The 57671-nt window shown below is 66.9% G+C and carries 46 protein-coding genes (2 of these 46 cut by a window edge); 22 read left to right on the top strand and 24 right to left on the bottom strand.

Annotated elements, in window-relative coordinates:
- Together ACFRJ8_RS14175 and ACFRJ8_RS14170 are read left to right on the top strand one after the other, a co-directional pair.
- Window positions 1-385: the 3' portion of a GNAT family N-acetyltransferase gene (locus ACFRJ8_RS14175; protein WP_377986798.1), read on the top strand. Its footprint begins 188 nt before the window's first position; only the last 385 of its 573 coding nucleotides appear in the window; its start codon lies off the left edge, out of view; it ends in the stop codon at window positions 383-385.
- A 19-nt stretch (window positions 386-404) separates the two neighbouring features.
- Window positions 405-1763, top strand: a complete 1359-nt coding sequence (locus ACFRJ8_RS14170) for an alpha/beta fold hydrolase (RefSeq protein WP_377986827.1) — start codon at window positions 405-407, stop codon at window positions 1761-1763.
- A 152-nt stretch (window positions 1764-1915) separates the two neighbouring features.
- On the opposite strand, the gene ACFRJ8_RS14165 is transcribed toward ACFRJ8_RS14170, so the two are convergent.
- The 3 genes from ACFRJ8_RS14165 to coaE form a co-directional block, all read right to left on the bottom strand.
- Window positions 1916-2944, bottom strand: coding sequence for a TerC family protein (locus ACFRJ8_RS14165; RefSeq protein WP_377986797.1), 1029 nt, complete (start codon window positions 2942-2944; stop codon window positions 1916-1918).
- Window positions 2945-3106: 162 nt separating this feature from the next.
- Window positions 3107-5188 carry an excinuclease ABC subunit UvrB gene (gene uvrB / locus ACFRJ8_RS14160; RefSeq protein WP_377986796.1) on the bottom strand — a complete coding sequence of 694 codons (2082 nt, stop codon included), beginning with the start codon at window positions 5186-5188 and terminating at the stop codon, window positions 3107-3109.
- A gap of 40 nt (window positions 5189-5228) precedes the next feature.
- A complete protein-coding gene (gene coaE, locus ACFRJ8_RS14155) occupies window positions 5229-6554 on the bottom strand; it encodes a dephospho-CoA kinase (RefSeq protein ID WP_377986795.1) in 1326 nt (441 codons plus the stop codon).
- A gap of 22 nt (window positions 6555-6576) precedes the next feature.
- Between coaE and ACFRJ8_RS14150 the strand changes: the two genes are divergently transcribed.
- Window positions 6577-7278: an IMPACT family protein gene (locus ACFRJ8_RS14150; protein ID WP_377986794.1), complete on the top strand. Its 702-nt coding sequence runs from the start codon at window positions 6577-6579 to the stop codon at window positions 7276-7278.
- Window positions 7262-7978 carry a GNAT family N-acetyltransferase gene (locus ACFRJ8_RS14145; protein WP_377986793.1) on the top strand — a complete coding sequence of 239 codons (717 nt, stop codon included), beginning with the start codon at window positions 7262-7264 and terminating at the stop codon, window positions 7976-7978. The genes ACFRJ8_RS14150 and ACFRJ8_RS14145 overlap by 17 nt, the downstream gene beginning before the upstream one ends.
- Before the next feature lie 268 nt (window positions 7979-8246).
- On the opposite strand, the gene ACFRJ8_RS14140 is transcribed toward ACFRJ8_RS14145, so the two are convergent.
- The 4 genes from ACFRJ8_RS14140 to polA all read right to left on the bottom strand — a co-directional run bounded on the left by ACFRJ8_RS14140 (window position 8247) and on the right by polA (window position 15519).
- A complete protein-coding gene (locus ACFRJ8_RS14140; protein WP_377986792.1) occupies window positions 8247-8678 on the bottom strand; it encodes a VOC family protein in 432 nt (143 codons plus the stop codon).
- Window positions 8679-9529: 851 nt separating this feature from the next.
- Entirely contained in the window at window positions 9530-11005 is a 1476-nt protein-coding gene (gene rpsA, locus ACFRJ8_RS14135) for a 30S ribosomal protein S1 (RefSeq protein WP_026537355.1), read from the bottom strand.
- Between the two features lie 255 nt (window positions 11006-11260).
- Window positions 11261-12547 carry a GNAT family N-acetyltransferase gene (locus tag ACFRJ8_RS14130; RefSeq protein ID WP_377986791.1) on the bottom strand — a complete coding sequence of 429 codons (1287 nt, stop codon included), beginning with the start codon at window positions 12545-12547 and terminating at the stop codon, window positions 11261-11263.
- A gap of 71 nt (window positions 12548-12618) precedes the next feature.
- Window positions 12619-15519 (bottom strand): DNA polymerase I, encoded by a 2901-nt coding sequence (gene polA / locus ACFRJ8_RS14125; RefSeq protein WP_377986790.1) that lies wholly within the window; start codon window positions 15517-15519, stop codon window positions 12619-12621.
- Here polA and ACFRJ8_RS14120 point away from each other — a divergent pair.
- Complete coding sequence (locus tag ACFRJ8_RS14120) at window positions 15518-15982, top strand: hotdog fold thioesterase (RefSeq protein ID WP_377986789.1); 465 nt, start codon at window positions 15518-15520, stop codon at window positions 15980-15982. The two genes, polA and ACFRJ8_RS14120, sit on opposite strands and share 2 nt — an antisense overlap.
- A gap of 31 nt (window positions 15983-16013) precedes the next feature.
- On the opposite strand, the gene ACFRJ8_RS14115 is transcribed toward ACFRJ8_RS14120, so the two are convergent.
- From ACFRJ8_RS14115 to ACFRJ8_RS14090, 6 genes are all read right to left on the bottom strand, one after another.
- On the bottom strand, window positions 16014-16562 hold the full coding sequence (locus ACFRJ8_RS14115) for a dihydrofolate reductase family protein (RefSeq protein WP_377986788.1): 549 nt from the start codon (window positions 16560-16562) through the stop codon (window positions 16014-16016).
- 109 nt (window positions 16563-16671) lie between these two features.
- On the bottom strand, window positions 16672-16893 hold the full coding sequence (locus ACFRJ8_RS14110) for a hypothetical protein (RefSeq protein WP_377986787.1): 222 nt from the start codon (window positions 16891-16893) through the stop codon (window positions 16672-16674).
- Window positions 16890-18119, bottom strand: a complete 1230-nt coding sequence (locus ACFRJ8_RS14105) for an anion permease (RefSeq protein ID WP_377986786.1) — start codon at window positions 18117-18119, stop codon at window positions 16890-16892. Before ACFRJ8_RS14105 ends, ACFRJ8_RS14110 begins: the two co-directional genes overlap by 4 nt.
- 268 nt (window positions 18120-18387) lie before the next feature.
- Window positions 18388-19074, bottom strand: a complete 687-nt coding sequence (locus ACFRJ8_RS14100) for a hypothetical protein (protein ID WP_377986785.1) — start codon at window positions 19072-19074, stop codon at window positions 18388-18390.
- A gap of 116 nt (window positions 19075-19190) precedes the next feature.
- Complete coding sequence (locus ACFRJ8_RS14095) at window positions 19191-20060, bottom strand: universal stress protein (protein WP_377986784.1); 870 nt, start codon at window positions 20058-20060, stop codon at window positions 19191-19193.
- 33 nt (window positions 20061-20093) lie between these two features.
- Complete coding sequence (locus ACFRJ8_RS14090; protein WP_377986783.1) at window positions 20094-21410, bottom strand: erythromycin esterase family protein; 1317 nt, start codon at window positions 21408-21410, stop codon at window positions 20094-20096.
- Between the two features lie 418 nt (window positions 21411-21828).
- Between ACFRJ8_RS14090 and ACFRJ8_RS14085 the strand changes: the two genes are divergently transcribed.
- Window positions 21829-23568, top strand: coding sequence for a long-chain-fatty-acid--CoA ligase (locus ACFRJ8_RS14085; RefSeq protein WP_377986782.1), 1740 nt, complete (start codon window positions 21829-21831; stop codon window positions 23566-23568).
- A gap of 31 nt (window positions 23569-23599) precedes the next feature.
- On the opposite strand, the gene ACFRJ8_RS14080 is transcribed toward ACFRJ8_RS14085, so the two are convergent.
- The 3 genes from ACFRJ8_RS14080 to ACFRJ8_RS14070 form a co-directional block, all read right to left on the bottom strand.
- Window positions 23600-24475: a hypothetical protein gene (locus tag ACFRJ8_RS14080; RefSeq protein ID WP_377986781.1), complete on the bottom strand. Its 876-nt coding sequence runs from the start codon at window positions 24473-24475 to the stop codon at window positions 23600-23602.
- A gap of 19 nt (window positions 24476-24494) precedes the next feature.
- Entirely contained in the window at window positions 24495-26195 is a 1701-nt protein-coding gene (locus tag ACFRJ8_RS14075) for a multicopper oxidase family protein (protein ID WP_377986780.1), read from the bottom strand.
- Window positions 26196-26313: 118 nt separating this feature from the next.
- Window positions 26314-32088: a peroxidase family protein gene (locus ACFRJ8_RS14070; protein ID WP_377986779.1), complete on the bottom strand. Its 5775-nt coding sequence runs from the start codon at window positions 32086-32088 to the stop codon at window positions 26314-26316.
- A 586-nt stretch (window positions 32089-32674) separates the two neighbouring features.
- On the opposite strand from ACFRJ8_RS14070, the gene ACFRJ8_RS14065 reads away from it, so the two are divergent.
- Window positions 32675-35023 carry an FdhF/YdeP family oxidoreductase gene (locus tag ACFRJ8_RS14065; protein ID WP_377986778.1) on the top strand — a complete coding sequence of 783 codons (2349 nt, stop codon included), beginning with the start codon at window positions 32675-32677 and terminating at the stop codon, window positions 35021-35023.
- 147 nt (window positions 35024-35170) lie between these two features.
- Here the strand turns inward: ACFRJ8_RS14065 and ACFRJ8_RS14060 are convergent, their stop codons facing one another.
- Together ACFRJ8_RS14060 and ACFRJ8_RS14055 are read right to left on the bottom strand one after the other, a co-directional pair.
- Window positions 35171-35488 carry a DUF6457 domain-containing protein gene (locus tag ACFRJ8_RS14060; protein WP_091561751.1) on the bottom strand — a complete coding sequence of 106 codons (318 nt, stop codon included), beginning with the start codon at window positions 35486-35488 and terminating at the stop codon, window positions 35171-35173.
- A 106-nt stretch (window positions 35489-35594) separates the two neighbouring features.
- Window positions 35595-36584: a LysR family transcriptional regulator gene (locus ACFRJ8_RS14055; RefSeq protein WP_377986826.1), complete on the bottom strand. Its 990-nt coding sequence runs from the start codon at window positions 36582-36584 to the stop codon at window positions 35595-35597.
- A 131-nt stretch (window positions 36585-36715) separates the two neighbouring features.
- Here ACFRJ8_RS14055 and ACFRJ8_RS14050 point away from each other — a divergent pair, with 131 nt between their 5' ends.
- From ACFRJ8_RS14050 to ACFRJ8_RS14005, 10 genes are all read left to right on the top strand, one after another.
- Window positions 36716-37594, top strand: a complete 879-nt coding sequence (locus ACFRJ8_RS14050) for an FAD binding domain-containing protein (RefSeq protein ID WP_377986777.1) — start codon at window positions 36716-36718, stop codon at window positions 37592-37594.
- 5 nt (window positions 37595-37599) lie between these two features.
- Complete coding sequence (locus tag ACFRJ8_RS14045; protein ID WP_377986776.1) at window positions 37600-38172, top strand: (2Fe-2S)-binding protein; 573 nt, start codon at window positions 37600-37602, stop codon at window positions 38170-38172.
- A complete protein-coding gene (locus ACFRJ8_RS14040; protein ID WP_377986775.1) occupies window positions 38169-40562 on the top strand; it encodes an aerobic carbon-monoxide dehydrogenase large subunit in 2394 nt (797 codons plus the stop codon). The genes ACFRJ8_RS14045 and ACFRJ8_RS14040 overlap by 4 nt, the downstream gene beginning before the upstream one ends.
- Window positions 40562-41536, top strand: a complete 975-nt coding sequence (locus ACFRJ8_RS14035; RefSeq protein ID WP_377986774.1) for an XdhC family protein — start codon at window positions 40562-40564, stop codon at window positions 41534-41536. The genes ACFRJ8_RS14040 and ACFRJ8_RS14035 overlap by 1 nt, the downstream gene beginning before the upstream one ends.
- A complete protein-coding gene (locus ACFRJ8_RS14030) occupies window positions 41520-42206 on the top strand; it encodes an NTP transferase domain-containing protein (protein ID WP_377986773.1) in 687 nt (228 codons plus the stop codon). Before ACFRJ8_RS14035 ends, ACFRJ8_RS14030 begins: the two co-directional genes overlap by 17 nt.
- Window positions 42203-43126 (top strand): AAA family ATPase, encoded by a 924-nt coding sequence (locus tag ACFRJ8_RS14025; protein WP_377986772.1) that lies wholly within the window; start codon window positions 42203-42205, stop codon window positions 43124-43126. Before ACFRJ8_RS14030 ends, ACFRJ8_RS14025 begins: the two co-directional genes overlap by 4 nt.
- Window positions 43119-44420 (top strand): VWA domain-containing protein, encoded by a 1302-nt coding sequence (locus ACFRJ8_RS14020; RefSeq protein ID WP_377986771.1) that lies wholly within the window; start codon window positions 43119-43121, stop codon window positions 44418-44420. The genes ACFRJ8_RS14025 and ACFRJ8_RS14020 overlap by 8 nt, the downstream gene beginning before the upstream one ends.
- Window positions 44410-45156: an SRPBCC family protein gene (locus ACFRJ8_RS14015; protein WP_377986770.1), complete on the top strand. Its 747-nt coding sequence runs from the start codon at window positions 44410-44412 to the stop codon at window positions 45154-45156. Before ACFRJ8_RS14020 ends, ACFRJ8_RS14015 begins: the two co-directional genes overlap by 11 nt.
- Before the next feature lie 9 nt (window positions 45157-45165).
- Entirely contained in the window at window positions 45166-46293 is a 1128-nt protein-coding gene (locus ACFRJ8_RS14010; protein WP_377986769.1) for an XdhC family protein, read from the top strand.
- A gap of 166 nt (window positions 46294-46459) precedes the next feature.
- Window positions 46460-47080 (top strand): L-threonylcarbamoyladenylate synthase, encoded by a 621-nt coding sequence (locus ACFRJ8_RS14005; protein ID WP_377986768.1) that lies wholly within the window; start codon window positions 46460-46462, stop codon window positions 47078-47080.
- Window positions 47081-47160: 80 nt separating this feature from the next.
- On the opposite strand, the gene ACFRJ8_RS14000 is transcribed toward ACFRJ8_RS14005, so the two are convergent.
- The 3 genes from ACFRJ8_RS14000 to ACFRJ8_RS13990 form a co-directional block, all read right to left on the bottom strand.
- Window positions 47161-47424, bottom strand: a complete 264-nt coding sequence (locus ACFRJ8_RS14000; protein WP_377986767.1) for a hypothetical protein — start codon at window positions 47422-47424, stop codon at window positions 47161-47163.
- Between the two features lie 183 nt (window positions 47425-47607).
- Window positions 47608-48546: a BTAD domain-containing putative transcriptional regulator gene (locus ACFRJ8_RS13995; protein ID WP_377986766.1), complete on the bottom strand. Its 939-nt coding sequence runs from the start codon at window positions 48544-48546 to the stop codon at window positions 47608-47610.
- A 359-nt stretch (window positions 48547-48905) separates the two neighbouring features.
- The gene (locus tag ACFRJ8_RS13990) at window positions 48906-49886 is read right to left on the bottom strand and encodes a S1C family serine protease (protein ID WP_377986765.1); all 981 of its coding nucleotides are present in this window, start codon (window positions 49884-49886) and stop codon (window positions 48906-48908) included.
- A gap of 184 nt (window positions 49887-50070) precedes the next feature.
- On the opposite strand from ACFRJ8_RS13990, the gene ACFRJ8_RS13985 reads away from it, so the two are divergent.
- A complete protein-coding gene (locus ACFRJ8_RS13985; RefSeq protein ID WP_377986764.1) occupies window positions 50071-50574 on the top strand; it encodes an HtaA domain-containing protein in 504 nt (167 codons plus the stop codon).
- Window positions 50575-50598: 24 nt separating this feature from the next.
- Here ACFRJ8_RS13985 and ACFRJ8_RS13980 read toward each other — a convergent pair whose 3' ends face one another.
- Complete coding sequence (locus ACFRJ8_RS13980) at window positions 50599-51348, bottom strand: ABC transporter permease (RefSeq protein WP_377986763.1); 750 nt, start codon at window positions 51346-51348, stop codon at window positions 50599-50601.
- 168 nt (window positions 51349-51516) lie between these two features.
- On the opposite strand from ACFRJ8_RS13980, the gene ACFRJ8_RS13975 reads away from it, so the two are divergent.
- Together ACFRJ8_RS13975 and ACFRJ8_RS13970 are read left to right on the top strand one after the other, a co-directional pair.
- Window positions 51517-53442 carry an amylosucrase gene (locus ACFRJ8_RS13975; protein WP_377986762.1) on the top strand — a complete coding sequence of 642 codons (1926 nt, stop codon included), beginning with the start codon at window positions 51517-51519 and terminating at the stop codon, window positions 53440-53442.
- A gap of 341 nt (window positions 53443-53783) precedes the next feature.
- Window positions 53784-55277, top strand: a complete 1494-nt coding sequence (locus ACFRJ8_RS13970; RefSeq protein ID WP_377986761.1) for a sensor histidine kinase — start codon at window positions 53784-53786, stop codon at window positions 55275-55277.
- On the opposite strand, the gene ACFRJ8_RS13965 is transcribed toward ACFRJ8_RS13970, so the two are convergent.
- Both ACFRJ8_RS13965 and ACFRJ8_RS13960 read right to left on the bottom strand, forming a co-directional pair.
- The gene (locus tag ACFRJ8_RS13965) at window positions 55225-55935 is read right to left on the bottom strand and encodes a response regulator transcription factor (protein ID WP_377986760.1); all 711 of its coding nucleotides are present in this window, start codon (window positions 55933-55935) and stop codon (window positions 55225-55227) included. The genes ACFRJ8_RS13970 and ACFRJ8_RS13965 overlap by 53 nt on opposite strands.
- Window positions 55936-56034: 99 nt before the next feature.
- Window positions 56035-56328: a hypothetical protein gene (locus tag ACFRJ8_RS13960; protein WP_377986759.1), complete on the bottom strand. Its 294-nt coding sequence runs from the start codon at window positions 56326-56328 to the stop codon at window positions 56035-56037.
- Between the two features lie 253 nt (window positions 56329-56581).
- Here ACFRJ8_RS13960 and ACFRJ8_RS13955 point away from each other — a divergent pair, with 253 nt between their 5' ends.
- A complete protein-coding gene (locus ACFRJ8_RS13955; RefSeq protein WP_028276793.1) occupies window positions 56582-56884 on the top strand; it encodes a DUF4193 domain-containing protein in 303 nt (100 codons plus the stop codon).
- A 395-nt stretch (window positions 56885-57279) separates the two neighbouring features.
- A protein-coding gene (locus tag ACFRJ8_RS13950) for a putative bifunctional diguanylate cyclase/phosphodiesterase (RefSeq protein ID WP_377986758.1) crosses the window boundary here: on the top strand, window positions 57280-57671 show its 5' portion. The gene runs 1717 nt beyond the window's last position; 392 of the gene's 2109 nt are visible here — the first part of the coding sequence; it begins with the start codon at window positions 57280-57282; its stop codon lies off the right edge, out of view.

Genomic DNA, 57671 nt, shown 5'->3' with positions numbered 1-57671 from the left:
CGGCTTCGCCCTCTGGTTCCTGAACTACTCCACGTGGGAAGGCGTCCACGGGATCTACCTGGAGGACCTCTACGTCAGGCCGGAGGCCCGCGGCGAGGGCCACGGCAAGGCACTCCTGCAGCACCTGGCCGCGACCGCCGTCGACTGCGGCTATGCGCGCGTCGAATGGAGTGTCCTGGACTGGAACGAGCCCTCCATCCAGTTCTACAAGAAGCTTGGCGCCGCACCGATGGAGGAATGGTCCACGTTCCGCCTCACTGGAGCGGCGCTGGCGGCTTTCGGCGGCCGCCGCGCAGGTTCCGGCACAGTTGCCGGCCAACTATCCGGCGCAGGCTCCCCCGCCGGTTCCGCCGCCGACTCCCGCGAGGCGGCCACCCGTGGCTGATCTGCCGGTGACCGGGCTCATGGGGGCCTCCCTCCTGGAAGCTGCGTCCGACGCCCGGCGCAACATCCGGCACAGCGTCCGGGCACGCCACACCTACCGTGGAATGCGGACCGCCGAACACTACTTCCAAGTCCCCCTGGACCACTTCAGCGAGGCGGGGCGGCGCGGCGAGACCATCTCGGTGTTCGCCCGCGAGTACGTTTCGACCGAACACAGCGAGGAAGACGCCGCCGAGCTTCCCTGGCTGCTCTTCCTGCAGGGCGGTCCCGGCGGCCGCGGCAACCGGTTCCCGTCCCTGGGCGGCTGGAGCAAGGCCGCCGCGAGGGACTTCCGGATCCTCATGCTGGACCAGCGCGGCACCGGCCTGTCCTCGGCCGTGGACCGCAACACGCTGCCCCTGCGCGGCACCGACGTGGAACAGGCCCGCTACCTGACGCACTTCCGCGCCGATTCAATCGTTGCCGACGCCGAGGCCATCAGGGCCGCACTGGGCTCCGCCCCTTGGACCATCTACGGCCAGAGCTACGGCGGGTTCTGCGCGCTCAGCTACCTGTCGTTCGCCCCCGAGGGGCTGCGCGAGGTGCTCGTCACGGGCGGCCTGGCCCCGTTGGGCGGCGCCGCGGAGCGTGTGTACCGCGCGACGTTCCGGCGGGTCGCGGCCCGGAACGCCGAGTATTTTGACTGGTACCCCGAGGACCGGGCCGCCGTCACCCGGATCGCCCGGCACCTGCGGGACACGAAGGAGTTCCTGCCCGACGGCGGCCGGCTCACCGTGGAACGGTTCCAGATGGTGGGTTCGTTCCTGGGCGGCAACACCCGGGTGGACGCGCTGCACCACCTGCTCGAAGACGCCTTCGTGGCCACCCCCGACGGCGACCGCCTCTCGGACGGCTTCCTGGAACAGGTCAGGGGGCTCGTGTCCCGGGCCTCGAACCCCTTGTACGCGCTGATGCACGAGTCCATTTATGGCCAGGCGGGGGCCACCAACTGGGCCGCCTGGCGCGTGCTGGCGGAGTTCCCGGAGTTCCGTCCCGACGCCGCTGAGCCGCTCCTGACCGGGGAAATGGTCTACCCCTGGTACTTCGAGCAGGACCCCGCCCTGCGCCCGCTGCGGGACGTGGCCCGGCTGCTCGCGGAAAAGGACGACTGGGCTCCGCTATACGATCCGGAGAGGCTGGCGCTCAATTCCGTGCCCGTCGCCGCGGCCGTCTACACAGACGACATCTACGTGGACCGCGAGCTCTCTCTGGAAACAGCGGCGGCCGTCCGGGGCCTGCACGTGTGGGAGACCGGCGAGTTCCACCATGACGGCATCGCGGACGACGGCGAGGCGATCTTCGGGCGTCTGCTGGGCATGGCCCGTTCCGCCCGCCGCTGACGCGGCACAGGCTGCTCTGAATTGATGGCGGCCGGCTGAGGGTGGCTGGCCCAAAACAAGTACGGCGCTGGACCCGTGAAGGTCCAGCGCCGCAACTGTTTGGGGCTCGCTGTGCGCTGCCGGGAACCCGGCTGGTACGCGGCGTGGCGGTGCTAGTCGACGTCGCTCAGGCTCTTGCGGGAGTCTTCTTCCAGCCGGGCGTCCAACTTCGACTTGGACGCTTTGGAGCTGACCAGGCTGGCGACCACCGCGATGACGATGGTGCCGATGATCACTCCGAGCGAGACGTAGGTGGGGATCTCGGGCGCCCATTCAATGTGCTGGCCGCCGTTGATGAAGGGCAGCTCGTTGACGTGCATGGCGTGCAGGACCAGCTTGACGCCGATGAACGCCAGGATCACGGACAGGGCGTGCTTGAGGTAAATGAGCCGGTTCATGAGGCCGCCGAGTAGGAAGTACAGCTGCCGCAGCCCCATCAGGGCGAAGATGTTCGCGGTGAACACGATGAAGGCGCTCTGGGTGAGGCCGAAGATGGCCGGAATGGAGTCAACGGCGAAGAGCAGGTCGGTCATGCCGATGGTCACGAAGACGATCAGCATCGGGGTGAAGACCTTCTTGCCGTCGACGACGGTGCGGAGCTTGCCGCCGTCGAACTTCTCGGACATCGGCAGGATCCTGCGGATCCGGGCGATCAGCGGGTTTTCCTTGTCTTCCTCGTCCTCGCCCTCGTCCTGGGCCTGCTTCCAGGCGGTCCAGAGCAGGAAGGCGCCGAAGATGTAGAACACCCAGCTGAACTGCTCGATCACGATCGCGCCGAGCATGATGAATATGCCGCGCAGGATGAGGGCGATGATGATGCCCACCATGAGCACTTCCTGCTGGTACTTACGCGGTACCGAGAAGCGCGCCATGATGATGATGAAGACGAACAGGTTATCGATGCTCAGGCTGTATTCCGTCACCCAGCCGGCGATGAACTGGCCGCCAAATTCCGGGCCGGTGAAGGCGAACATGGCGCCGGCGAAGACCAGGGCCAGGGCCACGTAGAACGCAACCCACAGCCCTGCTTCTTTCATGGAGGGCTCATGCGGGCGTTTGAGGACCATCAGCAGGTCGATGGCAAGGATGACGCCGAGGACGACAAACGAGCCGATCTCAAACCATAGGGGAAGCTCGGGCACGGGGAAATACCTTTCGTAGGGTACAGCTCAGCGGTGTAAGTCTCTCCGACCGCCGGCACATGACGCTGCCTGGCTGCCCGCTACGCCCGGCACGGCATCTATGCCGTGCGTGTTGACGATCGTAGCGCTTGGGATACTCCCCTACGTTCGTCCGAGTTTACCCTAGGCGTGCCCCGCGGATTGCATTTGCCGCAGTTCCTTCTTCAATTCCCCCACCTCGTCGCGGAGCCGGGCGGCGAGCTCGAACTGCAGCTCCCCGGCTGCGGCGTGCATCTGTTCCGTGAGCTGCTCGATCAGGCCAACAAGGTCCTCCGCCGGGGCGGCCGCGAGGCCGTCCGCGCGGATGTGTGCGGCGCCCTTGCCCTTGCCGCGGTTCTTGCCGGCCGCGGCCAGCAGCTCGCGGGTGTCGGCATCTTCCTTGGCCAGCTGGTCGGTGATGTCCGCGATCTTCTTGCGGAGTGGCTGGGGATCGATCCCCTTCTCCGTGTTGTAGGCAACCTGGATGGCGCGGCGGCGGTTCGTCTCGTCGATGGCGTGGGCCATCGAGTCGGTGATCCGGTCGGCGTACATGTGCACCTGGCCGGACACGTTGCGGGCGGCACGGCCGATCGTCTGGATCAGGGACGTCGAGGAGCGCAGGAAGCCTTCCTTGTCCGCGTCCAGGATGCTGACCAGCGACACCTCCGGGAGGTCGAGGCCTTCCCGGAGCAGGTTGATGCCGACCAGGACGTCGAAGACGCCCATCCGCAGTTCGCGCAGGAGTTCCACGCGGCGCAGGGTGTCGACGTCGGAGTGCAGGTACTCCACCTTCACGCCATGGCCCAGCAGGTAGTCCGTGAGGTCCTCGGCCATCCGCTTGGTCAAGGTGGTGACCAGGACTCGCTCGTTCTTCGCGGTGCGGGTCCGGATTTCACCCAGGAGGTCATCGATCTGCCCCTTCGTGGGCTTCACGACGACCTCGGGGTCGATCAGGCCGGTGGGGCGGATGATCTGCTGGACGAAGCCGTCGGACTTGCCGAGCTCGTACTTGCCCGGGGTGGCTGAGAGGTAAACGGCCTGGCCCACCCGGTCCTGGAACTCGTCCCACTTGAGCGGGCGGTTGTCCATCGCCGAGGGCAGCCGGAAGCCGTGGTCCACGAGGTTGCGCTTTCGGGACATGTCGCCCTCGTACATGGCGCCGATCTGCGGGACTGTGACGTGGGATTCGTCGATCACCAGGAGGAAGTCGTCCGGGAAGTAATCGATGAGGCAGTGCGGCGCTGTCCCGCGGGCGCGGCCGTCAATGTGCGAGGAATAGTTCTCGATGCCGTTGCAGAAACCCATCTGCTGCATCATTTCCAGGTCATAGGTGGTGCGCATCCGGAGCCGTTGCGCCTCGACCAGCTTGTTCTGGCTTTCCAGCACCGCGAGGCGCTCGGCCAGTTCGTCTTCGATCCTCTTGATCGCCCGGCCCATCCGCTCCGGCCCGGCGACGTAGTGCGAGGCGGGGAAGACGTACATTTCCGTCTCGTCCCGGAGCACCTCGCCGGTCAAGGGGTGAAGGGTCTGGATGTTCTCGATCTCATCCCCGAAGAACTCGATCCGGATGGCCAGCTCCTCATACATGGGGATGATTTCCACGGTGTCGCCGCGCACCCGGAACGTGCCGCGGTGGAAGTCCATGTCGTTGCGGGTGTACTGCATGGAGACGAATTTGCGGAGCAGGTCGTCGCGGTTCATCTCCGCGCCCCTGCGGAGGGTCACCATGCCGGCGATGTACTCTTCCGGGGTGCCCAGGCCATAGATGCAGGAGACGGTAGCCACCACGATCACGTCGCGGCGGGTCAGCAGCGCGTTGGTGGCGGAGTGCCGGAGCCGTTCGACTTCCTCGTTGACGGAGGAGTCCTTCTCGATGAAGGTGTCCGTCTGGGCGACGTAGGCCTCGGGCTGGTAGTAGTCGTAGTAGGAGACGAAGTACTCCACCGCGTTGTTCGGCAGCAGTTCCCGGAATTCGTTGGCCAGCTGCGCGGCGAGCGTCTTGTTCTGCACCATCACCAGGGTGGGACGCTGGACCTGCTCGATCAGCCAGGCCGTCGTCGCGCTCTTACCGGTACCGGTGGCGCCGAGCAGCACGACGTCTTTTTCGCCGTTCTTGATCCGTTCGGTCAGTTCGGCGATGGCGGCCGGCTGGTCACCCGCCGGCTGGAACTCGCTGATGACCTCGAAGGGCGCCACGACGCGGTTGATTTCCTGGGCAAGACTCATGTACCTAATCTACCGCCGGGCTGCGACAGGATGTCCTGATTCAGCTTTGGGCAGTACCTGGGCTCACGGCGCTGCCGGTGGCGTCGTTGACGCTGCCGCTACGGCTGCCGCCCGCTCCGCCGTCGTCCGCCCTCTCATCATCCGCCCTCTCATCATCCGGGTACGACGGCGGCTCCCATCCCGTGCGCTGCACCCACGCTTCCATGCGGGGCGCGGCGTAGTCGGTGAACCAGCCCTCCTTGTCGGCCGCGTAGCGGGCAGTGGACCTGTCTGTCTCGTGCAGCCCGGCCACCCGCTTCTTCTCTGCGACATAGTCCGTCCGGGCCGCGGCATCGGCCCGGAGCCAGTCGCGGAAGCACAGTGCGTAGCGCCAGCCCGGGGAGCCGGCCGCGCGGAGGTGAAGATTCACCGGCCGGCCGGGATCGGCGTTGCCGTGCAGCCGTTTGCCCCAGTCGGCGAGGTCCGGGTGAGCGGGCTTGGGGTTGTCGGCGATGATGCCGGGCCAGCGCGGGAATCCCGCGTCGGCCAGCAGCGGGGCGATCCGGTCCGCGGCGTCGAGGTCGCGGACGCTCAGCTGGAGGTCGATCACATCTTTGGCGTCAAGGCCCGGGACGGCCGTGGAGCCGATGTGGTCCATGGCCAGGACATCCCGCGGAACCACGGCCTGCAGCCGGGCCATCAGCCGGCCGGCCTGGGCGGCCCAGGCCGGATCGGCAGGGGCGAGGACCGGCCCTCCCGTCCGCGGGGCAATCCTCTGTTCCTTGAGGTTCACCGCGAACGGCGTCAGCCGCTGCTCCCACAGCGCGTCCACCGCATGCCTGAGTTCCTCGGGGGTGCCGGAGTTCTCCAGCACGACGTCCGCCGCGGCCAGCCTGTCCTCGCGGCCCGCCTGGGCGTTCATCCGGGCGCGCGCCTGCTCAGCGCTCATGTTGCGGTGTTCGGCCATCCGCTGGATCCGGACGTCGTCCGGGGCATCCACCACCACCACCAGGTGGAAGTTCTTCCCTTGTCCGGTTTCAACCAGCAGCGGGATGTCCTGGACCACGACGGCGCCGGCCGGGGCGGCAGCAACAATCGCTGCGGCGCGCTCCCGCACCAAGGGGTGGACGATCCCATTGAGCACGGCCAGGCGCTCCGGATCGCCGAAGACCAGGGCACCTAGCCGGGCGCGGTCCAACCGGCCGTCCGGCGTCAGGGTGGCCGCACCGAAGGCGGCGGCCACGCTCGCCAGCCCGGGCGTGCCTGGCTCCACCACCTCACGGGCCAGCGCGTCGGCGTCGACAAGCACTGCGCCGAGCTCCCGCAGGCGCGACGCAACCATGGACTTCCCCGAGGCGATTCCGCCGGTCAACCCGATCTTCAACACCTCACCAGACTAAACTGAACCGGTGGCAGATGCGGCTGAACCCCCCGAGAGCAGGACGGCCGTCTACACCACCCTTGCCGCAGGGTCCGAGTTCCGCCACGAAATCGAGGTCAAGCGGTCCCGGTTCATCACCGTCCTGGCCCGCACTCCGGACGAGGACGCCGCCCGCGCTGCCCTGGCCCGCCTGCGCCGCGAATTCCACGACGCACGGCATCACTGCTTCGCCTTCGTGCTCGGCCCCGACCGGGACGTGCAGCGCTCCAACGACGACGGCGAGCCGTCCGGCACCGCGGGCCTGCCCATGCTCGAAGCGCTGCTGAAGCGGGAGACCGCACCCGGCGTCGCCGACCTCAGCGACGTCGCCGCGATTGTGGTGCGCTATTTCGGCGGCATCCTCCTGGGCGCCGGCGGCCTGGTGCGGGCCTATTCCGAATCCGTCTCCGGGGCGCTGGAACTCGCGCCCCTCGTGCGGCGCCGCCGGCTGCGAATCTGCGCGGTGCCGGTGCAGCACGCCGTGGCCGGGCGGCTGGAGAATGATCTGCGCGCCGCGGGGTATGTCATGGCCGAAACCCGTTACGAGGCGCAGACTACTGTCCTGAGGCTGGCGCTGCCGGATGATCCGGAAGAACTGGCCCGGGCCGCGGACCGCGTGGCCGCGATGTCAGCCGGCAGCGCATCGCTGGTGCCCGGAGAAACGGAGTGGATCGATGTCCCCATCAGCTGAGCCCGTGCCCGGGGTCGCGCTCCTTGACGTCAGCGAAGCCCTGCTCGAGCAGCTATTGGAACTTGCGCTCCGGGACGCCGACGCCGACGAGGTCACCCCGCCGCTGGGTACGACCCCCGGCTGGAACACCGATCGGATCAGCTGGTTCCGCGAATTCCACCGCGCCGCCGCAGCCGGTCTGGACGGTCCCGCGGGTCAGAAGAGATGGGCCATCAGCTGCGACGGGCAGCTGGCAGGATCCGTCCGGCTGAGGCGGACGGACCCGCAGCCATCATTGGCGGGCGTGGCTGGGGCTGGTGGCGGGGACGGGGCTGGGGCTGGGACTGGCGGGGCGAGCGGCGGGGCTGTGGCTGTTGGCGACGCCGGGGGCGGCCGGGCTGATGCGGCTGGCGGGGCCGGGGCTGTTGGCGGGGCTGGGGCTGGCGGCGGGACGGATGCTGCTGGCGGGGCTGTTGGCGGGACGCTGGAAACCGGAATCTGGCTGGCCCGGAGCTTCCGTGGCCGTGGCGTGGGCCGCGAGGCGCTGCGCCTTGTGAAGGATCGGGCCGCAGCTGCAGGGGCAGCCGTCCTGGTGGCCGAAACCACGGCCGGCAATGTGGGTGCCGTCGCACTGCTGAAATCCTCGGGTGCCGAGCTCGTCACCGGTGCAGCCTCGGAAACGGATACGGTGCCAGTCAGAGGCAAGATCCCGCTGCACTGACGGCATGGCATCCGGGGCCGGACTCGCCACCCGTCACTGGACATGACCTCCGGCGGCTGCGAGCACTACGCCCATTCCCCTTATGCCGATCCCGCGCACCCAGCAGTGGACATGCCCTCCCGCGGCCAGCCCCTGGGCTCAGGTCGAGGACTGGACATGCCCTCCCGTGGCTGCGAGCACTACGCCCATTCCCCTTATGCCCGTCCCACGCACCCGGCAAGGGACATGCCCGTCGGGCGAACCCTGAGAGGTCAGTCTGGGCCAACTTCTATTGGGCAATTTCCCAGATGTGTCCGGCAGGGTCGCGGAAGCAGGCGGTGCGGATACCCCAGGGCCGGTCCATTGGGCCGTTGAGCAGTTCGACTCCCCGGCGGGACAACTCGCTACACACGGCGTCGACGTCGTCCACTGCGATGGTGAACTGCATTCGGGCACCGGAATCTGCGCTGGCCACTGCGGCGGGCCGGATGAGCTCGGGAGCTTCGGAGACATCGAGCAGGTTGATCAACGTGTTCTCGAACTTGAAGACAGCAGAGACATCGTCCTCGAAAATGAGCGGCAACCCGAAGACTGCCTCATAGAAGCCCTTCGTCCTGGCCAGGTCTTCGACAAACAAGGTAACGGCACCGATGCCCCGCGGCCACGGACCCGCGGCCCTGACTGTGTCCTGCGATTCAACAGCCCCTGAAGTATCAGCCATGGAAGTCCCCTCATCGTCGGCGGCGAATATCTCAACCTGCCGAGTTTGCGCTCAACGCCGGGCAGCCGTCAAGGAGCCCACATCCACCTCGCCGCCGGCCTCCGAGCACTGGACATGTTCCGCGCACGGGGCCGGGACTGGGCATAATCCACACATGCCCACGGGCGAGATCCAAAAATGGGCATGTCCCCAGGGTGAGGGCTTAAAAAATGAGCATGTCCGGTGCTGAGGGCAGCCGAGGGGCATGCACGGCGCCAGAGCATGGCGTGGGCACCGAGCACTGGACATGTCCGGCGCCCAGGTCTGGCTCGGGCTTTTCAGCACTGGACATGTCCCGCTCACGTGGCCGGGACTGGGCATAATCCACATGCCCGCAGGCGAGATCCAAAAATGGGCATGTCCCCAGGGTGAGGGCTTAAAAAAAATGAGCACGTCCGGTGCTGAGGGCAGCCGAGGGGCATGTCCGGCGCCAGGGCATGGTGCGGGCCTCCCAGCACTGGACATGTCCCGCGCCCGGGGCCAGGAGTGGGCACAAGCCACACATGCCCACGGGCGAGCTCGAAAAGTGGGCATGTCCCTAGGGAAAGGGTTTCAAAAATGAGCATGTCCGGTGCTGAGGGCAGCTGCGGGGCATGTCCGGCGCCAATGCATGGTGCGGGCCTCCCAGCACTGGACATGTCCCGCTCACGTGGCCGGGACTGGGCATAATCCAAACATGCCTACGGGCGAACTCCAAAAATGGGCATGTCCCCCGGGGCACAAAGAAAGGTGGCCGCCCCCGAGGGGACGGCCACCTTCAAGCTACAAACTGCCTGGCCTCAAGGAGCGGACTCCGTGAGGAACACGGGCAATTAGTTGCCGGTCAGCTTCTCGCGCAGAGCGGCAAGAGCCTCGTCCGAAGCAAGCGTGCCTGCACCGGTCTCGGTTGCAGCCGGCTCGGAGGAGTAGCTGGTGGTGCCGGAATCGCTCTCGCCGGACGTTGCAGCTGCAGCGTCGTCGGCAGCGTGCTGGGCAACCTGCTTCTTGTGGGCTTCCCAGCGGGTCTGGGCGTCAGCGTACTGCTGCTCCCAGGCGGCGCGCTGGTTCTCGTAGCCTTCAAGCCACTCGTTGGACTCCGGGTCGAAGCCCTCCGGGTACTTGTAGTTGCCCTCTTCGTCGTACTCTGCGGCCATGCCGTAGAGTGCCGGATCGAATTCGGTGCTGTCGGCGTCGACGCCCTCGTTGGCCTGCTTGAGGGAGAGCGAGATGCGGCGGCGCTCGAGGTCGATGTCGATGACCTTGACGAACAGCTCGTCGCCAACGGAGACAACCTGCTCGGCCAGCTCAACGTGGCGCACGGCGAGCTCGGAGATGTGGACCAGGCCTTCGATGCCGTCTTCAACGCGAACGAACGCGCCGAACGGAACCAGCTTGGTGACCTTACCCGGAACAACCTGCCCGAGGGCGTGGGTGCGGGCGAAGGTCTGCCACGGATCTTCCTGCGTAGCCTTGAGCGACAGGGAGACGCGCTCGCGGTCCAGGTCGACCTCGAGAACCTCGACGGTGACTTCCTGGCCAACTTCGACAACCTCGGACGGGTGGTCGATGTGCTTCCAGGACAGCTCGGAAACGTGAACCAGGCCGTCTACGCCGCCCAGGTCCACGAAGGCACCGAAGTTGACGATGGAGGAAACGACGCCGGGACGGACCTGGCCCTTTTCCAGCTTGTTGAGGAACGTGGAGCGGACCTCGGACTGGGTCTGCTCGAGCCATGCACGGCGGGAAAGAACAACGTTGTTGCGGTTCTTGTCCAGCTCGATGATCTTGGCTTCGATCTGCTGACCGATGTACGGAGCGAGGTCGCGCACACGGCGCATCTCGACGAGGGATGCGGGCAGGAAGCCGCGCAGACCGATGTCGAGGATAAGACCACCCTTGACAACCTCGATGACGGTACCGGTGACAACACCGTCTTCTTCCTTGACCTTCTCGATGTCGCCCCAGGCACGCTCGTACTGAGCACGCTTCTTGGAGAGGATCAGGCGGCCTTCTTTGTCTTCCTTGGTGAGCACCAGGGCTTCGACCTGATCGCCAACGGAGACGACGTCTCCGGGGTCAACGTCGTGCTTGATGGAAAGCTCGCGGGAGGGAATGACACCTTCGGTCTTGTAACCGATGTCGAGCAGAACTTCGTCGCGGTCGACCTTGACGACGGTACCTTCGACGAGGTCTCCGTCGTTGAAGTACTTGATGGTGGCGTCGACAGCTGCGAGGAAGTCCTCAGCGGTACCGATGTCGTTAATGGCGACTACGGGGGTACCGGGCTTCTCGGTGGAGGTGATGGTCATGTAGTAGGGGCTCCGTTGTGGATAGTTAGTCGGTCAGGCAAACCGCTTGGCCGGCATTATGGAATGCAGGCCAAGCGCACGGCGTCACAGCAAATGTTCCGCCGGGTCATCCTGATTTTGTGGATTGTAGATGCGCGCACGTAGTGCACGCCCGTTTAGTCTAGTCGTTTCCGCGAACGCCGGTCAAAGCGCGCGGGGCCGTTCGCGCCCCGACCGGCGCCGCCGGCGCAGGCCGCAGCGCCGCGGGCCGGAGGCCTAGAAGTGCGTGGGGCAATGCGGTGAGCGTTCGACGGCGAACATTAGCCGCGCTGTCAGAGCCGCCCCGGCCGTGTGCTCGGTGATCCGGCCGGCGGCTTTCAGGGTCACGGGACAGACGGCGCCCAGGTAGATGGACCCGAGATCGGCGACGTCCAGCGACAGGTCCGGCTCAGCACCCGGAGCCGGCGTCACCGCGGCCTCTCCTCCGGTGACCGTGAGGGCGAAGGTGCCGGCCGCGAAGCCGAGGCTGTCGCGTACGGCAAGAACGACGGTCCCGTCGGCGGAGTAGCGGCGGGCCCCCAGCACCCGGGCCGGATCCAGGACGCGCAGCCACAGCATGTCCCGGTGGTCCGAGGACTCAACGCAGCGCGGGTCCTCCAGCGCCCAGGTCAGGGGGTCGTCCACCGGCGCTTCCTCCCAGCTGATCCGGTCCACGAGGTCGATGCTGCCGAGGAACTGCCACAGTTCCAGGTATGCGGCGTCCGTCGCCGCCACGAGGTCGACGATCTCCATGGTGTACGGCTTGGTGTCCCACCCGGCGAACTTATAGGACACGTACCCGTCCACAGTGCCCGCGGCGTCGTAGTGCAGGGCGCATCGGACGGCCTCGTCCTCGCCGCCGTCGCGGCCGAGCATGCCCGAGGACCGCAGCCGGTACGCTTCCTGCCGCGAGATCGATCCGGGCATGGAACCGTGGGCCCGTCCGAAGATCTCCGGGGCAAGCTCCAGGAGGACTTTGCGGTCGGCAATCTCCACGGAGCCGACCGGCACATGGCGCAGCCGGAAGCGCGGCCCGGTATCGACCTTCACGCTGCGCTCGAAGGTGGCCACCCCGTAGCCGAACCGGCCGTAGATCGAGGCCTCGGAGGCAGTGAGCGCCGCAAGTGAGACGCCGGCCGCCTTCGCCTCGGCAAGGTCCTCGGTCATCATCCGCCGGAGCAGCCCCTGCCGGCGGTGGGTCCCGCGTACAGTGACGGCCGTGACGAGGTGGGCTTCCAGCTGCCGACCGTAGCCAATGTTGAGGTCCTTGCGCAGGGTGGCGAAAGTCGCCACCGGGACCTCGGCCGCCAGCGAGTGGGCAGCGACGCCGTCGGCCTGGTAGACGCCGGTCATCTCACGGTTGTCCACGAGATACATGGCCATGATTTTGTCCACGAAGTCGTCCTTGCGCGGCTCGTCATAGAATCCGATCCCGACTCCCCGCAGCCACGCGGTGCCCTGCGCGTAGTCCGCCGAGCCTTTTTCGACCGCGCGGAACCGCCTGAGCTCGTACTTTTCTGCCACGTGCTTCTCCCCCTGAGAATCCTAAGGTCCCGGCAACGCCGGAACGAAAACCTGCCGGAACCGCTAAACCGTTAGTGCCCCGCCTCGTACCAGCTGGAGCCGAGGCCGATCTGGACGTCCAGCGGAACGCTGAGGTCCGCGGCCGAGCCCATCTGCTCGGTCACGAGCTTCTCGACTGCCTCGCGCTCGCCCGCGGCGACTTCGAGGACAAGTTCATCATGGACCTGCAGCAGCATGCGCGATTTGAGACCCTGTGCCGCCAGCTCGGCATGCACTCCCAGCATGGCGCGCTTGATGATGTCAGCCGCCGATCCCTGGATTGGCGAGTTCAGCGCGATGCGCTCCGCGTTCTCCCGCAGCTGCCGGTCCGTGCTGGTCAGGTCCGGGAGGTAACGCCGGCGCCCCTCGATGGTGGCGGTGTAGCCGTCGATCCGGGCCTGGTCCACCACGCCGCGGAGGTAGTCGCGGACGGCGCCGAACCGGTCGAAGTACTCCTTCATGAGGGTCCGTGCCTCGTCAACGGAAATCTCCAGCTGCTTGGACAGGCCAAACGAGGTCAGGCCGTACGCGAGGCCATAGGACATTGCCTTGACCTTCGAACGCATGGCACTGGTCACCTGGTCAGTGGGCACGTGGAAGATGTTCGAGCCCACGAAACGGTGCAGGTCTTCGCCGTCCTTGTAGGCCTGGATCAGCCCGGCGTCCCCCGAGAGGTGGGCCATGATGCGCATTTCGATCTGCGAGTAGTCCGCGGAGAGCAGGCACTCGTAGCCCTCGCTGACCACAAAGATGCCGCGGACGCGCCGGCCTTCCTCGCTGCGGATGGGGATGTTCTGCAGGTTGGGGTTGTTGGAGGAGATCCGGCCGGTGGCTGCGACGTTCTGCGCGTAGGTGGTGTGGATCCGGCCATCTTCCGTGACGGACTTCTTCAGCGACTCCAGCATCTGGCGCAGCTTCGACGACTCGCGGTGCGCCATTAGCTGGACCAGGAATTCGTGTCCGGTCTTTTCCAGCAGGTTCTTGAGCGAGGCGGCGTCGGTGGTGTAGCCGGACTTGATTTTCTTGGTTTTCGGCAACTGGAGTTCGTCGAACAGCACGGTCTGGAGCTGCTTCGGCGACCCGAGGTTGACCTCGTGGCCGATCGCGGCGAAGGCGAGCTCCTGGGCGTTCTCGATCACCTTGGCGAGGTCCGACAGCTGCTCGTCCATACGCGGCATGTCGATGGCGATTCCCGCGAGTTCCATGTCGGCCAGCACCCGGCTGACGGGCAGTTCCAGGGTGGTCAGCAGGTCCTGGGCTTCGCGTTCCTTCAGTTCAGATTCGAAGTAACGGCTCAGGGCTTGCACGACGGCGGCCACGTGGACCAGCGCGCCGGCAGCGGCGGCGTCGTCGCCGTCGAACGCCAGCTCAAGCTGGCCTTCCTTGGCGGCATCGGTGGAAACGGCGATGTTGAGGTGATGCTGCGCCAGCTCCGCGAGCTCGTAGCTGCGGCGGTCGGGCTGGATGAGATAGCCGGAGATGGAGGTGTCATCCACCACGCCCTCCAGTTCCAGGCCACGGGCGGACAGGGCCTTCAGGGCAGCCTTGAACCCGTGCACGACCTTCGGCGCCTGGGCATCACGCAACCAGGCAGCCAGGACGTTTTCGGCTTCGGCGTCCTGGCTGGCCAGATCGATGTAAACGGCGGCGTGATCGCGAACGATCGCCACGGCGGAGGCGTCCTCGCCGAGCCGACCGGGCACAACATCGACCGCCACGGCGGAGCGCTTGCCGGCACCGGCCGCGAGGAAGGCGCTGAGCTCGGCCGCGTCCGCCGGGATCACGAAGTCCGGGACGTCAAGGCTTTCCCGCTCCGCCTCCGTCACTTCACTGCCGTAGAGGGCAAAGAGCCGGGTGCGGATGGTCTTGAATTCGAGGGTGTCGAACAGCTCCTCAAGGGCGGCCTGGTCCGGCCGTGGGTCCGCGAGCTCGTCCAGGGTGACGGGCAGTTCGAGATCGGTGTGAAGCCTGTTGAGCCGGCGGTTGCGCTTGACGTCCTCAACATATTCGCGGAGGGAATCCCCCACCTTGCCACCGATCGCGTCGAGGTTCTCCAGGACCCCCTCAAGACCGCCGTAGAGGTTGATCCATTTGGCCGCCGTCTTGGGGCCGACGCCGGGAACGCCGGGGAGGTTGTCCGCGGACTCCCCCACCAGGGCGGCGAGGTCAGAGTACTGGGCGGGGCTGACGAAATACTTCTCCTGGATGGCCTTCGCGTCCATCCGGGGAATATCGCTGACGCCTTTCCTGGGGTACAGCACAAAAACGTTGTCCGTAATGAGCTGGAAGGCATCGCGGTCGCCGGAGACCAGCAGCACCTCGAAACCTGCCTTTTCCCCCATGGCGGCGAGCGTGGCCAGGATGTCGTCAGCTTCCCAGCCGGGCATCTTGATGGTCTTGATGCCCCACGCGCCCATGACCTTGTCGATCAGGTCGATCTGGCCGCTCATTTCCCGGGGCGTCTCATTGCGCCCGCCCTTGTACTCGCTGTACTCGGCCTTGCGGTGGGTCGTGTCGTCGGAGACATCGAAGGCCACGGCCACGTGGGTAGGCTTCTGCTCCTTGATCAGGTTGATCAGCATGGAGGTGAAGCCGTGGATCGCGTTCGTGTGCTGCCCTGTGGCGGTGGAGAACTTGTCCGCGGGCAGGGCGAAGAACGCCCGGAACGCCATGGAATGTCCGTCCAGCACGAGTAGGCGCGGCTGGTCCGTGATGGGAATAACGGGAGCCTCGGTGGCGGAAACCGACGCCGCGGCCCGGGTGGATTTCCGGGCCGGCTTGGCCGCAAGCACTGATTCCGGCTCAGTTGCCGGGAGAAGGTCTGCTGCAGTGTCCGCAGTAAGAGGGGCAGCTGCTGCAAATGGGGCAGCGGCAGAATTTGGGGCAGGGGCCGGTTTGGTAGTTTCGCTCACAGGTGCCAGCCTAGTTCCCATGATGGACAATTTCACGCCCGGCCCTTACGCGGCCGAGCTCGCGGCGGCCGGAATTCCCGAGGAAATGCACGATTGGCTGGGCCAATACGGCGTCGGAGCCCTCGTGGTGAAGATGGGGATCCACTTCCTTGAAATGAGTCCGGAACGCACCGTGGCCACCATGCCAGTGGAAGGCAACACCCAGGTGGCCGGCATCCTGCACGGCGGGGCCCACGTGGTCCTCGCCGAGACCTTGGGTTCGTTCGCGGCGGGCATGCACGCGGGTCCCAACCGGCAGGCGCTGGGGATTGAGGTCGGGGCGACACACCATCGGGCGATCTCGGAGGGCACCGTCACCGGCACCTGCACGGCCATCCACCTCGGCCGGACCCTGGCCACTCACGAGATCGTGATGACCGACGAGAACGGCCGCCGGCTCTCCACCGCCCGGATCACAAACCTGATCCGCGATATCGCGCCCTAGGGGCTCGCACCGCCTGGAATACCGGACCCGGCTACGTCCGGGCCGGGAAGCGGTAGCGCAGCTCCACGATGCCCCGGCCCAGGGTGCGCGACGACGTCAACTCCAGCGGCGGCGTCGGACCTGTCATGGGCAGCAACGGCTTGCCGCTGCCCAAAACCACGGGAATGACCGAGACAATCAATTCGTCCAGCAGCCGGGCGTCCGCGAACTGCGCTGCCAGGACGCCACCGCCCACAACCCAGATGTTCCGGCCGCCGGCGTCGTCCTTGAGGTCGTCCACGAACTCGCCGACAGCCCCGCGCACGAACGTGACATTGGCACCCTCGGGGGCTGAGTGTTCGTGGCGGGTGAAGACCCAGCAGGGCGTGCCCGGATAGGGCCAGGTGTCGGGTTCGTGTTCCCGAAGCCAGGCGTAGGTCTCGCCGCCCATGACGATGCAGCCGACGTCGGCGATGAACGCGTCGTAGCTCTCCTGCCCGCCGTCAAATCCGTCGAACTGGAGCAGCCAGGCCAGATCGTCCTTGTCAGTGGCGATGTACCCGTCCAGGGACGAGGCCACGAAGTACTGGAAGCTCACCATGGCCCCAGCCTAGCCAATGCCGTGCCCGGTTCCCATCCCCGGACGCACCGCCTCACGCCGGAAGGCACAGCCGAACAGCACCGACCACCGACTGGCGTGCGGGCGGCTGCTACTTGTGGAAGTACGGAATGATCAGGTAGAGCCCGAAGAGGACGGCGGCGCCGCACACGGCGAAGCAGGCGTACGCGAGCGGCCGGGTCCACGACGCCGGGGAGTTCCGGATGTCGCCCGCGATGGCCGTGAGCCGGACACCCAGGGCGTAGAGGACGACGACGGTCACCGCGGACAGAAGCGTGGCCCCGGCTACGGTGAACAGTTCCAACCATTTCATCGCTTGGCGCTCCCGTTCTTGATCGCCTTGACGGCGGAATTCTTGATGGCCTTGGCGGCGGACTTCTTCTTACGGAACTGCACGGCCTGGCCGACTTCCTCGATCTGGACGGCATTGTGGTGGCCGACGTGGGATTTGCGCGAATGCACGAACATATAAGCCACGGCGGCGGTGCCGACCACTGCGGCGATGATCACTCCAATGACGCCGGTCTGCACGAGCATGGCAGTCAGTGCCCCCACAATCCCGGCGGCGGGGAGCGTGAACAGCCAGCCGATCGCGATCCGGCCTGCGGTTCCCCACCGCACGGTGGTGCCACGGCGCCCCATCCCGGAACCGATGACTGAGCCGGAGGCCACCTGCGTGGTGGACAGTGCGAAGCCCAGGTGCGAGGAGGCCAGAATGGCACTGGCGGTGCTGGACTCTGCGGCGAAGCCCTGGGCAGGCTTGACTTCGGTGAGGCCGGAGCCCATGGTGCGGATGATCCGCCAGCCGCCGGAGTAGGTGCCGATCGCGATGGCGAAGGCACAGCAGGCGATGACCCAGAACTGCGGCCCGGAGCCGGCGGGCTGGGTGCCGGCAGAGATGAGGACCAGGGTGATGATGCCCATCGTCTTCTGGGCGTCGTTGGTCCCGTGGGCCAACGCCACGAGGCTGGACGTGAAGATCTGGCCGGTCCGGAATCCGCCGCGCTTCTGGGTGAGCTTGTCCCCGGTTTCCGGGTCATGCCGGGAGGTCAGCGCGTACGCCAGCCGCGTGCACAGGTAGGCCACGGCGCCGGCGATGATCGGCGCAAAAATCGCGGGAAGAATGACCTTTTGCATGAGCGACTCGAAGTTGATCGAGTGGATGCCAATGCCGGCGATCGCCGCACCAATCAGGCCGCCGAAGAGCGCGTGCGAGGAACTGGACGGCAGGCCCTTGAGCCAGGTGATCATGTTCCAGAGGATGGCACCCATCAGCCCGGCGAAGATGATGTCCGGGGTGATCTGGACACCGTCCGCGCCTTCCTTGATGATGCCGCCGGAAACGGTCTTGGCGACTTCCGTGGAGAGGAACGCTCCCACGAGGTTTAGCACCGCCGCGAGGGCAACCGCTGTTTTCGGTTTGATGGCGCCGGTTGCGATGGGCGTAGCCATGGCGTTCGCGGTGTCATGAAATCCGTTCGTGAAGTCGAAGAACAGCGCCAGCGATATCACTAGCGCCACCATTACGGTGATTTCCACCTGTTGCCCAATCTGCAGTGTCCATGGTCAGCAGTTTCACATCCCCGATGCCCCATGGCCACGGCGTCCATCCGATGACTATCCGGACGAACTCGCAGTGGTCACTTAAGCAGCTTGAAACCTTATCGATGGTACGTGGGAAAGACGGCAGGGCAAAACATGCCAGAAGACCCTAAATTCCGTCCAGTGGTGCGGGACGGGGCATTCATGGCGACGGTGCGATGCGTCTCACAGCGGGATGGGCGCGTTTCCCCTGCCCGCGGCGGCCTTAGACGGTCCGGCGGACCTCCGGCGCCGGGCCGGCGCCGAGCATCGAAGCGATCTTTTCCTCAAGCGCGGCGAGCGTGGCCTCCGGCAGCACGATGAGCCCGTCGAGTTCCCGGCGGGCGCGCCTGTATGCCGTCTGGCGCTCGGCGGGAGTCGCGGCCGCGTCGGAGGCGATCCGCAGGAGCTTCCGGGCAGTGTCCAGCCGCTGGCGTTCCGGCCCGGTGAACTTGCTGTCCCTGATCCGTTTGGCTTCCCGTTCCGCGACGTCGAACTCGAGTTCAAAACTAGTCACGGCCGCGCGATATTCCGCGAGCCTTGCGGCGGTCCTGACTTCTTCGGCGGCGGCGGGGCGCAGCCCGTCGGCCTCACGCTTGGCCCGCAGGAAAGCCACGGTGAGGGGCTCCCGGACATCCGTCATGACCGGAAAGTCGATCAGCTTTCCCACGTCGAGTTCGTAGTCCAGCCAACGCCGGTTGACGGCGTCGTGCGCCTTCATGAGGGCCAGCACATCTTCCTTGCTGGCCTGCTCGGCCTGCGCCGCCTGGTTCTTGAGCGTGTAAAGCTCCACGCGGCGCCGGTGCCGGCGTTCAGCGGCTTTGGACCAGGAGCGCGCCCACCCGCCGGCCAGTCCGCTCAGGGGAAAGACGAGCCACCAAAAGTGAGTGACGAAATTGAAGAAGGGGTCCACGGCAACATCCTCCCATCCGTTGGCGGCGGCGAAAAGCCCCCTCCGCGGGCAGTGGCTTCCTGCCTGTCCCGGGCCTGTCGCGGGCCGCGCCGGGGCAAGAGACCTTGTGCCCGGCGTCAGTCCCCGTGCTTGACCCGGTGCACGCGCGTGACGATGGTGGGGCACGGCACCTGCAGCAAGACAGCATGCGCCGTGGAGCCGAGCACCGTCCGGGAGAACGCGCCGCGCCCACGGCTTCCGATCACCAGCAGCCTGGCTCCGGCGGCGATATTCACGAGGGCCTTCGCCGGTTCCGTGCCCGTTTCAAGGCGCTGCTCGACTGTCAGGTCCGGATACTTCTCGCCGAGGCCGGCGATCGACTCGGCAAGCACGATCCGGTCCTCCTCGGCCATGGTCTCGGCCAGGCCGCTGGACGGCAGCTTTTTCTCGACCCACCGGCCCGGGCTCTTGAAGGCGAGGACCACGGTCAGCCCATCACCGCCCAGGTCAGCTTCCGCCGCCGCGAATGCGACCGCCTGCAGCGATTCCGCGGAACCGTCCACGCCGACCACCACGCCCCGGTCCCCCGTTCCCCGTCTCGCGGGTATGACAGCGACCGGGCATTCCGAGGCTGCGACAACCTGCAGGGCACGGTCCGTCATGGGCCCACCGTCCATCCAACGCTTGTCATGACCGCCGACCACCACAATGGCTGCCTCCTTGGACACGTCCCGCAGCACCGAGCCTCCGCTGCCATGACGAAGCTGGATGTCCACCTCGACGTCCGGGGCCTGCCCGCTGGCGCTCTCCCGGGCTTGTTGCAGCAGTTCCATCCCCGATTCGCGGATGATCTCGTGGTACTGGAAATCCGGAGACATCCAGCGGTCGTCCACCGCGTGGACGACGATGACCGGAAGCTTGTCCCGGGCGGCCCGCGCAAGGGCCCAGGTCAGAGCGGCGTCGCTGCCGGCAGACCCGTTGAAACCGACGACGATTGCCTTGCTCATCTTGGATCCTGCCTTCTTGGAGTCCGCACCGGCCTAGAATCCGGTGGGCTCGGTCTCGAACTCCGGTTCCCGGGGCGGCCCTTCATGGTGCACCGGACGCAGTGCGGCGGTCTGTTCAAGCCAGATGAGGGCATCGTAGCGCTCCCCCATCCGGGTCGGAACGTAGTTTCCGGCCTCCCTCTCGGGGTGATAGACGACGCCGATCGCCCGGTGCCCGAGCCGTGTCGAAAGCCATGGTCCGGTCCGGTCGTCGCCGAACTCCAGCACGGCCGGCACGCCGAGGGCCTGGTGCAGGAAATGTTCGTGGCTGCCCGGACGCGCTGCCGGCACCGTAAGGATGCGCTCGGGGCGGCCCCACCCGTCGGAGGCGAGCACGGAACCGCGGTGGGCGGCGAAGCCAACCAGCAGCACCCCATCGCCCGCGTGGCGTTCGCGCAGCAGCTGCCCGACGTTGACCAGGCCGTCCTGCGCCATGTCGGTGGCCCGGGCATCACCGATGTGCGTGTTGTGTTCCCAGATCAGGCCTTTCGACGCCGCTCCGAGGTGCCTGCTGACCCGGTCGATGGTGTCAGCCATGTGGTGGTCGCGGACGTTCCAGGACTCCCTGTCGCCGCGGACCATGGTGCGGTAGTAGTGCTCCGCGTTGGCCGCGACTTCGGCGTTCTGGACGGCGTCGAAGGCGTCCTCCTCATGGGGGCCCGGGCTGAAGGCCCGGTTCCTGACCTCGGTCAGGAGGGCCACGACGTCGGGCTCGCAGGACTGCGGCACCAACCGAGTGCTCCAGGCGTACTGGTGCGGGTCCTCGTGGTGGGGCAGGAAGCATTGCCAGGCCCGCTCGGCCGTGGCCACGGCCTCGGGGTCGTTCTCCTGCAGCCAGCCGATGATTTCGCGTAGCGAATCCCAGAGCGAGTAGACATCCAGTCCGTAGAAGCCGACACGCCTATCCAGGGGGCGGCCCGCGTTCCAGCCGCGCAGCCAGTCCAGGAACGCCGCGACTTCCTCGTTGGCCCACATCCAGGTCGGCCAGCGTTCGAAGCCGGCCAGCAGCGCGTGGACGCCTTGGTCCTTTCCCTCCTGGCCGCGGACCCAGCGGTTGATGCGCCAGCAGTCGGGCCAGTCCCCTTCCACCCCAATCCAGTTGTAGCCTTCCTCCGTGATGAGCCGCCTGCTGAGGGTGTCGCGCCAGGTGTAGAACTCGTGGGTGCCGTGGGACGCTTCGCCGATGGCTACGAAACGGCAGTCGGCAGCGCGCCGAACGAGGCCGTTGAGATCACGATCGGTTTTCAGCGGCCGGGCCAGATCGTGGATCTCCTTCAACACGGTGGTCCGCGTGACGCCGTCGGAGTTCATCGCAGGTCCTCGGTGTCTATAGGCCCTGTGTCGATAGTCCCGGTGTCGATAGTCCCGGTGTCGGAGGCACACCGGAACCTCAGGGTCGGCTGCTGGTACTTCATAGCGCTCCCGTGGACCTCTTACTTTGCGCAATCATGTGGAACAGCGCGGCCCAGTGAAGTGCGCGGACCTGCGGCTCGCGGTGTACGCCCAGCCTCCGCCCGGGCCTCCCGGGTGCCAAGGGCCGAAAGTCACCTCCGGGCACTCACCACGCCCGGCCACTGCGGCGCTCGCCGGCGACGCAGGTCCGTGTGGGGCCGCGCCGGTAGGATTTCGCCGGTAGGCTTTCTTGGCGGGCCCCGCCGGGCCAAGAGCCGGACCCAGCCAGGCCAACCCAGCCAGCCAGCCCAACCCAGCCCAGTGGCAAGGACAGACCATGAGCACCAGATCCGCGGGGCCGCGGCGTCCCGACCGCCCCTGGACCCGCCACTACAGCCCCGGAGTTCCGGCCAACCTCAAGCTCCCCGACGGGTCCCTCGTCGACCTCCTGGACTCGTCCGTCCGGCGCCACGGGAACAAGACCGCGCTGGAATTCTTCGGCGCGCGCACCAGCTACCGCGAACTGGGCACCGCCATCAGCAGGGCGGCGGCGGGCCTGAAGGCGCTCGGCGTCCGGGCCGGTGACCGGGTGGCGCTGGTCCTGCCGAACTGCCCGCAGCACATCATCGCGTTCCACGCGGCGCTGCGCCTGGGCGCCGTCGTCGTCGAACACAATCCCTTATATACGGACCGTGAACTGCGCCATCAATTCGAGGACCACGGCGCCACCGTCGCCATAGTCTGGGACAAGGCCATTGACAAGGTTCGTCAACTACCCGCCGACGTCGGGCTGCAAAGCATCGTCTCCGTTGAGCTGATCCCGGCAATGCCGTTGCTGCAACGGATGGCGCTGCGGCTCCCCGTGCCGGCAGCCCGCGCGGCCCGGGCCGCTTTGACAGCCCGCAAGCACCCTGCCCGGCCCGCTGCGCGGCCGGCGCGCCGGACCGTGCTGGCCTGGAAAGAACTCCTTGCCGCCGGCGAGCTGAAGAAGAGGCATCCGCGTCCGGCCGCCGGCGACCTGGCCGTCATTCAATACACCAGCGGCACCACGGGCCAGCCCAAGGGCGCCATGCTGACCCATGCCAATCTGCAGGCCAACGCCGCGCAAGGCCGCGCCTGGGTGCCCGGGCTCAAAGACGGCCGGGAAACCGTGTACGCGGTGCTGCCCATGTTCCACGCGTACGGGCTGACGCTGTGCATGACGTTTGCCCTGAGCATCGGTGCCAGGCTGGTGCTGTTTCCCAAGTTCGACGTCGACCTGGTGCTGAAGGCGTACAAGAAGTCCCCTGCGACGTTCCTGCCGGCGGTGCCGCCGATCTACGACCGGATCGCCGCCGCCGCGGCCGAGCGCGGAATCGCGCTGGACAGCATCCGGTTTTCCATCTCGGGGGCGATGAACCTCCCGACGGCGACAGTGGAGAGGTGGGAGAAGGCGACCGGGGGCTTCCTGATCGAGGGCTACGGACTGACGGAAACCTCGCCCATCGCCTTGGGCAACCCCTTTGGGCCCAGCCGGAAACCGGGAACTGTGGGGGTCCCGTTTCCCCTGACCGACATCCGCGTGGTGGACCCAGGGAACGTTCTCCTGGACCGTGCCCCCGGCGCGGAGGGCGAGCTGCTGATCCGGGGTCCGCAAGTTTTTGCCGGCTACTGGAACCGGCCGCAGGAGACAGAAAAAGCGCTGCTGGAAGGCGGCTGGTTCCGCACCGGGGACATTGTCTCAGTGGACAAGGATGGTTTCGTGACTGTCCGGGACCGGCTCAAGGAACTCATCATCACCGGAGGCTTCAACGTCTCCCCCACGGAAGTCGAGGACGTCCTCTCCGAATATCCCGGCGTCAAGGACGTGTGCGTGGTGGGGCTGCCCCGCCCCGGCGGTGGCGAAGACGTGGTGGCCGCCGTCGTGGTGTCCGCGGGCGCCGGCGTCGACCCTGAGGCGCTACTGGCGTTCGCGCGCGGCAGCCTGGCCGCTTACAAGGTGCCGCGCCGCGTTGCCGTGATGGACGGGCTGCCGCGGTCGCTGATCGGCAAGGTCCTGCGCCGCGAGATCCGGGACACACTCGTGGCCGGCCGGTAGCGTTCCCCTTGCTCCGGCCGGCCAGGTGCGGTCAGTGTCCGGACTCCTCAGAGCCCGGGGTCGTTGCTGTAGCGCCGTCGCTGCCAGCATCATCGTGGCCGGCGTCGTCGCTGCCGGCGTCGTGCGAGTGCGTCCCGCTGTCCCCCGGAGACGGTTCAGACTCGGGTGCCGGTTCCGGCTCCAGGGACATGTCCACTCCCTCGCCCGTGGCCGAACGGGGAGCCAACGTCACCTCCGCTGGCTTGACGCCGGCGCCGCGGGCCATGCCGATTCGCACGGATTCCACCAGCAAGTCGCTGAGCAATGGTCCCGTGTAGGTGACCTTCAGGGCTCCCCTGTCCAGGGTGGTCCCGTAGTTCCCGAGCGCGTCCGCGAGGATGCCCTCCTCGGCAACGGACCTGGCCAGGGCTGCCGGATCAGTGGCAGCGACGCTGAACTGGAGATCGTGGACCAGGACTGAGGCGACGTGGACATGCTCCACGCCCGGGTAACTGCCCTCCGGGCCGAAGGCGAGCTCGGCCAACTTCTCCGCGTCCTCGCCCGTCTTTCCGGCCGGAAGCGCCAGGATCAGTTCCGGCGCGAGGTGCTCCAGGATCGCTGGTTCGAGCACGTCCGGGGGGATGTCGGAGAGGACGATGCCGCTGGCAGCTGCCATCTGCTCAAGCCGCGCGCGCGGCCCGCCCGGCCCGGCGCCCGCGGCAGGGTGGACGGCAATGACCGCGCGGCGGCGCACCATCAGCCCGTCGTTGCTCACGGCCGGACGGCCGTTGCCGACGTCAGTCCCGGTCTCCAGCGAGACCGGCGCTGCGCTTTGCACGGCCCCGGCGGTCGGCGAGGGTGGAGCCGGTGGCGGGGTCCCGCCCGTGCAGGCGCTCAGCGCCAACACGAGCAGGGCAGCGGCCCCCACTTGACCCAGGCGCCGCACCTCAGGTCCCCGCCGGGAATCCAGGCCGGTACACCGGCACGAAGGCGTCCAGAGCAGTAGTGTCCAGGACCGGCGGATCCGAAGTGACGGGGTCGTTGGTCCGCAGATCGCCCACGGAGAACTGCACCATCATGTCGTGGTCCTCGTGAACCAGGTTGTGGCAGTGGATCATGTAACGGCCGCCTCCGTTCGCGCCGGGGTCGAATTGCATGAGCGCCGTGATGGACTCATTCTCCCCGGCGTAGAAGACGTCCTTGGGGCCCTTCTCCCAGGCAAACGGCTGGCCGCCATTGGTGTTCCGGGCGATGATTTTGGCGTCAATGAGATGGATGTGCACTGGATGGAACCAGCCGCCGGAGGCATTCGTGATGGTCCATTGCTCGACGTCGAACGGCTGGGGATTGCCGAACAGCTTGGTGAACCCGGACTTCTCCACATCGGCCCATGTGACGCCGTTGACGGTCCATTGCCCGTGCTCCCGGAAGAATTTCAGCTCGCGTTTGGCCTTGACCATCGCTGGCGTCAGACTCATGGTGGGAATGGCCCCCAGCGCCGCGTTGACGGCCCCGCCGTCGTCCAGGGTGGCCGGGATGCTGGATATGGAGCCGGCCCCCGACCCGGAGTCCGCCACCACCTGGAAACGCATGATCTTGTTCGTGTTGGCAAAGTCGATGTTGTTCTTGTTGCTGAGGTTGCGCAGTTCGATCAGCTGCCCGGTCCGGTATTTCCGGAAATCGATCAGCACCTCATAGCGTTCCGCCGTGCCGTGCCGCCAGGACTTCACGGCCTGCACCGTGGGCACCATGCCGGCGTCGGTTCCTACCACGTAGACGGGGTCGCCGGTGGAGAGCGTGGGCCGGTAGGAGCGTGAGATGGACGCGTCGAGCACCCGGAAGCGGTAGATCCGGGGCTTGACCTTCATGGTGGGCCAGGGCACGCCGTTGACCAGGATGATGTCCCCCCATAGGCCCTTTTGTCCGTTGTCGTTGTATGCGAGGGAACCGTCGGCATTGAACATGGCATCCGAGATCATCAGGGGCACGTCGAACTCGCCCTGCGGCAGCTGGGCACGATCGAACTTGTCGGAGAGCGGATAGAAGCCGGCGAGTCCTGAATACACGTTCTGGGCCGTGATGTGGTGCTTGTGGTCGTGGTACCAGAGGGTCCGGGCAGGCTGAAAGTTGGGGTAGCGGTAGTTCTTCACGAACCCGGGGATGGTGATGTCGTTCGCGTAGCCGTCATATTGGGGCAGCGAGGCCGAGCCGTGCAGGTGGGTGACTGTATCAAAGCGGGCGGGCTGCACGAGCCCGGCGGCGGGCAGGGCGTTGCGGATCCGCACCTCGATCCGGGTGCCTTGGGTGGCCCTGATGGTAGGGCCTGGGAAGATGCCGTTGTAGCCCGCCACGGTGGTGTTCAAGCCGGGCACCAGCTGGGCCTGGCCGAGTTTCTGGGTGAGGGCATAGCGGGCGAACGGACGGGCGGGGTCGCCGCCGTCGAAGCCCGTCGCGAAAGGGACCAGCTCAGGCGGGCGGCGAAAGACGCCCGCATAGGGAACCGGCATGTTTTGGCGTGCAAGTTGGCTGGCGGTGATGAGCGGTGTGCTCGGCCCAGTAGCGGGAATGTCGTCGTCGCCGCCTTTGAATCCGGCAAGGCCGAGGGCGCCCACAGCGCCCAGTTTGAAGATTTCGCGTCGAGTGGTCATGGCCCCTCCATGTGGGCAAGTGCTGAATGCAGCGTCGAAAAGTGAACTTCGAAGGATTGAAGAAGCCGGCTGGCGGGCCGCTGAGGGTCCGCCAGCCGGCGTTCTCATGTTGCTGGCGTCAGAGCGCCGTTCCTGTGGTGATGGTCCAGGTCCGGGTGACCAGCGGGTTGCCGGCCGTATCTCTGATGGCAGTGTTGCCGCCTGTTATCTCGACGCGGTATTGCGTGTTCGCGGCCAGGCTTGCGGACGGATTGATCGTCAGCACCCGTGTCAGGGGATTGAACGTGACCGCTGAGGTCACTACCGCCCCGGTAGCGACATTGATGACCCGAGCCGTGGTGGTCGAGAACCCGGTGACGATCTCACTGAAGAACGCCGATACGTTGGCGTTCCGAGGAATCGCCGTCCGCTGGGATGTCGCCGTGATTGTTGGCGCCGGGCCCGTGATGAACGTCCAACTGCTCGCCGCCATCGTGTTCCCCGCCGTGTCACGGACTCCGGACACAGTGGCGGTGTACGTCTGGTCAGCAGCCAACGTCGCATTCGGATTCAACGTAGCGACTCGCGTCGTGGCGTTGTAAGTCACCACGGCGGGGACCGCTGTAGTGCCGAGGCGGAGCACGAAGTTGGCGCCGCTGACTCCGGTGACCGTCTCACTGAAGGTCGCCGTCAGATTCACCGTCTGGCTCACGGAACGCGCACCCGATGCGGGTGCCCGGGCCGTCACGGTGGGAGCCACGAATTCCGTCCGTGGTGTCACCGCTGCCGATCGGGCTGAGAATCCGCCCGTCCCCCGTGCGTTGACGGCGGCGACGTCGAACGTGTACGCCGTCCCGTTGGTCAGACCCGTCACGACGACGGTTCCGACGTTGCCGGTGACCGGCTGCGTACGTGCCAGGACGGTTCCGGCGAAGGCCCTCACCGTGTAGCCCGTGATGGCGGAACCGCCGTTGGATGCCGGTGCCGTCCACCTCGCTGTCGCCGAGGCGTTCCCGGCCGTGGCCGCGCCGATGGTCGGCGCTCCTGCTACGGTCGCCGGTGCCGCCGGTGTCAGCGCTGCCGTTCGGGCCGAGAATCCGCCCGTACCCACCGCATTGACGGCGGCGACGTCGAACGTGTACGCCGTCCCGTTGGTGAGGCCTGTGACGACGACGGTTCCGACGTTGCCGGTGACCGGCTGCGTACGGGCCAGGACGGTGCCGGCGAAGGCCCTCACCGTGTAACCGGTGATGGCGGATCCGCCGTTGGACGCCGGCGCGGTCCAGGTCAGGGTCGCCGAGGCGTTCCCGGCCGTGGCCGTCCCGATGCCCGGCGTTCCCGGTGCGGCCAGTGCAGCCGGCGTCACCGTGTTGGAGGCTGCCGAGAACGGGCTGTCACCGAGGGCGCTGGTGGCCAGCACCTGGAACCTGTACTGCGATCCGTTGGTCAGGCCGGTCACCACCAGGCTGGTGGCGCCTGCCGGGGCGGTGCGCAGGGCACCGACCTGGACGCCGGCCGGATTCGTCGTCACGTCGAGCACCTTCACGGAGAAGGCGCTGGCGGTGCCGACGGTCGGAGCCGTCCAGTTCACTGTTGCCTGCCCGGCGCCTGCGGTTGCCGCGCCGATGACCGGAGCGCTGGGCGCAACGGTGTCAGAGAACTGCAGGAACTCGATGTTGCGGAGAGTGTCGGTGCCATCGGTCCCTACGTTGTCCACCACGGTGGTGGTTGAGCCGGCCGAGCCCACTGTGCCGTTCCCACCGGTGGTGGTGACGGTGTAGTCCGCCCGCGGGCCGGTGAAGACTGCCCTGTCGGTTCCGCCGGAGCCGGTCAGGACCTCACGGACGGCCACGATGTTTCCGGGGTCGACGGTGCCGGCGAAGACGGCTTCCTGAAGTGTCGGTCCGGTTAGCGCACCGGTTCCGTCACGAAGATACCGGCTGGTCATGGCGCTTTGGCCGGCCGCGGTCACCGCTGCACTGCCGATTTCTGTCGACGGGTTGGCCGCGTTGGTCCTGACACTCAGGCGCACGTTGACGTAGGCGTCACCGTCGATGATGTCGTCTCCGCCACGCCCCTCGATCAGGTCGGCGCCGCTGCCGCCAAGGAGGATGTTGCCATCGCCCCAGACGTTCGGGCCGGTCAGAAGCGGGCAGTCGCCCGATGCCGACTGCCCCACGACGGTAGCCAACGGGGTGTTCAACGCCGGCACCAGCGCGTCAAGACCGGCGATGCGGTCAAGGCCCGCCTGGTCCAGCACGTCGCAGCCGATGAACCCGCCGCCACCCACAGTGCTGGGAACTTCGCTGTCACCACGGAGGGTGTCGTTGAGATCCCCACCGGACAACGCCTCGACCTCATTGAACTTGTCCCGGACGCCGACTTGGAGGATATCCAGCGGCGGGATCGGGAGCGCCAAATCGAGGTCCTGCGGCTGCGGATCGCCCACGCCGATTTCCCAGTCGTAGCCTGAAGCGCCGGCGACCTTCTCGATGCCCGGACCGGCGACACCGATGTCGTCACCACCTTCCATGTCGTAGTCGTCGTCACCGCCCTGGCCGATCAGGATGTCGTGTCCGGGCTTTTGGGAGTCGTCCAGGAAGAACAGGTTGCCGCTGTCCCCTTGCATGAGGTCCGGTTGATCGCCACCCTCTTCCCAGTCATCGCCGCTGTCGCCGAAGGCGGCGTCAAGGCTCTGGCCGAGCATGATGAAGTCGTCATCCGGCCCACCGAAGGTTTCGTTGGCATTGGCGCCACCGTTCGTGAAGTCCTTGCCGTCGCCGCCCATGATGATGTCGAGGCCTGGTCCGGTGTCGATCGCGTCGTTGCCGGGGCCGCCCTTCAGTACGTCGTCGCCGGCAAGGTCGGTGATGATGTCGTTGCCTTCACCGCCAAGCGCGACGTCGGCTCCGTCACCACCTTCGATGATGTCGTTGCCGAGTCCACCCCAGAAGGTGTCGCTGTCGTTTCCACCGTAGACGCGGTCCACGCCGGCAGTGCCGTTGTAGACGCTCTGCCCGTTGATCCCGGAGGGATCGACGGTGTTCCTCGCGCGATACTTGATCGTCCCGTCGGGCATGCGGATCAGCAAGGCCGGCTCATTGCACTCCGACTGCGGGTCGTTCGCGACGGTGTTCCCCGCGGTCGCAAAGCCGGCAGCGGTGCCGGCCAGGTTCTTCAGCTCGAACTTGCAGTCCGCCGTGGCGAATGCATCGGCCTTCAAACTGTGAACATTCGTGTTGCGCATCATCATTTCGGCGAACGAGTTGCCTTCGAGCTGCGTCCGCAGGTTCATGCCCGGGGTGCGGGCCAGATAGTAGAGCCGGTCCCCGTTCTGCAGATCGGTCAGCTGGTTCTCGAACACGTAGTTGAAGGTGCTGCCCAGCAGTCCGCCGAACACAACCGTCTGCTCCGCGAGTCCACCGACCCAGAGATCGACGTTGTCCAGGCCGGTGATCGACTGCGTGCCGGTGTTGGCCCAGGCGTCCGTGCTGTTCATGAATGCCGCGGCGTCATCAGGAGCGACGTCGCCAGCAAGGGGGTTGGGGTTAACGATCAACCGTGCGGCCTCACGTTTGCCGGCCAGGGTCGTTGCGCCGGTGATGGACGGGTGCAGACCGTAGGCCGCCACGAAGTTGGTCAGCGACTCCGGGTGCTTGAGGCCCTCGCCGAAGTCGATCCAGTTGGTGTAGGGCTTGAGCTGGCCGTCGTTCGTCGCATTGAAGATCTCGCGGCGGAGCGGGTTCAGCCGCGGGACGCCCTCGGACCGGGCTCGCGTCATGTTGATCGTCGGCAGGTCCAGGGGCAGGCCCAGCAGGTTGTTGCGAAGCGTGTCTGTCACGAACTCATCCAGTTCGTTCCCGACCTGATCCGACATCCCCATGATGACGCTGCCCGCAGCCTCCTCGGAAGTGAGCAAACCGTCGGGGCCACCATTGGTGTACTCCGGAGGGTTGAGGAACCCCTCGAGCAAGGAGATGTCATTCTGACTCCCCAGAACGTCGTCGGAGGTGCCGAACTGGAGGTCGGTACCGGGGCGGTCCTCGTTCCTGCGGGAGATCGTTTCGGTCAGCATAGAGTGACCGAAGCGATACACAGCGTGAGCAAACTCCGCCTTGACCGCCGGGTTGAGCTCCGTCTGAGTGAACGCAAACGGCTCGAAGGGGTTGATCGCAGGCTGGATCTTGCGGGCGAACTCCTCGAAGACCAGGTGCTGGTACTCCATTTCGGTGATGAACCGTGCCGCCTGGAAGAGGCGCTCACCGTTCCAGCCGTTGGCACCGGCCGCCAACTTCCATTGGGACAGGGCCGCCGTCCCGCTGGCGGAAGTATCGTTCGTCAGCACGTTCTCAATATCGTCGACGAGGCGGTCGTGCTCAGAGTGGAAAATCTGGTGGATGGCAGTGAGCCCGATGTTCTCGTTGACGCGCCCGTCACCGGCGATGAAGTGCTCGTTGAGCATCTCATTGTCGTAGGTTCCGGCCGGCTGGTTGGCAAAATCTGCCGAGGCCGTGTCGTCATCGTCCGCGGCAGGAGCTACGGGGGGCGTGTCCGGGTTGTGGTCTGTGTCCTGTGGTGACGGGTCGGCGTTGTGCGCGATGTCCGTCAGGAACGGCGTGTCGAAGTACCGCACATTTGCCGGCACCGGAACAGGGTTAGCCGTGTCTCCCTCTACGAGGCCGGTCTGGGTGACGTACTGCGGCAGTCCGCGGAGGGGGCCGGGTATGAACTTGCCGTACGCGTCCGCTGCGATCATCGGGATGTTCGTGACGTCCTTGTCCTCGAGCTTGAGGCCAAGGAAGATCTCCGCCTGGGACTTGGTCGTGGCCCATGTGGCCATGCCGTTCGCGGTGCGGCCGGCAACGCCACCGAGCAGCTTGCCGGTTGAGACGGGCTTGCCGTCGGCGTTGTTGATGTACTCCCGCAGGAAGACCTGGTGCGAAGAGTGGGAGGTGTAAGTCTGGGACTGGTCGACCCAGGGCGAATCCGTGTTGGTCGCATTCTGGATATCGTCAACACTTTCATCGGAAGCAGTCGCGGGGTTGTCGCCTATGACACCGTCGGGACCGGGCTGGTTCTGGCCCCGGGTCAGCACCATGAACCGCAACTGCGGGGCCAGGTCGTCAGCGTTGCCGAGGATGTGGTCCGGGCCAGGGATGAGCGGATCATCGGCCTTAAGCGGAACAAAGACAGTGCCACCGGACTTGACCGTCTGGTCCACGCCGTGGTCGAAAAACTGCCCGAACAGCGTGAAAAGCGAGTTGTACGGCGGCGAGAGGCCGACGTCGGTGGTCACGTTCGGGATGAACAGGGTCTGGTGCGTCGGCACGCAGCCGGCAGGAACTTCAATGACCGGCGGGGTTGCCTGCGGCTCCGGGTCGGTGGTGCACGGCACAACGCCCTCGTTGCCCTGCGTCCTGACTGGGTTGCCGGCCGCTGCCACCGCGGCAGGGTTGGTGGAGGTCTGGTCCACGATCAGGTTGCTGATGGTGCGGGGCTCGGAGTCGAAAACGTTGCCCTTCTTCTGCGCGTAGCTCGTCGAACCTGCCGGGCCGAAGCCAGGCGGTACAGCCTCGGCGGCCTGAAACTTCGGCGTCGACATGCGCGGGAACGGCTGGTCAGCAGCGCCGAACGTTTCCTGGCCTTGCTGGAGGTTGTTGCACGAGCCGTCCACGGTCCGCAGGCCCTGGGAGACGAGAGGGCTGGGGATCTGGTTGGGGCCGGTGCCAATCAGGGCACCGCATGGGCCGGTTGCCGATGTCGTGTTGGCGACGTGGGCTTCAGCGATCTTGATTTGCTTGAGGATGAAGGCCAAGTCGGACGGGGTGATGGTGAAGCCTGCGCCGGCCGGTGCCGTTGCGGCGATGGCGCTAGGCGCCGTTGTGGTGAGCCCGATAAAGCTGAGCAGGGCCATCGCTGTCCCTGCGGCTACTGCGCGGGTGGGCCGACTAAAGGCACGTCTTTGGCCGTCGACTTTCCTGCATGCGAACAAATTCATTGCACACCTGCCTCTTCGAGTGAGTGATGGTGCAACAGTGCTTGGTGATTCCTTGGAGAAAACTGGGAGCGGCCAGTAACTTACTTTCCGGACCGAGGTCCGGCGATTTCCGGGGCTTCCGAGCACTTGGCTCGAGCGCTGCGGGTACCCGCGCCGATGCGTTGGGGTACTCGCCCGGAGGCCTAAAGCGGCACGGCAGCCCGCGCGGGGAGTACTGCGCCGAACGGCCAGCGGCGAATTACAGACGCGTAACGGCTACCCATCGAGGACCCGAATTTTTGGTCCCTGCTACCTGCAGCCGGCGAACAGCAAACCCTCAGCAAGGGCCAAGACTGTGCTGGTATAAGGGTTATGCGCGGGTGACGGGCGGTACGCGGAGGCCGGGGCCGGCCTATTGCTTGCGGCGCTCCGATCTAGCTGATAGGCCTGACGGTATGGTGCATAGTGGCAGCAGATCAGCACGCCGTCCGCTCCGGACGGTGGTTGCAGAAGGGAAGTTCACGTGACTCGCAAGACTCCTCAGATCGAGGAACCGTCCGAGAAAGACCTCGTTGTAGCGGACGGGCCGAAGAGCTGGGCCGCCGGTGTCCCAGGCGTGTACCACTCCATGAAGCCGGCCATCGAACAAATGGGCCTGAACCGGACCCGCAAGACCGTCATGGCCATGAATCAGAAGGACGGCTTCGACTGTCCCAGCTGCGCGTGGCCGGACCCGCACCACCGCAAGGCGTTCGAGTTCTGCGAAAACGGGGCCAAGGCCGTGACCTGGGAGGCGACCCCGGTGGTGGTCCCCGATAATTTCTGGGCCGAGAATCCCGTCAGCGAACTGCGCAGCCGGTCCGAGTACTGGCTTGGCATGCAGGGCCGGCTTACCGAACCGGTCTACAAGCCCGCGGGCGAGGACCACTACAAGCCGGTCAACTGGGACGAAGCGCTCCGGCTCGTGACCGGCAAGCTCAAGGGCCTGGACTCCCCCGACCAAGCGGCGTTCTACACCAGCGGCCGGACCTCGAACGAGGCCGCCTTCCTATACCAGCTGATGGTCCGCGGCTACGGCACCAATAACCTGCCGGACTGCTCCAACATGTGCCACGAATCCTCGGGCTGGGCGATGGGCCAGACCATCGGCATCGGCAAGGCGACAGTCAGCTTCGACGACTATGCCCAAGCCGACCTGATCATCGTCATGGGCCAGAACCCGGGCACCAACCACCCCCGTATGATGACCGAACTCGAGGCGTGCAAGAACCGCGGCGGCGAGATCGTGGCCGTCAATCCCCTTCCCGAGGCCGGCTTGCGCCGCTATAAGAACCCGCAAGAGGTGAAGGGCGTGATCGGCCACGGCACCCAGATCGCGGACCAGTTCCTCCAGATCCGGATCGGCGGCGACATGGCCCTGCTGCAGGCCGTGTCCAAGCGGGTGCTCGACGCCGAAGCCAAGAACCCCGGGACGGTCCTGGACCACGCCTTCCTGGCCGAACACTGCGAGGGACTCGAGGAGCTTAGGGAGCATCTGGCCCGGCTGGATGAGCGCACGGTGCTCGAAGCCACGGGCCTGCGTAGCGAGGACATCGATGAGCTCGCCGACCGCTATCTCAAGGCCGAGAAAGTTATCATCACCTGGGCCATGGGCATCACGCAGCAGAAGAAGGGTGTCGCCACCATCAAGGAGATCATCAACCTCCTGCTGCTGCGCGGCAACATGGGCAAGCCGGGCGCCGGCGCCTCCCCCATCCGCGGGCACAGCAATGTGCAGGGCGACCGCACCATGGGCATCTGGGAGCAGATGCCTCAGTCCTTCATGGATGCCCTCGGAAAAGAGTTCGACTTCGAACCGCCCCGCGAGCACGGCACGGACTCCGTCGAAACCATCAACAAGATGCGCGCGGGCGAGATCAAGGTGTTCGTCGCCCTGGGCGGCAACCTAGTGGGGGCCATCTCGGACACGAATGCCGCCGTGGCAGCCATGGAGAACACGGAGATGTCGGTCCAGATCTCCACCAAGCTGAACCGGTCGCATACTGTGACGGGCCGCGAGGCGCTGATCCTCCCGACGATGGGCCGGACCGAGATCGACATCCAGGAATCCGGACCCCAGTTCGTTTCCGTGGAAGACACCGTCTGCGCAGTGCACCCGTCCTGGGGCAGCGTCGAGCCCGTGTCCCATCACCTGCTCTCGGAGCCCGCCATCGTGAGCCGGCTGGGCAAGCTCCTGGTGGGCGACAAAATCAAAGCCGATTGGGACGGCTACGAGAAGAACTACGACCTCATCCGCGATCACATTTCCCGCGTCGTTGGCGGCTGCAAGGGCTACAACCAGCGGATCCGGCAGGAAGGTGGGTTTGTCCTCGCCCACGGTCCCCGGGACTCCCGCACCTTCCCCACACCCACCGGCAAGGCTGTGCTGACGGTCAACGATCTCGAACTTGTCCAGCGGCCGGAGGGAACCCTGATCCTGCAGAGCATGCGCTCCCATGACCAGTTCAACACCACCATTTACTCGCACAACGACCGCTACCGTGGCATCAAGAAGGGCCGCCATGTGGTGTTCGTGAACCCTGACGACATCGCGGAACTCGGCCTGGCGGACGGGCAGCTCGTAGACGTCCACGGCGTGTACGACGACGGCGAGGAACGTGTGGCGCGCAAGTTCCGCGTGGTTTCGTACCCCACGGCACGCGGTTGCGCGGCTGCCTACTACCCCGAGGCCAACGTGCTTGTGCCGTTGAACCACACGGCCGAGGGCAGCAACACGCCGGTCTCAAAGGCGGTCATCGTCCGGCTTGAGCCGAGCCTTGACCAGACGCCCGAGGCCGCGGCAACCGTCCCTGCCGGGGTGGCCTCACCCTAGGCACAAGACAGCGCGGGCCGGGGCCGCGGGACATGCCCAACCCCGGCCCCGGCCACTGGACATAACACCAACATGCGCATCCCTGGGCCCCACCGTGGGGCATGTCCCGCGGTGGGGCGCGGGCGCTACTGCGTCACTGTCACAGCGTTATTGGGCCCTCTTGGCCCAGCCTTCCTCGTCCGGGCCGCCGGACTCGCCGTGCTCGCAGAGCTCAATGACTTTGTTCGATGCGGCGTGCACTGCCTCCTGCGTGCTCTTGCGGCCGTTGGTGGACGCGGTGCCGGCCGCGTATCCCACAATGAACGCGCTGATGGCGTCCGCATGCGGGCCGACGGCTTTGACGGACTCGTCCGCGACCTGGACGATCTTTTCGTGGTCGACTTCCAGGTCGAGGATCTGCAGCGCCTGAATCAGCCGGCTGCTCCAATGCCGCAGCGAGCTGTCTTCGTCTCGGGACAACGTCATTGCTACTCCTTCTCGCGGGTGAATGGATCGTCTAACCCTCAAGGGGTAGCACCCGCCCCGGCGTTGTGCAACGCGACACAGCGCCAGCGACACCTCGGCAGGCGCCTCAGCTCCAGAGCGCCACGTGGAACTTGGACCCCCGCCGTTCCAGCCCCCGTGAACCGCCGGGGGCCACCATGGCCGCGGTGGCGTCGGCGGTGCCAGCAAACCTCTGCAGGGTCCGCGCCATGGTGGTTGCCCGGCGGCGGTCCAGCGTACTGGCCCACCAGAGCCCGGAAATCGGCGTTCCGGCCACCGGGACACGGGCCAGGGATCCGGTGCGGATTTCAGTCCGGACAATATGGCCCAGCGCCAGCATGGTTCCTTCCCCCGCCCTGACGGCGGCGAGTGCCTCCGTCTCGCTGCTCAACCGGACGATCTCCGGCGCCACTGCCTGGGAAGCCAGCCAGCGGCCCTCCTCGCTGAACGCCTGGATCCCGGCGGGACCGGCAAACCACGGCCTGCGCAACAGTTCGGCCAGCGCTACGGGTCCGTGAAGGGCGGCGAGCGGATGTCCGGCGGCCGCCACGACAATCCGCTGGTACCGCAGGAACGGGACCGAGTCGATGCCGACGTCGCCACTAGGGTTGGGAAGGGAACCGTTGCGGACGGGGGGCCGGGCTCCCAGGGCGATGTCATAGACGCGCTCCAGCAACAGCGATGCAATGTCCTCGGCCTCCTCCACCACCACATCGACGGAGGCGCCGGGAACCCGGCGGGTGAACAGGTCCAGCAGGCGGCCGGCCGCGTGCTCGGCAAACGGCGCCGTGGCCACGATTTTCAGGCGGCCGGTCTCGGTCTGGGCGTGGGCCACCTCCCACCGGGCCCGGTCCGCCAGTCCCACGATGTCCTGGGCGTGTTCGGCGAGCGCGCGGCCCCCGGGGGTCAGCGCGATCCCGCCGTGGGCGCGCACGAAGAGCGGATCACCCAGATCCTGCCTGAGGGCGGCAAGCGCTGTCGAAACGGCAGGTTCGCTGACTCCGAGTTGGACAGCGGCCGCGTGAAGAGAGCCCAGCTTGGCCACCAGGGCGAACGTCCGCAACTGTCCCAATGTCATCGCCACGGCTTCATAACCTTTCGCTTATGACGATATTGACAGTCCACTCAGGCCGGGGCAAGACTGACCTCAATCCGGCGCTACGCTGCCGCTGCACCACGCCGCCGGCCGTTCGGAGTGAGGTAGGGACTATGCAGATTCCGGCTCCATTTGACTACGTGCGCGCCACCAGCGTGGACAACGCGCTGGAACTTCTCGCCCGGTACGGCCCCGAATCCCGGGTGGTGGCCGGCGGCCACAGCCTCCTGCCGATGATGAAGCTTCGCCTCTCCCGGCCCGAATGGCTGATCGACATCAATGACCTCTACGAGCTCGATTTCGTCCTCCGTGACGGCAATAAGCTGCGGGTCGGCGCCCTGACGCGCCACACCACGTTGCTGGAATCGGAGGAGGTCGCCGCGCTGTTCCCCATTATGCGGGACGCCGAATTGGTGATCGCCGACCCCGTGGTGCGCAACCGCGGCACCATCGGCGGCTCGCTCTGCCAGGCCGATCCCGCCGAGGACCTCTCCACCGTTTGTGATGTCCTTGCCGCCGAGGCAGTGATCCGCGGGCCACGCGGCGAGCGCATCCTGTCCATGTCCGAGTTCCACCGCGGACCTTATGAAACCGCGGTCGGGCAGGACGAGCTGCTCTGCGAACTCAGGTTCGGCATCCGGCCCCGCACGGGCAGCGCCTATGAAAAGGTCGAACGCCGGGTCGGGGACTGGGCAGTCGGCGCCGCCGGCGCCGCAGTCACGCTCGCCGCGGACGGGACCGTCGACGACGCCGCCGTCGGACTCACCGCGCTGGGCCTTGACCACCTGGTGGCCGAGGCCGCCGCCGTGCTCCGCGGCAGGCGTCCGGACGAGGACCTGTACGCGCAGGCCGGAAGGCTGGCAGCGGCGGCCTGCGATCCGGTGGCGGACCAGCGCGGCCCGGTCGACTACAAGCGGCATCTCGCCGATGAGCTTACCCAAAGGGTGCTGCGGCGGGCCTGTGCCCGCGCCGCCCAGATGCAGGAAGGCTGAAGCCGATGCAGATCAGCATGACCGTCAACGGCAACGATGTCACGAGCGAGATCGAGCCCCGGGTGCTCCTGGTCCATTACATCCGCGAGGTCCTGGGCCTCACCGGTACGCACTGGGGATGCGACACGAGCAACTGCGGGACGTGTGTGGTCCTGATGGACGGACAGCCCGTGAAGTCCTGCACCGTCCTGGCCGCCATGGCCGCGGGGCACGACATCCGCACCGTCGAGGGACTGGCCACCGGCGGCACCCTCGACCCCGTCCAGCAGGGCTTCATGGAGGAGCACGGGCTGCAGTGCGGCTTCTGTACCCCGGGGATGATGCTCACGGCCCGCGCGCTCCTTGATAAGAATCCGCACCCGGACGACACCGAGATTCGGCAGGCCATTTCCGGGCAGATCTGCCGGTGCACGGGCTACGCCACGATTGTCCGTTCGGTGCAATGGGCCGCAGCCCATCCTGCCGGTCCCGACACCGCCGTCGCGGACGCCACAGGCGCACCCACCACCGACGAAGTGCTCGATGGCACCAACACCGCCACAGAGACAGCGGAAACAGGCACGGAGGTGAAGGCATGACTGTCATCCATGACCGGCCGTCAAACCCGGCCGCCGGCGACGAAGACCGCCCGATCGGCTATGGCCGCATCCAGCGGAAGGAAGATCCGCGCTTCGTGCGCGGCCAGGGCCACTACCTGGATGACATCGTGCTGCCGGGGATGCTGCACGGCGCCATCCTGCGCGCTCCGGTGGCGCACGCCCGGCTCGTGTCCATCGATACCACCAACGCCCTGGCGCATCCGAAAGTCGTGGCCGTCATCACCGGCAAAGACCTCCTGGGCCTGAAACTGGCGTGGGCACCGACGCTCTCCGCGGATGTCCAGGCCGTGCTGGTCACCGACAAAGTCCGCTTCCAGGGGCAGGAGGTCGCGTTTGTCGTGGCCGAGGACCGCTACGCCGCCCGGGACGCGCTAGAGCTGATCGACGTCGAATACGATGTGCTTCCCCCGCTGGTGGACGCCCGCAAGGCCCTGGAGCCGGACGCACCGGTGATCCGGGACGAGATCGAGGGCCGGACGGACAACCGGATCTTCGACTGGGAGATCGGCGACAAAGCCGAAACCGATGCGGTGTTCGCCTCCGCCGACGTTGTGGTCAGCCAGGAGGTCGTATACCCGCGGGTGCACCCCGCCCCAATGGAGACGTGCGGCGCCGTCGCCGATTTCGACGCGGTCAACGGCAAGCTGACGCTCTACGAGACCACCCAGGCCCCGCACGCACACCGGACCCTGTTCGCGATCGTGGCCGGTATCCCCGAGCACAAGATCCGGATCGTCTCCCCCGACATCGGCGGCGGCTTCGGTAACAAGGTCGGGATCTACCCCGGCTACGTCCTCGCCGTCGTCGGCTCGATCGTCTCCGGCCGCCCGGTCAAATGGGTGGAGGACCGCTCCGAGAACCTGATGTCGACCTCGTTCGCCCGGGACTACATCATGCAGGGTGACATCGCGGCGACCAGGGACGGCAAGATCCTTGCACTGCGCACCCACGTGCTGGCCGACCACGGCGCGTTCAACGCCACCGCCCAGCCCACCAAGAACCCGGCCGGATTCTTCTCCATCTTCACCGGCAGCTATGACCTCAAGGCCGCCTACTGCTCCGTCACCGGCGTTTACACCAACAAGGCGCCCGGCGGCGTCGCCTATGCGTGCTCCTTCCGCGTCACCGAGGCCGTCTACTTGGTGGAGCGGATGGTGGATGTCCTGGCCCGCAAGCTGGACATGGACCCGGCGGAGCTCCGGCTCAAGAACTTCATCAAGCCGGAGCAGTTCCCCTACGCCAACAAGACCGGTTGGGTCTACGACTCGGGTGACTACGAGGCCGCCATGCGCCTGTCGATGCAACTGGCCGGGTACGAGGACCTCCGCCGTGAGCAGGCCGAAAAGCGCGAACGCGGGGAACTCATGGGCATCGGCGTGTCCTTCTTCACGGAAGTCGTGGGGGCCGGCCCCCGGAAGCACTTCGACATTGTGGGCCTCGGCATGGCCGACGGCGCCGAGCTGCGCGTCCACCCCACCGGCAAGGCCGTGGTCCGGATCTCGGTGCAAAGCCAAGGCCAGGGCCACGAGACCACCTTCGCCCAGATCGTGGCCGAGGAACTCGGCATCCCGCCGGAGGACATCGAGGTGGTACACGGGGACACGGACCAGACCCCGTTCGGGCTGGGCACCTACGGCAGCCGTTCGACGCCGGTCAGCGGCGGCGCCGTGGCCCTCGTCGCCCGGAAGGTGCGCGAGAAGGCGAAGCTGATCGCCGGGGCCATGCTTGAAACCCGCCCCGAGGACCTCGAGTGGGAAAAGGGCCGCTGGTTTGTCAAGGGCGACCCCAGCGTCGGCAAGACCATCGCCGAGATCGCCATGGGCGCCCACGGCACCGTTGCCTTGCCCGAGGGCGTGGACGGCAACCTGGACGCCGAGGTCACCTACGACCCGCCGAACCTCACCTTCCCGTTCGGCGCCTACATCTGCGTCGTCGACGTCGACCCCGGCACGGGTCAGGTCAAGGTGCGGCGCTTCGTCGCGGTGGATGACTGTGGCACCAGGATCAACCCGATGATCATCGAGGGCCAGGTGCACGGCGGTCTGACGGACGGCGTCGGCATGGCGCTGATGGAGATCATCGAGTTCGACGAGGCCGGCAACTGCCTGGCCGGGTCCTTCATGGACTATCTGATCCCCACGGCCATGGAGGTGCCGGACTGGGAGACCGGATTCACTGTCACCCCATCACCGCACCACCCGATCGGGGCGAAGGGCATCGGCGAGTCCGCCACCGTCGGCTCCCCGCCGGCGATCGTCAACGCCGTTGTCGACGCCCTGGCGCCGTTCGGCGTCACGCATGTGGACATGCCCTGCACCCCGGCCCGCGTCTGGGCCGCCATGCAGGGCCGGGCCAGGCCGCCGATCTGATGCCCACCATCGCAGAGTCCCTGGCCACCAGGGCCGATGAGCTCGCCAGCCGCCGCGAGCCGTTTGTCCATGCCACGGTGGTGCGTGCCCAGCGCCCCACGAGCGCCCACGCAGGGGACACGGCCCTGGTGCTGCCTACCGGGGAGATCCACGGCTTTGTGGGCGGGAACTGTGTCGAGGCATCGGTGCGCGAGTACAGCCTGCAGGTCCTGGCCTCCCAGGAACCCCTCCTGTTGCGGGTGCTGCCCGGAGAACCGTCGCGGACCGCGGCGGAAGGCGCCGTCGAGGTCTCCAATCCCTGCCTCAGCGGCGGGGCGATCGAGATCTTCCTCCAGCCGCGGATTCCGGCGCCCCGGGTCCTGGTGGTGGGCACGACGCCGGTGGCGCAGGCGCTGGCGACGCTCGGTTCCGGCGTCGGCCTCGAAGTCGAACTGACGGTCGGCGAATCCGCTGACCCCCGCGGCGATGACGCGGCATTGATTGTCGCCTCGCACGGACGAGCGGAAGAGGGTGCGCTGGAGGCGGCCCTGCGCGCGGGCGTCCCCTACGTCGCCCTCGTGGCCAGCGAGACCCGCGGCGCCGCCGTCCTGGAATCCCTCGACGTCAACGACACCCAGCGGGCGCGGGTTTTCACGCCGGCCGGGCTGCAGCTCGGTGCCCGGACCCCCGGGGAGATCGCGCTTTCAATCCTGGCCCAGCTGGTTGGGGAACGGTCCAAGGCAAGGCGTGCTTCCCCGCCCCTTGCGGCGCCCGCTGCCGCGACGCCCGCAGGCATGGAGGCGCCCACGGACTCGGGGCCTGCGAGCGCGGAGTCAGTGCCGGCGAGCGCGGTCGACCCGGTGTGCGGCATGTCTGTCCCGGCCCTCGAGTCATCCCTGCACCTGGAACACAACGGGATCACTGTCTACTTCTGCTCCCCCGGCTGCCGGGCCGCCTTCCGCAAAGATCCGGAGCGCTATGCCCTCACGACCTGAATCGCTGCGGCGGCCTGGAAGCCCTGAGCCCCGGATTGCGGGCATCATCCTGGCCGCGGGTGCGTCGCGGCGCCTGGGCCGGCCCAAACAGCTACTGCCCTACGGCACGGGGGTGCTGCTCGATGCCGTCCTGGCGACTGCCCGGGACTGCGAGTTCGGCCAGACGGTGCTGGCCCTGGGCGGCGCGGCGGCCGAAGTAGAGCGCGCTGTCGACACCAGCGGCTGCGAGGTGGTACTCAACCCGGCCTTCGGCGACGGGTGCGCGTCCTCGATCGCCACGGCGCTCGCCGCCCTGCATCCGGATACCGACGCGGTAGTCCTGCTGCTCGGCGATCAGCCCGGTGTCCGGGCCGCGAGCGTGCGGGCCCTGCTCGGCGCCCTCCAGCAGATCAGTTCCGGCGCCAATTCGGCCGGCGCCGGCGCCGGTCCTGCTGGCTTAGGCGGTATCGCGGTGTGCCGCTACGACGACGGCGTGGGGCACCCTCTGGCGTTTGCCCGCCGCCTGCTTCCGGATCTGGCCGCCCTGCACGGCGACAAAGCAGTCTGGAAGCTGCTCGAACAGCGGGCGGACGACGTCGTCGAGGTCCGCACGCCCGGTCCCGTCCCCTTGGACGTGGACACCGAGGAAGATTACAGGCGCCTGCTTGACGGGCTGCAGGGGGCCCTATGACGACGGCGGCGCGGGCCGGCGCGGAGGAGGACGTGCAGCGCCGGGTCCCGGATGTGGGGTCGCTGATGGCCGCGCTGGACCGCACCAACTACCTGGCCGACGCGGGGCTGGCAACGGCGCTGTTCCTTGCCGTCCGCCTGCCGCAGCCCATCCTGCTCGAGGGCGAGGCGGGAGTCGGGAAAACGGAGGCCGCCAAGGCGCTGGCCGGACTCCTCGACACCCCGCTGTACCGGCTGCAGTGCTACGAGGGCATCGACGCCGGTGAGGCCCTCTACGAATGGAACCACCAACGCCAGCTGCTCGGCATCCGGCTGGCCGAAGTCCGCGACACCGAGGTCACGGAAACTGACCTCTTCGCCCCCCAGTACCTATTGCGGCGGCCGCTCCTGCAGGCGCTGGAGCATCCCGGCCCGCGGCCTGCCGTGCTGCTCCTGGATGAGATCGACCGCGCCGACGCCGAATTCGAGGCCTTCACGTTTGAACTGCTGGCGGAATCCGCCGTCACCATCCCGGAGCTGGGCACCATCCGCGCCACCCATCCGCCCATCGTGATCCTCACTTCCAACCGGACGCGGGACCTTCATGACGCCTTGACCCGCCGCTGCTTGTACCACTGGATCGACTACCCCGGACCGGCCCGGATCGCCGAGATCGTGCGCCGCCGGGTTCCCGCCAGCAGCGGCCCGTTGGCGCTCCAGGCCGCGGCCGTCATAACCCGGCTGCGGACACTGGACCTCGCCAAGCCCCCGGGCATATCCGAGGCAATCGACTGGGTCTCGGCCCTGGCTGTGCTCGGGGTGGCCCGGATCGACCCCGGCATCACCGAGCAAACGTGGGGCTCCATCGTCAAGAACCGCGATGACCTCGAACTCGTCGGCTCCCGCGGGGCGGCCTGGCTCGTGGAGGGCACCGATGGCTGAAGTCCACGGCGCCGCCCAAGACAACAGCGCCACCGATTGGCCGCCACGGGTCGAGGCAGCAGCCTTGTCCGCCGCGTTCGTCACGGCCATCCGGAGGGCCGGTCTTGCCACGTCGCCGGACCGGGCCGCACGGCTGGCCGAGGCGCTCCACCTGATCCCCCCTGCCCAGCTTGAGCAGCTGTACTGGACCTGCCGCGTGGTGCTCGTGTCCGCGCGCGAACAGGTGCCCCTGTTTGATGCCGTCTTCGCCGCCGTGTTCGGCAAGAATGCAGGCGCCGCTCAACCGGGCCGGGTGGCCCGCCCGGCAGTGCCGGCGCCGCCCGCACCGCAGCCAGGGACCAGGCTCGCGGCGCCAGGCACCCGGGAGGCGGGCACGGCCGACGGTACGCGCCAGCACCCGCGTGTGGCCTCCCCCGGCCGGGACAGCTCGGCCCAGGGTCCCCGCGCCGATCGGAATGCCGTCCTGGCCATGGTTTCCGCGGACGAACACCTGCATGGGACCTCCTTCGCCGAGCTTTCTGCCGATGAAGTAGCTGAGGTGCGGCGGCTGGCCGCCGCGCTGCAGCTGGCGACACCGCTGCGCCTGAGCCGCCGCACACGCACGTCCGCACACAGCACGGCGAGCCTGGACGTCCGCGCGACGGTTCGCGCTGCCCGGCGCTCCGGAACCGACGCCCCACTGCTGCTGTACGCCCGCCGGCGCGAGCAGCGCCGCAAACTGGTGCTGCTGTGCGATGTGTCCGGATCGATGGAGCCCTACGCGCGCGTCTTCATCTCCCTGCTGCAGGGCGCCGTGGCCGGGGCTGGGGCCGAAGCCTTCGTCTTCTCCACGAGGCTGACCAGGCTTACGCGGCAACTGGCCCTGCGCGATCCGGACGAGGCTCTGGCCCGCGCCGCCGTCTCCGCGCCCGACTGGGCCAGCGGAACCCGGATCGCCGAATGCCTCCGGCGCTTCGTCGACGAGCACGGCCGCCGCGGACTGGCGCGGGGCGCAGTGGTGGTGGTGTTTTCGGACGGCTGGGCGTACGAGGATCCGGAAAAGGTCGCGGCGCAAATGGCCCGCCTTCGCCGGCTCGCCCACAGGATCATCTGGGTAAATCCGCGCAAGGCGGCACCGCAGTACCAGCCCCTCGTGGGCGGCATGGCAGCAGCACTGCCCTATTGCGACGCATTCGTCAGCGGCCACAGCTACCGGGCGTTGGCAGAGCTGGCAGCCGCAATTCGGGGTGCCGGCCAGCAACCAGGCCGGAGGCACGGACGAGCGAGAGACAAGGAACCAGCGCATGCACATTGACAGCACGTTCTCGGTGGTCGCACCGATAAGCCAGGTGTGGCACACACTGATGGACTTTGAAAGGGTGGCCGGCTGCCTTCCCGGGGCCAAGATCCTGAACAAGCTCTCGGAGGACGCCTACCAAGTGGGCATGACGGTAAAGCTCGGCCCGGTCACGATGCAATACAGGGGCCTGCTGAACGTCATTGAAAGAAACGCCGCGGAACACCGCGCCGTCCTTGCCGGCAAGGCCCAGGAGACCCGCGGACAGGGCACCGCCGAGGCCACTGTCACCCTGACACTGGCCGAAGACAGCGCGGCCACACGGGGGTCCGTCAGCGCAGATCTCGTGCTGTCCGGAAAAGCCGCGGCCATGGGCAAAGGGGTGATCGGGAGCGTCACCGAGCAGATGATGTCCCTCTTCGCGAAAAACCTGCAGGCCATGCTCGCGGAGGGAGCACCTCTAGTTTCCGAAGCACCAGCGGAACCGGTGCCGACGGCAGCCCCGACGGCTGCCCCGGAGCCAGTTCCGGCGTCGGCCGCGGAGCCGGCCCCGACGGCTGCCCCGGAGCCAGTTCCGGCGTCGGCCGCGCCCGGCGGCAGCTTGGATGCGCTGAGCCTAGCCAGGGGAATCGCGGCGGAGCAGCTGTCCAGCCCTACGAAAGTCCTCGGTGTAGTCGCCGTCGTGGCGTGCATCGCCTACTGGGCCGGCCGGCGCTCAGCGTTCCGGATGCTCCGGCTTTGCGGCAGGCTCTGAGGAGCGCCGATGCGCGATGTCCTGGCGGCGATGTTGCCTGACTGGCGGAGGGGTGCCACGGCAGGCCTGGCCACGGTCGTGAGTACTTTCAAATCGGCGCCACGACTCCCGGGGGCGGCCATGCTGGTGACGGCCGACGGCGAGGCCGTGGGCTCGGTCTCCGGCGGCTGCGTCGAGGGTGCCGTGTACGAGCTGGCCACGCAGGTCAAGGACGACGGCGAGCCGGCCCTGGTGCGCTACGGGATCAGCGACGACGACGCCTACGCCGTGGGCCTGACCTGCGGTGGAATCATCGACATCTTCGTGGAACCCGTCTCCCAGCGCCACTTCGCCGAACTCGACGCCGTCGCGCAGGACATCGCCGCCGGGCGCCGCGTGGGGGTGGCCACGGTCATCGAACATCCGGATGCCGACCGCGTGGGGCGGCACCTCATCGTCAGACCTGTTGGCTGCGAAGGCGACCTGGGCTCGGACCGGACCAACCGCGCCGTCGGCGACGACACCCAGGGCCTCCTCGCCGCCGGCCGGACGGGCATCCTGAACTACGGCGTCGACGGCGAGCGGCTCGACACCGGCATGCGCATCTTCTTTGCCAGCTACGCGCCGCCGCCACGCATGATCGTCTTCGGCGCCATTGACTTCGCCGCGGCGCTGGCCCGGCTGGGAGCTTTCCTGGGGTACCGGGTCACCGTCTGTGATGCGCGGCCCGTGTTCGCCACGCCCGCGAGGTTCCCCGACGCGGCCGAGGTGGTCAACGCCTGGCCACACCGGTATCTGAGCGAGCAGTTCGCCCAGGGGCTGCTGGACTCCCGGGCCGTGCTGTGCGTCCTGACCCACGACCCGAAGTTCGACATCCCAGTCCTTGAAGTCGCCCTCCGCGGCGGCCCTGTAGCCTTTATCGGCGCGATGGGATCCAGGCGCACGCACGAGGACAGGATGGCTCGGCTGCGCGAGGCCGGCCTGGGCGAGGCCGAATTGTCCAAGCTCCACAGTCCCGTGGGCCTTGATCTGGGCGCCCGCACGCCGGAGGAAACGGCCGTGTCCATCGCCGCGGAGTTCATTGCCCAGCAGTGGAGCGGCAGCGGGGAGCCGCTGCGGCAACTCGGCGAACGGATCCACCACGACGAGCAGCTGTGAGCGTGCCGTAATGACCAGCCGGCCCTGACGGCGGACCGGGCCGCCGGCCTGCCCTCATGTTCGCCGCCTTGGCGGCCTGAGCGCACACTGGCCGGCGGCCGCCGCCAGGGCGTGCCGGCGTCGAGGGGCGCCAGCGGGAGGGCCACCCCGGGCGTAAGCTCGACCCATGGCGAGATACTTCGATGTGCACCCCGAGAACCCCCAGGCGCGTTCCATCCACCAGGCGGTGGAGATCGTACGAACAGGCGGCCTGATCGTTTACCCCACCGACTCCTGCTATGCGCTGGGCGCGCAGCTGGGAAGCAGGGAGGCACTGGACCGGATCAGGAGCATCCGAAACCTCGATAACAAGCACCACTTCACGCTGGTCTGCAAGGACTTCGCTCAGTTGGGCCAGTTCGTCCAGATCGACAACGACGTCTTCCGCAGCATCAAAGCCGTCACGCCGGGCAGCTACACCTTCATCCTGCCCGCCACCCGGGAGGTCCCCAAGCGGCTGCTGCACCCGAAGAAGAAAACGGTCGGCGTGCGCATCCCGGACAACCATGTGGTCCAGGCACTTCTCGCTGAGCTCGGCGAACCGCTGCTGTCCAGCACGCTGCTGCTTCCGGATGAGGAAGAGCCTCTTACGCAGGGCTGGGAGATCAAGGAGCGCCTGGACCACGTCGTGGATGCGGTGATCGATTCCGGCGACTGCGGTGCTGAGCCAACCACGGTGATCGACTTCTCCAGCGGCGTCGCGGAAGTCGTCCGGCGGGGCATGGGCGATCCGTCCCGCTTCGAGTAGCCGGAGACATCCGGCAGCGGCCCTGCGTCCGCTACGGGCTGCGTCCGGTGCCGGCTAGGCGCGCAGGGCAGCGCGGCAGGCTAGGCGGTTTCTGCCGCGCCGGCCTGCCGGTTCCGCAGCCACCGACGGACGAGGTCGATGGCGGCGACGAGGCCGGCCAGGGGCGACAGCACCGCTGCGGCATAGACGAACATCATCCACGTCAGGGTGGTCACCGGTGACTGGCGGGTGCTTAGGAGGGACAACCCGCCGAAGAAGCCTAGGATCCAGAACAGCATGACCCCGGACAGCACTGCAGCTGCGGGGAAGTACTCGTTCGTGACGACTTTCTTCAAGGTTTCCATGGGCCCTCCTCACACCGGGCGGTGGGACTGCCCGCCAGGGTCATTCCAAGTATGGGGCCCTGCCCATCGGAATTTCCCTAGAATCCCGGCCACGTGACGAAGCTAACTCCTCGTTGTGGCGATGCCGGCGACCCGGTCCTCAAACTGGAGGGGCCGGCCCGCCGGAGCCTGGGATGCAGGGGGTCAGACCGCGGCCCGGACGCGCTGGAGGAAGGAATCAAGCACCCGCCCGGCGTTCTCATGCATGCGCCGCGATTCCGCCGCCGGCAGCTGCCTGCTCTTGGGCGCATTCAAGCGCTCACCCAGATAGAGCAGCGCCGCCAAGACCTCGGAGAGTTCGGAATTACCTTCCGCACGCTGCCGCAGGAGCCGCAGATGTGCCTCTTGCAGGGCCGGGCCGGGGGTGCAGCCAAGGTCGTGGTCAAAGAGCCTCCGGCACCGGTCATACGCCGCCAGACCTTCCGCCGGCAGGCCGGCTTGTTCATAGGCTGTCACCAGAACCGTCCAGGCCCGCTCGTTCAGGGGTTCCGCCCGAATGGCGGCCTGAACCAGGTTGACGGCCTCGTCCGGTTTGTTCAGCAGGGCCGCCGTTTCGGCCGCGAGGATCTGCAGCGCCACCTTCTCGGCTGCATGGCGTGCGCGCGCCTCTTCTGCCCAGTCAGAGGCAAGTTCAAACCCGAGGAGCGGCTCGGCGGAGATCTCTAGGGCCTCGAGCATCAGAGGATACGCCTCATTCGGAAGCAGCTCACCGGCGTCGCGGACCAGTCCACGGAACCGGAACAAATCCAGGTCCACGAGGCTGGGGTCCAGGACGTAGCCACTATTGGCCGTGCGGAGCGGACCGGTCTTGGTCTGGCCTGGCTGGATGGCGCGCCGGATACCGCTGATATAGCTCTCCAGCGTCGCCACGGAGCCGTCACTCGCGCCGGCGCCCCAGAGGAGATCAATGAGGCGGGTCTTGGACACCGGCGTCCCAAGGTTCAGCAGCAGAATTTCCAGTATGTGCCGGGGTTTGCATCCCCCCATGTCGGCGGCGGTGAGCGCCGCGCCGTCCCGGCGTACTTCGAATGATCCGAATAGGCGGACCGAAATGGAGGGTGTAATTTCCGTTGGGCTACCCACGATGTTCTCCGATTTCCCCAGGTAAAACGAACTCAATCGTCTGCGAAGAGCCTGAGCAACAATGAAACAAGGCCGTACTGAGACCCTGTTCCCTCCGGCTTTCCAATGACACCGTGACACGCCCCGCTGGGCGCAACAAGGCGTGCCGGTACCCGATCTTTCGCCCAAAGAAAGACGGGTACAGGGGTCAGTACCGTTGCGTAAGGACGTGGAGCGGCGGGCAGGTATTTAAGACGCCAAACGAGTAATTCCGCAGGCCGCCGCAATTTGGATCCAAGTAGTTCAGCAGGGCAGGAATTCGGTCCACGGCGGGATAATTTCAGCGCGCGGAATCGCCCTGCCTGGGCAGGATTTCCCTGCTAGTTGTCAGTCATCTCCGCGGGAACCGCCACCAACCGCAGGTCCGAGCCGTCCCGGAGCACGGCCAGTTCCAGGGGCTCCCCGATCGCTTCGGCGAACAGCAGTTTCTGCAGGCTCTCGGCATTGGACACATACATCGGTCCGACCTTCAGGAGGATGTCCCCGGCCCGCAGCCCGGCGCGTTCGGCGGGCGAACCCGGGAGGACTTCGACCACAAGCAGGCCCTCCCTGCGCCCTGTCCGGACGACGGCGCTTGGCTGCAGCTGGATCGGAGTGTTCACCAGACCCAGGTAGGCCCGGCGGACACGGCCGTCCTTGAGCAGCGAAGCGATGATCCGCCGGGACGTGGCGTTGATGGGAACGGCCAGGCCGAGCCCGACTCCGGCCACGGCGGTGTTGATGCCGACGATCCGCCCCCGGGCGTCCGCCAGCGCGCCGCCGGAACTGCCGGGGTTGAGGGCCGCGTCGGTCTGGATGACGTCCTCGATCACGCGCCGGCTCCGTCCGGACCAGACGGGGATGGAACGGCCCAGCCCGCTTACCACCCCGGCGGTGACGGAGCCGGCGAGCCCGAGCGGATTGCCCACGGCGATGACCAGCTGGCCGACCCGGAGGGATTCGGCGTCGCCCATTTCCGCCGGTGCCGCCGTGGGGGCCCTGCCATGGACCACGGCAAGATCAGACAGCCGGTCGGCGCCCACCACGTCAACAGTGGTGGCGGTGCCGTCGGCGAAGACCGCATGGCCGGACTGGGCGCCGCCCACCACGTGGGCGTTGGTGAGCAGATATCCGTCGGTAGTGAACAGCACGGCCGACCCCGCGCCGATCCGGAACCTGCCGTTGCGCCCGTTGCCGGTCATTTCCAGCGCTGCAACATGCTGTGTGACAGCCTCCGCCACGCGAATGACCGTTGCGGAATAGGAATCCAGCGGGTCTTCGGACACATCGGATCCGGATACCCTGCTGATGGACGCGGCCACTGTGCACCTCCTGCTAACCGGTACTCATCCAAGTCAACCACCGCCGCCCCGGCAGTAGTCCTGGAGTGCCTACGCCGTCAGTGAAATACGCCGGATGAAGCGGCAACGGTGCAACAGTTCAGCCCCGCGCGGATCCCCGACTAGGCTCGGACATAGATCCGCCCGACAGCCCAGGAGAACCTACGTGACACCAGCGTCCGCTTCCCCCGCTCCGCTGCCCCTGCCGGGCCTGACCTGGGGCATCAAGCGCAGCTTCATGGATTACATTTCCGGACTCCCGGACGGTGCGGTTTCCGCGGCCGACGGCGCCACGGTGACCGCGTCGGGCGAGTTCTGTTTCGCACCAGCCGGCTCCGAATACGATCCCGCCAGCGGCACCGGCGTGCTGCGCTTCCGCGGCGACGTCCGCGTTGCCGGCCACCACGGAATGATGTTCGTCCGGCTCCTGGATCCATGGGTCGAATTCACCGCCGGGCACGGGGTCCTGTCCATCAGCACGGGCGACGGCGGCGGGAAGGACCGCTCGGACGTCGGCATCCTGCGAACTGCCGCACCCCGCAATATGGAAGGGTTTCTGGTCTGGGAGCGCGTCGAAGTGGCCGTATCCCAGGCCGGTTCGGAATTGTTCGACGGCCAGTACGCCGACGGCCAGGCGATGGACCCCCTCGTCATCCGGGTGCCGGCCTAGACAGGACGGGCCCCGGTGCGCACCCTAGCTTGGGCGGGCCGGACGCACCCTCACCGGCGCGATGATCCCGATCAGGACGACGGCGGTTATGGAACCTGCCGCCATGATCGAGGCAAGCACGACGATCTGGAAGCGGCCCGCTTCCAAGGGTGAAAGTCCGCCAAAGATCGCACCCACGAACGCGCCGGGAAGAGTGACAAGGCCCGTCGTCTTAGTCTGGTCGGTCGAGGGGATGAGGGCTGAATAGACGGCACGCCGGGCCAGCTCCAACGTCGATTGGCGCCGCGTCGCACCTAGCGCAAGCCACCCTTCAACTTCATCCCAATGCTCATTCACCGACTCGGCAAAGTGCCGGCCGGCCAGTGTGGCGATGGTCATCGCATTGCCGATCACGATCCCTCCGATGGCCAGCGCGTACCGGGGCGTGAAGGCGATTGCGCCCGTGCCGAAGATGATCGCCAGGGTCACCAGGATGCCCGCCGCCATGGAGCCACCCACTGCGGCCAGGCGGCCCCAAGTCCACCCCAGCCGTCGTGCGGCCGTCATGGCTGCCACCGAGAACATCACGAGAAGTGCGGCGCAGACCCAGACCGGACTGGTGATGACACTGCCCAGTACCAAGCTGATGACGGCCAGTTGCGCAGCCCCGCGAAGGATGGCCAGCGCCGGTGCGGCTCTGTGCGGGATCCGGAAAACCGTCAGCAGGGTCACGGTGACCAGCATCAGGAGCCCGACGCCCAGCAACGTGGGCAGGAGATCAACGGAACCGGTCATCACGCCAGCCTATAGACCTTCCCATCAACACCATTGGCAACATCCGCGGCCGGCTGCCTTTCCTCAACGAAAACATGTCGGCCGTGCTGGGCAGCCATCCGTCCGTCTGCAAGGATGTGAACTGTCCTCGCGCCGCCGAGGACCGAAGTTCGTCGAAGGAGACGCCCCATGGTTGAACCCGCCCTTGTAACTGACGGGGTAGATAGCGAGGCCCGGCGGCATGTGCTCCGGACCCTGGCGTCGGACACGGGCATCGGGTGGGACGGGCCGGACCGTGCCGTCTTCGAAGAGCGTTTCGACCGCCATTTCCCGGCCTTGTTCCGTTTGTTCCACGATCTCTACGGCGCACGGCACGATTGGCTGGATCAGCTCACGGACCTCGTGATGCAGTCGGCCCACTCGTGGGCCGAGAGGCCGGCGGAGCTCAAGAGCCTAGACGCCGAACGGGAACACAACAGCGGCTGGTTCCAGGCCAACACCATGCTCGGGGGTGTCTGCTATGTCGACCGGTATGCCGAAAATCTGGCGGGGGTCCACGCCCGGATCCCGTATTTCAAGGAACTGGGCCTTACCTATCTGCACCTGATGCCGCTGTTCCTGGCCCCCGAACCGCACTCCGACGGCGGCTACGCCGTCTCCAGCTACCGCGACGTCAATCCTCAGCTGGGCACCATGCAGCAGCTGCGTGAGCTAGCCGCCGAGCTGCGGGCGAATGGCATCAGCCTCGTCGTCGATTTCATCTTCAACCACACCTCCGACGAGCACGAATGGGCCCGAAAGGCGGCCGCGGGCAACCCGGCGTACAGCGACTACTACTGGATTTTCCCGGACCGGTCGATGCCAGACGCGTTCGAGCAAACCGTGCGCGAAATCTTTCCGGACGACCACCCCGGTTCCTTTATTGAAATGCCGGACGGACGGTGGGTCTGGACCACCTTCCACACTTTCCAATGGGACCTGAACTACTCCAACCCTGACGTCTTCCGGGCCATGGCCGGCGAGATGCTGTTCCTGGCCAACCAGGGCGTAGACATTCTTCGGATGGACGCCGTCGCCTTCATCTGGAAGCAGCTGGGCACGCCCTGTGAAAACCTGCCCGAAGCCCACACGCTGCTGCAGGCCTTCAATGCCGTGTGCCGGCTGGCCGCGCCGTCATTGCTGTTCAAATCCGAGGCGATCGTGCACCCCGATGAGGTGGCCCGGTACATCGACCCCGCCGAGTGCCAGCTCTCCTACAATCCCCTGCAGATGGCGCTCATCTGGGAGGCGTTGGCCACCCGCGACGTATCGCTGCTCACCCAGGCTCTGGAGCGGCGCCACAATATCCCAGCAGGCACGTCCTGGGTGAACTACGTGCGCAGCCACGACGACATCGGATGGACGTTTGCGGATGAGGACGCCGCCGAGCTTGGCATCAATGGCTTCGAGCACCGGCGGTTCCTCAACTCTTTCTACGTCAACCGTTTCCCCGGAAGCTTCGCCCGCGGCGTACCCTTCCAGGACAACCCCCGCACCGGCGACTGCCGAATTTCCGGCACCACGGCGTCGCTGTGTGGGCTGGAGAGTGGATCAGCCTCGGCGGTGAACCGCATCCTGCTGGCCCATTCGGTGGCCTTCAGCACCGGGGGCATCCCGCTGCTGTATCTTGGCGACGAAGTGGGACAGTCCAACGACTACCAGTACGCCCTCGAGGAAGGTCACGGCAGTGACAGCCGCTGGGTACACCGGCCCCACTATCCGGCGTCGCGCTATGCCCAACGCGCTGATCAGGAAACCCCCGCCGGCGCGGTCTATGCCGGGTTGCGCCGGATGATTTCCGTGCGGTCCTCGACGCCGGAGCTAGCCGGCACCCGGCTGGTCGGGTTCGCCACGAACAACCCTGGCGTCCTGGGGTACCAGCGCCCGGGAGATGGAACACTGGTCCTCGTGCTGGCCAACTTCAGCGACGGCCCACAGGAGGTGCACGCGGTGACGCTCTCCGGCTTCGCGGCCGACGCAGTCGACATCCTGACCGGAGCCCGCCTGCGCCTCGACGCGGGGCTCCTCCTGCACGCCCAGCAGTTCATCTGGCTCCGGGTGACGCCCCGGCCATGAGAGGCCCGCCCTCGGCCGTGGGCAGGACTGGCTGGAATGTAGCTGTTGTGGCCGCCAGTCGCCGCTGTGAAGGGGGTAGTGTCCGGCCGCACACTGGTTGAGGAGAGCGTGCGGCCGGAAACTGTGTACGGACGGCTCCGTGGCCTCCGGCGGCCGGTCTTCGGCGGCCTGTTCCCACTGTCCCGCATACCGCTGAGAAGAGACTGAGAGCGGCCTCTCCCCGAGCGGACCGTACGCCGATGGGCCGCTCCGGCACCCCTCCGGGGGTGGGCCGGGTGCCAGGTGGCGGCAATGCTCCCACGGTGGTTGTCCTGATCCGCGCATTGACGCATTCTTGGAATATGGCACCGCGCACACGAGCCACATCCGGCCGTCCCGGCAGGGGCGAGATTCGCTGGGGCGTGCGGAAACAGTCGACGGCGGTCGCTGTCGGCGTCGTTGCTGTGGCGTTGCTGCTCGGCGGCGTGCTCCTCCTGATCCTGCTGCAGGCTTCCCTGGCGAGGTCCAGCGACGCCGCAGCCCGGCAGAAGGCCCTCGACGTGGTCGCCGAAATGGAGGATATGGACGTCGCGGATGCCCGCGCGTACATCGTTGATACGGCGCATGCGGGCCAGTTCGTCCAGGTGTTGGACCCGGAAGGGTACGTGTTGGCTGCGTCGGATGCCGAAATCGGCAACGCGCCGCTGTCAGCCCAGCGGCCCAGCCCGGGCCAGACCATGACCCAGGACGTTTCGAGCCTTCCGAGCATCGGCGACAACGACGACTATCACATCGTCACTGTGGGAGCGCGGACCGGCACACTGAGCTATACCGTGGTCGTGGCCCAGGCGTCACAGATACAGGCGGACACCATTTCCACAGTCGCGTGGTTCATGCTGGGAGCCACGCCGCTGCTACTGCTTACGGTGGCCGGATCCGTGTGGCTCCTTGTGGGGCGATCCCTGCGCCAGGTGGAACGGATCCGTGGCCAGGTGGCCCGGATCAACGCCGAGCGGCTGGACGGGCGCGTCGATGTGCCGCCCACCGACGATGAACTCCAAGCCTTGGCGCTAACCATGAACACGATGCTGGACCGGCTGCAGGCCTCGGACACTGAACAGCGCAGGTTCGTCTCGGACGCCAGCCACGAGCTGCGCAGCCCGCTGGCCACGCTGCGGGCCGGAATCGAGATCGCGGCTGCGGACCCGACAGGGGCGATGTGGTTGCAGATGAAGGATGTGCTCGCCGAGGAGACGACTCGAATGAGCTTCCTAGTCGAGGACTTGCTGACGCTGGCCAAGGCCAATGACGGGGGCCTGAGGGTGGAGCAGAAGGACGTGGATCTTGACGACGTGTTGGACCAGGAGATCCGCCGGCTGCGGTCCACCAGCCGGAACGAGATTTCGGCGGAGCTCGCTCCCGCTCGGATCCGCGGCGACGCCCGCCGGCTGATGCAGGTCCTGCGGAACGTCCTGGACAACGCCGACCGTCACGCCCTTTCCCGGATCGCGGTGGACCTTCGCACCGTCGGCGACCGGGTCATCATCACGGTCGACAACGACGGCGACCCCATCCCTGAGGCGGATCGGGAGCGGATCTTCGAACGCTTTGTCCGGCTCGACGGCAGCCGCTCCCGGGAAGGCGGCGGTAGCGGACTGGGCCTGGCCATCGCGGCGGGAATTGTGGCAGCCCATCACGGGAGCATCCGTCCGACGGACGGACCAGCGGGTCACTGCCGGTTTGAGATCGCCTTTCCGCGTTCGGAACCGGCGGAACCGGCAGAACCGGCGGAGCCGGCGGACGTCACGCCTCGAGAGTCCCGGCGGCACGGGGTCCAGGAATCGGGTCGGCGCTGAGCAAATAGCCCATGCCACGCACGGTGGTCAGGCTGTGGAGCCCAAACGGGACGTCGATTTTGCGCCGAAGGTAGCCGATGTAGACCTCCACAACGTTGTTCGCACCCTCGAAAGCCGGATCCCAGACGTTTTGCAGGATCTCTGCCTTTGAGACGATTTGGTCGTGCCGGCGCATCAGGTAGTACAGGAGCCCATACTCTCGGGCCGTGAGGCTGATGAGGGTATCGCCGCGATGCACACTGTGGCTGACGGGGTCCAGTGACAACGTGCCAAGCGTCATGATGACTGGCCGGGCTGGCGCTCCGCGCCGGATCAGCGCCCGGATCCGGGCCACCAGCACCAGGAAGCTAAACGGCTTCGTGAGATAGTCGTCAGCGCCGAGGTCGAAGGCATCGGTCTGGTCGTATTCGCCGTCTTTGGCCGTGAGCATCAGAACCGGGGTCCAGACTTTGCGTTGCCGCATTTCCTTCAAGACGTCATAGCCGTTCATCCGCGGCAGCATGAGGTCCAGAAGGATGGCATCGTACTCGTTCTCCAGCGCCGCCGAGAGTCCGCGCACGCCGTCGTGGGCGACGTCGACCACGAACCCCTCATTCTTCAGTCCGCGGCGGACTGTTTCCGCCAGGGCATGCTCATCCTCGACCATCAGAATCCGCACTCCGGCCCCCTCCCTTTGGGCCAGTATGGCCCTTCCCGGGGCGGGCTGGAAGGAGAACTTGGCGTGTACAGTGCGAGGGCTGCGCTCGCCGCCGTCCGGTTAGGCCGGCCGGGCAGGCCCGAAAAGCCAGCCCGAAACATCGCTGCGCAGGATCACGTGGGGTCCTCCGGTGGAACTGACGCTCCCATTGGGGACGTAATAACCGCGGCCGGCCCCAGGCCCGCCGGCCGCTCGGTCAATCGCGTCGGTGAGGCGCCGGGTCAGGTGCCCGCTGGGGCCAAGGGACCGCAGTTCGTTGAGTTCGTCCTGCGTGAGCCGTCCCAGTACTGCAGCGATATCGGCCATGGTGAATCCCTCCCGACGGGTGGTGCGGATGGTGCGGATGGTGCCCAAGGTGGATGGTCCCTAAAGAATCAGCCTAGGGCACGCAAATTAACGGCACATGACGTCCCGGTGACCAGTGGCGAACGAAGCGGAAAGGAAAGTGCCGTGGCCGGCCGTCCCAGGGTGTCACGAGAGTCACTGCCGCGACTCCCCCGGTCCCCAGCATTTACACGGCGTCATGCTGTACCGTTCAATCCCGGAGATCCGGAAATCCGGACAGAAACTGAATCACACACCCAGCAACTGAAATGAGTACCACCAGGTGGCAACCGATTATGACGAAGTACGCTCCGACGTTGCGGAATCACGCAACGCTTCCCTGGAGGCGCTCCGTTCAGCGAATGCGCCTGACGCCCGCAGCGTTGTCCGTGAACTCGACGAGGCCGATACCTCCGAAGGCGTGGAACTCCCGGGAGCCGATCTTTCCGGCGAGGAACTGACCGTCACGGTCATTCCGCAAAAAGAGGACGAGTTCACCTGCTATTCCTGTTTCCTCGTGCGGCACCGGTCCCAGCTGGCTAAAGAGAAGGCCGGCCACGCGTACTGCGCCGACTGCCTCAGCTAGCCCCTACAAGAGACCCAGCCCGGTAGGTGACCCGGCAGGTGAGGGGCCCGGCCCCTGCGCTGCCATCTCGGCCGTCCGCCGAAGACACTGCTGTCACATGCTTCACAATAGTGTGTCGCGAGAGGGCCGGACATGACCCGCCGGGGCCGGTTCGGCTACGCTCCTGATGGACGATGCGGGCGAGTGCCGGCACGTGGCCGGAGGCTGTGATTATGCGTAACTCCAACAGCGGGTTGGCGGACCCTGCTGCTGCGTCGCCGTCGGCCGCCGCCAATTTACCGGGACGCTCTGACGCCGGGGCGGCCGTGCCGGCTGAGGGAACGACCGGGCCGCGGACGCGGACCGGTAGGCGCGCGCGCCCAGGGAGCCTGCAGCGAGAATGGTCCAGGGCCTTCATGCTGGTAATCGTGGCCCTGATCGCCGGGGCCGCCTTGACTCTCTACGGCGTCCGAGTGGTCACGAATCAGATGCAGCACGCCGCCGCACAGCACCGCCTCGAGTCGGAGGCCGTCGCCGAGCTGCGGACCGGCCTTGATGCCCACGAACAAGCCGGGCTCCAGCTGTTGTCCGCGACGCCCGTCGAGAAGTCGTCCTTTTTGCAGCAACAACAGGACGTCTCCGTCCAGTTCGATGCCGCCGCCGGGATCCTGCCGGAGGAGTATGGCATGCGGGCCACAGTTCTCGAAGCCAGGACCGCGTGGCAGGAGGGTCTTTCCGCGCACGGTCTTTGGGGAAGCCAGGTGGCCAATCTCCACGGCAACCGCGTGGCGGAGGCGCCGGCATTTGC

It is taken from the genome of Arthrobacter sp. NPDC056886, from assembly GCF_042788715.1.
Classification (GTDB): domain Bacteria; phylum Actinomycetota; class Actinomycetes; order Actinomycetales; family Micrococcaceae; genus Arthrobacter.
This window is presented reverse-complemented; position numbering and strand designations above follow the sequence as displayed.

Bases quoted from the DNA above. Each gene is read 5' to 3' on its own strand.
- ACFRJ8_RS14045 (WP_377986776.1), top strand. From the start codon at position 37,600: ATGCAGATCAGCATGACCGTCAACGGCAACGATGTCACGAGCGAGATC.
- ACFRJ8_RS14170 (WP_377986827.1), top strand. From the start codon at position 405: ATGGGGGCCTCCCTCCTGGAAGCTGCGTCCGACGCCCGGCGCAACATC.
- ACFRJ8_RS14075 (WP_377986780.1), bottom strand. From the start codon at position 26,195: ATGACCACTCGACGCGAAATCTTCAAACTGGGCGCTGTGGGCGCCCTC.
- ACFRJ8_RS14090 (WP_377986783.1), bottom strand. From the start codon at position 21,410: ATGAACTCCGACGGCGTCACGCGGACCACCGTGTTGAAGGAGATCCAC.
- polA (WP_377986790.1), bottom strand. From the start codon at position 15,519: ATGGGAACTAGGCTGGCACCTGTGAGCGAAACTACCAAACCGGCCCCT.
- ACFRJ8_RS14030 (WP_377986773.1), top strand. From the start codon at position 41,520: ATGCCCTCACGACCTGAATCGCTGCGGCGGCCTGGAAGCCCTGAGCCC.
- ACFRJ8_RS14120 (WP_377986789.1), top strand. From the start codon at position 15,518: ATGATGGACAATTTCACGCCCGGCCCTTACGCGGCCGAGCTCGCGGCG.
- ACFRJ8_RS14070 (WP_377986779.1), bottom strand. From the start codon at position 32,088: ATGGCCCTGCTCAGCTTTATCGGGCTCACCACAACGGCGCCTAGCGCC.
- ACFRJ8_RS14050 (WP_377986777.1), top strand. From the start codon at position 36,716: ATGCAGATTCCGGCTCCATTTGACTACGTGCGCGCCACCAGCGTGGAC.
- ACFRJ8_RS14025 (WP_377986772.1), top strand. From the start codon at position 42,203: ATGACGACGGCGGCGCGGGCCGGCGCGGAGGAGGACGTGCAGCGCCGG.
- ACFRJ8_RS14000 (WP_377986767.1), bottom strand. From the start codon at position 47,424: ATGGAAACCTTGAAGAAAGTCGTCACGAACGAGTACTTCCCCGCAGCT.
- ACFRJ8_RS14095 (WP_377986784.1), bottom strand. From the start codon at position 20,060: ATGAGCAAGGCAATCGTCGTCGGTTTCAACGGGTCTGCCGGCAGCGAC.
- ACFRJ8_RS14085 (WP_377986782.1), top strand. From the start codon at position 21,829: ATGAGCACCAGATCCGCGGGGCCGCGGCGTCCCGACCGCCCCTGGACC.
- ACFRJ8_RS14040 (WP_377986775.1), top strand. From the start codon at position 38,169: ATGACTGTCATCCATGACCGGCCGTCAAACCCGGCCGCCGGCGACGAA.
- ACFRJ8_RS14010 (WP_377986769.1), top strand. From the start codon at position 45,166: ATGCGCGATGTCCTGGCGGCGATGTTGCCTGACTGGCGGAGGGGTGCC.
- ACFRJ8_RS14110 (WP_377986787.1), bottom strand. From the start codon at position 16,893: ATGAAATGGTTGGAACTGTTCACCGTAGCCGGGGCCACGCTTCTGTCC.
- ACFRJ8_RS13980 (WP_377986763.1), bottom strand. From the start codon at position 51,348: ATGACCGGTTCCGTTGATCTCCTGCCCACGTTGCTGGGCGTCGGGCTC.
- ACFRJ8_RS14055 (WP_377986826.1), bottom strand. From the start codon at position 36,584: ATGACATTGGGACAGTTGCGGACGTTCGCCCTGGTGGCCAAGCTGGGC.
- ACFRJ8_RS14115 (WP_377986788.1), bottom strand. From the start codon at position 16,562: ATGGTGAGCTTCCAGTACTTCGTGGCCTCGTCCCTGGACGGGTACATC.
- ACFRJ8_RS14140 (WP_377986792.1), bottom strand. From the start codon at position 8,678: ATGGCTGATACTTCAGGGGCTGTTGAATCGCAGGACACAGTCAGGGCC.
- ACFRJ8_RS14020 (WP_377986771.1), top strand. From the start codon at position 43,119: ATGGCTGAAGTCCACGGCGCCGCCCAAGACAACAGCGCCACCGATTGG.
- uvrB (WP_377986796.1), bottom strand. From the start codon at position 5,188: ATGAGTCTTGCCCAGGAAATCAACCGCGTCGTGGCGCCCTTCGAGGTC.
- ACFRJ8_RS14015 (WP_377986770.1), top strand. From the start codon at position 44,410: ATGCACATTGACAGCACGTTCTCGGTGGTCGCACCGATAAGCCAGGTG.
- ACFRJ8_RS14005 (WP_377986768.1), top strand. From the start codon at position 46,460: ATGGCGAGATACTTCGATGTGCACCCCGAGAACCCCCAGGCGCGTTCC.
- ACFRJ8_RS13975 (WP_377986762.1), top strand. From the start codon at position 51,517: ATGGTTGAACCCGCCCTTGTAACTGACGGGGTAGATAGCGAGGCCCGG.
- ACFRJ8_RS14035 (WP_377986774.1), top strand. From the start codon at position 40,562: ATGCCCACCATCGCAGAGTCCCTGGCCACCAGGGCCGATGAGCTCGCC.
- ACFRJ8_RS14060 (WP_091561751.1), bottom strand. From the start codon at position 35,488: ATGACGTTGTCCCGAGACGAAGACAGCTCGCTGCGGCATTGGAGCAGC.
- ACFRJ8_RS13970 (WP_377986761.1), top strand. From the start codon at position 53,784: ATGGCACCGCGCACACGAGCCACATCCGGCCGTCCCGGCAGGGGCGAG.
- ACFRJ8_RS14145 (WP_377986793.1), top strand. From the start codon at position 7,262: ATGTCCCCATCAGCTGAGCCCGTGCCCGGGGTCGCGCTCCTTGACGTC.
- rpsA (WP_026537355.1), bottom strand. From the start codon at position 11,005: ATGACCATCACCTCCACCGAGAAGCCCGGTACCCCCGTAGTCGCCATT.